At 69.7% G+C, this 56,335-nt stretch carries 57 protein-coding genes and 1 tRNA gene (2 of these 58 only partly in view); 22 read left to right on the top strand and 36 right to left on the bottom strand.

The window, feature by feature from the left end; all coding sequences use genetic code 11:
* Together CX1_RS00560 and CX1_RS12720 are read right to left on the bottom strand one after the other, a co-directional pair.
* Positions 1-861 carry the 5' portion of a 4-(cytidine 5'-diphospho)-2-C-methyl-D-erythritol kinase gene (locus CX1_RS00560; RefSeq protein ID WP_060925241.1) on the bottom strand. It extends 63 nt beyond the left edge of the window, so the window shows 861 of its 924 coding nt (coding positions 1-861); its start codon is at positions 859-861; its stop codon lies beyond the left edge, outside the window.
* 97 nt (positions 862-958) lie between these two features.
* Entirely contained in the window at positions 959-1,399 is a 441-nt protein-coding gene (locus CX1_RS12720; protein WP_244465419.1) for a hypothetical protein, read from the bottom strand.
* 160 nt (positions 1,400-1,559) lie between these two features.
* Here CX1_RS12720 and CX1_RS12480 point away from each other — a divergent pair, with 160 nt between their 5' ends.
* A complete protein-coding gene (locus CX1_RS12480; protein ID WP_169793201.1) occupies positions 1,560-2,405 on the top strand; it encodes a metallophosphoesterase family protein in 846 nt (281 codons plus the stop codon).
* Between the two features lie 2 nt (positions 2,406-2,407).
* Entirely contained in the window at positions 2,408-3,256 is an 849-nt protein-coding gene (locus CX1_RS00545) for a ParB N-terminal domain-containing protein (RefSeq protein ID WP_046649879.1), read from the top strand.
* Positions 3,257-3,342: 86 nt separating this feature from the next.
* On the opposite strand, the gene CX1_RS00540 is transcribed toward CX1_RS00545, so the two are convergent.
* Genes CX1_RS00540 through CX1_RS00525 form a run of 4 tightly spaced genes read right to left on the bottom strand, consistent with a single transcriptional unit; the run spans position 3,343 to position 7,820 of the window.
* The gene (locus CX1_RS00540; RefSeq protein WP_046649880.1) at positions 3,343-4,518 is read right to left on the bottom strand and encodes an ABC transporter ATP-binding protein; all 1,176 of its coding nucleotides are present in this window, start codon (positions 4,516-4,518) and stop codon (positions 3,343-3,345) included.
* A 6-nt stretch (positions 4,519-4,524) separates the two neighbouring features.
* A complete protein-coding gene (locus tag CX1_RS00535; protein ID WP_046649881.1) occupies positions 4,525-5,358 on the bottom strand; it encodes a carbohydrate ABC transporter permease in 834 nt (277 codons plus the stop codon).
* A 6-nt stretch (positions 5,359-5,364) separates the two neighbouring features.
* On the bottom strand, positions 5,365-6,324 hold the full coding sequence (locus CX1_RS00530; RefSeq protein WP_046649882.1) for a carbohydrate ABC transporter permease: 960 nt from the start codon (positions 6,322-6,324) through the stop codon (positions 5,365-5,367).
* Positions 6,324-7,820: an extracellular solute-binding protein gene (locus tag CX1_RS00525; RefSeq protein WP_082718948.1), complete on the bottom strand. Its 1,497-nt coding sequence runs from the start codon at positions 7,818-7,820 to the stop codon at positions 6,324-6,326. Before CX1_RS00525 ends, CX1_RS00530 begins: the two co-directional genes overlap by 1 nt.
* A 241-nt stretch (positions 7,821-8,061) precedes the next feature.
* Here CX1_RS00525 and CX1_RS00520 point away from each other — a divergent pair, with 241 nt between their 5' ends.
* Complete coding sequence (locus CX1_RS00520) at positions 8,062-8,571, top strand: NUDIX hydrolase (RefSeq protein ID WP_052753088.1); 510 nt, start codon at positions 8,062-8,064, stop codon at positions 8,569-8,571.
* A gap of 37 nt (positions 8,572-8,608) precedes the next feature.
* Here CX1_RS00520 and CX1_RS00515 read toward each other — a convergent pair whose 3' ends face one another.
* From CX1_RS00515 to CX1_RS00495, 5 genes are all read right to left on the bottom strand, one after another.
* On the bottom strand, positions 8,609-9,169 hold the full coding sequence (locus CX1_RS00515; protein ID WP_146780798.1) for a hypothetical protein: 561 nt from the start codon (positions 9,167-9,169) through the stop codon (positions 8,609-8,611).
* On the bottom strand, positions 9,166-10,065 hold the full coding sequence (locus tag CX1_RS00510; RefSeq protein WP_146780796.1) for a hypothetical protein: 900 nt from the start codon (positions 10,063-10,065) through the stop codon (positions 9,166-9,168). Before CX1_RS00510 ends, CX1_RS00515 begins: the two co-directional genes overlap by 4 nt.
* Before the next feature lie 253 nt (positions 10,066-10,318).
* Positions 10,319-11,278, bottom strand: coding sequence for a 16S rRNA (adenine(1518)-N(6)/adenine(1519)-N(6))-dimethyltransferase RsmA (rsmA, locus tag CX1_RS00505; protein ID WP_060925132.1), 960 nt, complete (start codon positions 11,276-11,278; stop codon positions 10,319-10,321).
* The gene (locus tag CX1_RS12865) at positions 11,279-12,415 is read right to left on the bottom strand and encodes a resuscitation-promoting factor (protein WP_060925131.1); all 1,137 of its coding nucleotides are present in this window, start codon (positions 12,413-12,415) and stop codon (positions 11,279-11,281) included.
* Positions 12,416-12,713: 298 nt separating this feature from the next.
* Positions 12,714-13,553 (bottom strand): TatD family hydrolase, encoded by an 840-nt coding sequence (locus CX1_RS00495; protein WP_046649886.1) that lies wholly within the window; start codon positions 13,551-13,553, stop codon positions 12,714-12,716.
* A 37-nt stretch (positions 13,554-13,590) separates the two neighbouring features.
* On the opposite strand from CX1_RS00495, the gene CX1_RS00490 reads away from it, so the two are divergent.
* Positions 13,591-14,337, top strand: coding sequence for a DUF1707 domain-containing protein (locus CX1_RS00490; RefSeq protein ID WP_052753089.1), 747 nt, complete (start codon positions 13,591-13,593; stop codon positions 14,335-14,337).
* A 6-nt stretch (positions 14,338-14,343) separates the two neighbouring features.
* On the opposite strand, the gene metG is transcribed toward CX1_RS00490, so the two are convergent.
* A complete protein-coding gene (gene metG / locus CX1_RS00485; RefSeq protein WP_046649887.1) occupies positions 14,344-16,197 on the bottom strand; it encodes a methionine--tRNA ligase in 1,854 nt (617 codons plus the stop codon).
* A gap of 57 nt (positions 16,198-16,254) precedes the next feature.
* Between metG and CX1_RS00480 the strand changes: the two genes are divergently transcribed.
* Complete coding sequence (locus tag CX1_RS00480; protein ID WP_060925130.1) at positions 16,255-17,634, top strand: chorismate-binding protein; 1,380 nt, start codon at positions 16,255-16,257, stop codon at positions 17,632-17,634.
* Between the two features lie 55 nt (positions 17,635-17,689).
* On the opposite strand, the gene CX1_RS00475 is transcribed toward CX1_RS00480, so the two are convergent.
* The 3 genes from CX1_RS00475 to rsmI all read right to left on the bottom strand — a co-directional run bounded on the left by CX1_RS00475 (position 17,690) and on the right by rsmI (position 22,450).
* Complete coding sequence (locus CX1_RS00475) at positions 17,690-19,408, bottom strand: BCCT family transporter (protein ID WP_082718947.1); 1,719 nt, start codon at positions 19,406-19,408, stop codon at positions 17,690-17,692.
* A 10-nt stretch (positions 19,409-19,418) separates the two neighbouring features.
* Positions 19,419-21,242: a BCCT family transporter gene (locus CX1_RS00470; protein ID WP_082718946.1), complete on the bottom strand. Its 1,824-nt coding sequence runs from the start codon at positions 21,240-21,242 to the stop codon at positions 19,419-19,421.
* Positions 21,243-21,469: 227 nt separating this feature from the next.
* Positions 21,470-22,450, bottom strand: a complete 981-nt coding sequence (gene rsmI / locus CX1_RS00465; protein ID WP_255217616.1) for a 16S rRNA (cytidine(1402)-2'-O)-methyltransferase — start codon at positions 22,448-22,450, stop codon at positions 21,470-21,472.
* Between the two features lie 38 nt (positions 22,451-22,488).
* Between rsmI and CX1_RS00460 the strand changes: the two genes are divergently transcribed.
* Positions 22,489-24,165 carry a dolichyl-phosphate-mannose--protein mannosyltransferase gene (locus tag CX1_RS00460; RefSeq protein WP_244465420.1) on the top strand — a complete coding sequence of 559 codons (1,677 nt, stop codon included), beginning with the start codon at positions 22,489-22,491 and terminating at the stop codon, positions 24,163-24,165.
* Here the strand turns inward: CX1_RS00460 and CX1_RS00455 are convergent, their stop codons facing one another.
* From CX1_RS00455 to CX1_RS00425, 7 genes are all read right to left on the bottom strand, one after another.
* A complete protein-coding gene (locus CX1_RS00455) occupies positions 24,166-24,978 on the bottom strand; it encodes a zf-HC2 domain-containing protein (RefSeq protein ID WP_060925129.1) in 813 nt (270 codons plus the stop codon).
* Positions 24,979-24,991: 13 nt separating this feature from the next.
* Positions 24,992-25,396 (bottom strand): DoxX family protein, encoded by a 405-nt coding sequence (locus CX1_RS00450; protein WP_046649889.1) that lies wholly within the window; start codon positions 25,394-25,396, stop codon positions 24,992-24,994.
* 95 nt (positions 25,397-25,491) lie between these two features.
* Positions 25,492-25,564: transfer RNA gene (locus CX1_RS00445), tRNA-Ala, on the bottom strand.
* A gap of 99 nt (positions 25,565-25,663) precedes the next feature.
* Positions 25,664-27,052 carry a divisome protein SepX/GlpR gene (gene sepX, locus CX1_RS00440; RefSeq protein ID WP_046649890.1) on the bottom strand — a complete coding sequence of 463 codons (1,389 nt, stop codon included), beginning with the start codon at positions 27,050-27,052 and terminating at the stop codon, positions 25,664-25,666.
* 201 nt (positions 27,053-27,253) lie between these two features.
* A complete protein-coding gene (locus CX1_RS00435) occupies positions 27,254-27,877 on the bottom strand; it encodes a GNAT family N-acetyltransferase (RefSeq protein ID WP_244465421.1) in 624 nt (207 codons plus the stop codon).
* Positions 27,878-27,918: 41 nt separating this feature from the next.
* Positions 27,919-29,169, bottom strand: a complete 1,251-nt coding sequence (glp, locus tag CX1_RS00430; RefSeq protein ID WP_046649891.1) for a molybdotransferase-like divisome protein Glp — start codon at positions 29,167-29,169, stop codon at positions 27,919-27,921.
* Positions 29,169-30,182 (bottom strand): UTP--glucose-1-phosphate uridylyltransferase, encoded by a 1,014-nt coding sequence (locus CX1_RS00425; protein ID WP_046649892.1) that lies wholly within the window; start codon positions 30,180-30,182, stop codon positions 29,169-29,171. The genes glp and CX1_RS00425 overlap by 1 nt, the downstream gene beginning before the upstream one ends.
* 61 nt (positions 30,183-30,243) lie before the next feature.
* Here CX1_RS00425 and CX1_RS00420 point away from each other — a divergent pair, with 61 nt between their 5' ends.
* The 3 genes from CX1_RS00420 to mscL all read left to right on the top strand — a co-directional run bounded on the left by CX1_RS00420 (position 30,244) and on the right by mscL (position 32,595).
* Positions 30,244-31,062 (top strand): 5-formyltetrahydrofolate cyclo-ligase, encoded by an 819-nt coding sequence (locus tag CX1_RS00420; RefSeq protein WP_082718944.1) that lies wholly within the window; start codon positions 30,244-30,246, stop codon positions 31,060-31,062.
* Between the two features lie 188 nt (positions 31,063-31,250).
* Positions 31,251-31,760 (top strand): SAF domain-containing protein, encoded by a 510-nt coding sequence (locus tag CX1_RS00415; RefSeq protein ID WP_060925128.1) that lies wholly within the window; start codon positions 31,251-31,253, stop codon positions 31,758-31,760.
* Between the two features lie 358 nt (positions 31,761-32,118).
* Complete coding sequence (mscL, locus tag CX1_RS00410; RefSeq protein ID WP_046649893.1) at positions 32,119-32,595, top strand: large-conductance mechanosensitive channel protein MscL; 477 nt, start codon at positions 32,119-32,121, stop codon at positions 32,593-32,595.
* A 403-nt stretch (positions 32,596-32,998) separates the two neighbouring features.
* On the opposite strand, the gene CX1_RS00405 is transcribed toward mscL, so the two are convergent.
* The 6 genes from CX1_RS00405 to CX1_RS00380 all read right to left on the bottom strand — a co-directional run bounded on the left by CX1_RS00405 (position 32,999) and on the right by CX1_RS00380 (position 38,235).
* Positions 32,999-33,589, bottom strand: a complete 591-nt coding sequence (locus tag CX1_RS00405; protein WP_046649894.1) for a MogA/MoaB family molybdenum cofactor biosynthesis protein — start codon at positions 33,587-33,589, stop codon at positions 32,999-33,001.
* 130 nt (positions 33,590-33,719) lie between these two features.
* The gene (locus CX1_RS00400) at positions 33,720-35,129 is read right to left on the bottom strand and encodes a S1C family serine protease (RefSeq protein ID WP_052753096.1); all 1,410 of its coding nucleotides are present in this window, start codon (positions 35,127-35,129) and stop codon (positions 33,720-33,722) included.
* A 126-nt stretch (positions 35,130-35,255) separates the two neighbouring features.
* The gene (locus CX1_RS00395) at positions 35,256-36,917 is read right to left on the bottom strand and encodes a HAMP domain-containing sensor histidine kinase (protein ID WP_255217615.1); all 1,662 of its coding nucleotides are present in this window, start codon (positions 36,915-36,917) and stop codon (positions 35,256-35,258) included.
* The gene (locus CX1_RS00390; protein WP_046649896.1) at positions 36,914-37,606 is read right to left on the bottom strand and encodes a response regulator transcription factor; all 693 of its coding nucleotides are present in this window, start codon (positions 37,604-37,606) and stop codon (positions 36,914-36,916) included. The genes CX1_RS00395 and CX1_RS00390 overlap by 4 nt, the downstream gene beginning before the upstream one ends.
* Before the next feature lie 167 nt (positions 37,607-37,773).
* Positions 37,774-37,947 (bottom strand): 50S ribosomal protein L32, encoded by a 174-nt coding sequence (gene rpmF / locus CX1_RS00385; RefSeq protein WP_035119544.1) that lies wholly within the window; start codon positions 37,945-37,947, stop codon positions 37,774-37,776.
* Between the two features lie 18 nt (positions 37,948-37,965).
* Positions 37,966-38,235: a type B 50S ribosomal protein L31 gene (locus CX1_RS00380; RefSeq protein ID WP_046649897.1), complete on the bottom strand. Its 270-nt coding sequence runs from the start codon at positions 38,233-38,235 to the stop codon at positions 37,966-37,968.
* A gap of 511 nt (positions 38,236-38,746) precedes the next feature.
* Between CX1_RS00380 and rpmB the strand changes: the two genes are divergently transcribed.
* The 6 genes from rpmB to CX1_RS00350 all read left to right on the top strand — a co-directional run bounded on the left by rpmB (position 38,747) and on the right by CX1_RS00350 (position 41,672).
* Complete coding sequence (gene rpmB / locus CX1_RS00375; protein WP_046649898.1) at positions 38,747-38,983, top strand: 50S ribosomal protein L28; 237 nt, start codon at positions 38,747-38,749, stop codon at positions 38,981-38,983.
* Positions 38,984-39,148, top strand: a complete 165-nt coding sequence (gene rpmG / locus CX1_RS00370; RefSeq protein WP_018019289.1) for a 50S ribosomal protein L33 — start codon at positions 38,984-38,986, stop codon at positions 39,146-39,148. It begins immediately after the preceding gene.
* 3 nt (positions 39,149-39,151) lie between these two features.
* The gene (gene rpsN, locus CX1_RS00365; protein WP_046649899.1) at positions 39,152-39,457 is read left to right on the top strand and encodes a 30S ribosomal protein S14; all 306 of its coding nucleotides are present in this window, start codon (positions 39,152-39,154) and stop codon (positions 39,455-39,457) included.
* 15 nt (positions 39,458-39,472) lie between these two features.
* On the top strand, positions 39,473-39,724 hold the full coding sequence (gene rpsR / locus CX1_RS00360) for a 30S ribosomal protein S18 (protein ID WP_046649900.1): 252 nt from the start codon (positions 39,473-39,475) through the stop codon (positions 39,722-39,724).
* 201 nt (positions 39,725-39,925) lie between these two features.
* Positions 39,926-40,864, top strand: coding sequence for an AEC family transporter (locus tag CX1_RS00355; RefSeq protein WP_046649901.1), 939 nt, complete (start codon positions 39,926-39,928; stop codon positions 40,862-40,864).
* Between the two features lie 94 nt (positions 40,865-40,958).
* Entirely contained in the window at positions 40,959-41,672 is a 714-nt protein-coding gene (locus CX1_RS00350) for a TIGR03089 family protein (protein ID WP_046649902.1), read from the top strand.
* Between the two features lie 91 nt (positions 41,673-41,763).
* Here CX1_RS00350 and CX1_RS00345 read toward each other — a convergent pair whose 3' ends face one another.
* The 6 genes from CX1_RS00345 to CX1_RS00320 form a co-directional block, all read right to left on the bottom strand.
* Positions 41,764-42,387: a hypothetical protein gene (locus tag CX1_RS00345; protein ID WP_060925127.1), complete on the bottom strand. Its 624-nt coding sequence runs from the start codon at positions 42,385-42,387 to the stop codon at positions 41,764-41,766.
* Positions 42,387-42,653 (bottom strand): hypothetical protein, encoded by a 267-nt coding sequence (locus CX1_RS00340; protein WP_156425046.1) that lies wholly within the window; start codon positions 42,651-42,653, stop codon positions 42,387-42,389. Before CX1_RS00340 ends, CX1_RS00345 begins: the two co-directional genes overlap by 1 nt.
* Positions 42,654-42,705: 52 nt before the next feature.
* Complete coding sequence (locus CX1_RS00335; RefSeq protein WP_082719035.1) at positions 42,706-43,449, bottom strand: ABC transporter ATP-binding protein; 744 nt, start codon at positions 43,447-43,449, stop codon at positions 42,706-42,708.
* A gap of 540 nt (positions 43,450-43,989) precedes the next feature.
* A complete protein-coding gene (locus CX1_RS00330) occupies positions 43,990-45,396 on the bottom strand; it encodes a DUF222 domain-containing protein (protein WP_060925126.1) in 1,407 nt (468 codons plus the stop codon).
* 295 nt (positions 45,397-45,691) lie between these two features.
* A complete protein-coding gene (locus CX1_RS00325; RefSeq protein ID WP_052753109.1) occupies positions 45,692-46,570 on the bottom strand; it encodes a response regulator transcription factor in 879 nt (292 codons plus the stop codon).
* Between the two features lie 95 nt (positions 46,571-46,665).
* Positions 46,666-47,994, bottom strand: coding sequence for a sensor histidine kinase (locus CX1_RS00320; RefSeq protein ID WP_160298011.1), 1,329 nt, complete (start codon positions 47,992-47,994; stop codon positions 46,666-46,668).
* 92 nt (positions 47,995-48,086) lie between these two features.
* Here CX1_RS00320 and CX1_RS00315 point away from each other — a divergent pair, with 92 nt between their 5' ends.
* From CX1_RS00315 to CX1_RS00285, 7 genes are all read left to right on the top strand, one after another.
* Entirely contained in the window at positions 48,087-49,175 is a 1,089-nt protein-coding gene (locus tag CX1_RS00315) for an ABC transporter ATP-binding protein (protein ID WP_046649906.1), read from the top strand.
* A gap of 237 nt (positions 49,176-49,412) precedes the next feature.
* A complete protein-coding gene (locus CX1_RS00310) occupies positions 49,413-50,675 on the top strand; it encodes an ABC transporter substrate-binding protein (protein WP_060925125.1) in 1,263 nt (420 codons plus the stop codon).
* Positions 50,676-50,769: 94 nt separating this feature from the next.
* Positions 50,770-51,948 carry a carbohydrate ABC transporter permease gene (locus CX1_RS00305; protein WP_162488618.1) on the top strand — a complete coding sequence of 393 codons (1,179 nt, stop codon included), beginning with the start codon at positions 50,770-50,772 and terminating at the stop codon, positions 51,946-51,948.
* A complete protein-coding gene (locus CX1_RS00300; RefSeq protein WP_046649907.1) occupies positions 51,945-52,787 on the top strand; it encodes a carbohydrate ABC transporter permease in 843 nt (280 codons plus the stop codon). Before CX1_RS00305 ends, CX1_RS00300 begins: the two co-directional genes overlap by 4 nt.
* A 60-nt stretch (positions 52,788-52,847) precedes the next feature.
* Complete coding sequence (locus CX1_RS00295; RefSeq protein WP_060925124.1) at positions 52,848-53,387, top strand: dihydrofolate reductase family protein; 540 nt, start codon at positions 52,848-52,850, stop codon at positions 53,385-53,387.
* 27 nt (positions 53,388-53,414) lie between these two features.
* Positions 53,415-53,630: a hypothetical protein gene (locus CX1_RS00290; protein WP_046649908.1), complete on the top strand. Its 216-nt coding sequence runs from the start codon at positions 53,415-53,417 to the stop codon at positions 53,628-53,630.
* 108 nt (positions 53,631-53,738) lie between these two features.
* Positions 53,739-54,785, top strand: coding sequence for a S41 family peptidase (locus tag CX1_RS00285; RefSeq protein WP_046649909.1), 1,047 nt, complete (start codon positions 53,739-53,741; stop codon positions 54,783-54,785).
* Between the two features lie 27 nt (positions 54,786-54,812).
* On the opposite strand, the gene purE is transcribed toward CX1_RS00285, so the two are convergent.
* Positions 54,813-55,337 carry a 5-(carboxyamino)imidazole ribonucleotide mutase gene (purE, locus tag CX1_RS00280; protein ID WP_046649910.1) on the bottom strand — a complete coding sequence of 175 codons (525 nt, stop codon included), beginning with the start codon at positions 55,335-55,337 and terminating at the stop codon, positions 54,813-54,815.
* 39 nt (positions 55,338-55,376) lie between these two features.
* A protein-coding gene (locus CX1_RS00275) for a 5-(carboxyamino)imidazole ribonucleotide synthase (protein WP_306302934.1) crosses the window boundary here: on the bottom strand, positions 55,377-56,335 show its 3' portion. Its footprint extends 289 nt past the window's final position; the window shows 959 of its 1,248 coding nt (coding positions 290-1,248); its start codon lies off the right edge, out of view — the gene reads right to left on this strand; its stop codon occupies positions 55,377-55,379.

Genomic DNA, 56,335 nt, shown 5'->3' with positions numbered 1-56,335 from the left:
GGACGTGGCCAGGTGGGCGGCGACGTCGAGCGCATGCTCCCGGTCGCGGCACAGGAACGCCGTGGTCGGGCCGGACCCGGACACGATGCCCGCCAGCGCTCCGCCGTCGAGACCCGCGCGCAGGGTGGTGCGCAGCTCGGGCTTGAGGGATATCGCCGCCGGCTGCAGGTCGTTGGCCAGGTGCGCCGCCAATTGATCCGGGGAGCCGGAGGCCAGCGCCTTGATCAGGTCGTCGGGCGCGGCGGCGCGGGGCACCTCCCGTTCCTCGCGGAGACGGTCGATGGTGCGGAACACTTCCGGCGTGGACAGGCCGCCCTTGGCCAGCGCAAGCGCCCAGTGGTACTCGCCGCGAACCAGCACGGGCACCAGGTTCTCGCCGCGCCCCGCGCCCAGCGCGGTGCCGCCGAGCAGGCAGAACGGCACGTCGGAGCCCAGATCGGCGGCCAGGCCGAGCAATTCGTCGTCGGTCAGCGGCAGCTCGAAGAACTCGCGCGCCGCCAGCAGCGCGGCCGCCGCGTCCGCCGACCCCCCGGCCATGCCACCGGCGACGGGGATGGACTTGTCGATGTGGATCGCCGCCACCCGCGGCACCTTCGACTCCGCGGCTTCGACGGCGGCGATGACCGCCCGCCACGCCAGATTCGATTCATCGGTGGGCACGTGCTTCGCCGAATCCCCCGACACCGTCAGCCCCGCCACGTGTCCCGTGGCGTCGCCCCGGAGCACCTCCGTCAAAGTGACGGTGGTCGGCAACGACAGCGACTGGAAGACCGTGACCAACTCATGGAAACCGTCCGGGCGCACATCGCCGCAGCCGAGGTGCAGGTTGACCTTGGCATGCGCGGTCGCGGACACGGTCAACGGCGTGCGGCCGTCCGGCGTCGGCGCGACGGAGCGCGGCGTGGGCGTCGGCTTCGGGGGGTTGGGCGGGTTCACGCCGTCCGAGTCTACCCGCGCGCTACACCTCCCCTGCCCAGTCGAAGCCGCCGCCGCACAGCTGCTCCGGGCAGCCGTTCCACGTCTTGGCGAAGTGGGCGATGATCCGCCGCCCCGCGTCCATCGGGTATTCCGGGGCGACGCTGCCGTGCATCGCCGTCGCCGAGCGCTCCACCGCATCGTGGAAGAAGCGGCACACCTCCGCGTACCGCCACATGTCCATGATCACGCGGCACACCTCCGGGTGGGTGATGGATTCCCGGTCGCTCGCGCCGCGTCCCAGCGCACGGCCGATCATGTACCGGACCAGTTCGCGGTCGACGTCGTGGTCCTCGCCGCAATCGCACCAGCCCGACCCCTGGTTCGGCATCTCCCACACGTCGGGGATCTCCGTCGGCGCCGCGGGTGCAACGGGCGCAACGGGTGCAGTGGGTGCAACGGGTTCTGCGATGGGCGTGGTCATGGCGATTCTCCTTCTGCTTTGCGACGTATGCCGTCACCGTAGAAGACGCCCCGGATCGACCGGCCGGGAAAGCCCGCGCCGTTCGAACACCCGCCGCCATGCACGCCGCGACGCACACCGCACTGCCCCCACGCCGCCCATTCGCATACGGTCGAACCCGATGGAACATCAACGTCGCAAAGCACGGGGCCCGGTCACCGTCCTGGCCATCGCCGACGAGGAACGTCCCGCACTGACGATCCCCGGCGGCGTCGACCTCGGCCCCGGAAACCGGCCGGACCTGCTGCTGTCCGCCGGGGACCTCGACTTCGCCTACGTCGCCGCGGTCGCCGACGCCTTCGACGTGCCCTGCGTGATGGTGCCCGGCAACCACGACCCGTCGCTGGAGGGATTCCGGCTCACGCCCGCCGGATGGTTGCGCGCCGGACGGCACGACTCCTGGCCCGGCCCCGAGGGGGCGTGGGCCGCCGACCGGGACGTCGTCGACGTCGCCGGACTGCGCATCGCGGGTCTCGGCGGCTGCGGGCGCTACTCCTCCGGCCCCAACCAGTGGACCGGAGCCCAGGCGATGCGGCGCGCACGGCGGGTGGTGCGCAAAGCCCGGCGCGCCCACCGCTCCGGCGGCGGACCGGCAACGCGCGCGCTCGTCGACGTCCTGCTCACCCACGCCCCCGGCACACCCGGCGCGGGGACCGACGACGTGCACCGCGCGCTGCCGGCCGTCGACGCGCTCGTCGAACGGCTCCGCCCCGCCCTCCACCTGCACGGCCACGTGCATTTGCACGGGGCGGACAGGAGGGTATTCTCGCTGCCTCCCGGGGACGGTGCCGCCGGAGAATCCGCGGCGCACACCGCCGCCCACGGCAGCGCCCAGGGCACCCGCCGCAGCACCCTCGTCGTCAACACCGTCGGGTGGACGCTCACCCGCGTCCATCCGGCGCACGGGACCCCGCACTCCACCCTGCGCTCCACACCTCGCGCCGCATTGCTCCTGAAAGGACGTTGACCATGGCCGACACCGGTTTCCCCGACGCCGACGCCCAGGCCGACTTCTCCCGCGCCCGACGCCGCGCCCGCCTGAGCAGGGCCGTGGCACGGCTGCGCCGCCAACCCGACGACATCACGCAGGTCCTCCCCTACGACGAGGTCGTCGCCGCGCTGGGCGAAACCGGCCGCCGCGAGCTCGGCCTGGTCGACGTCCCCGTCGAGGCGATCGTCGGCTCGGTCGACCGCACCGGCCAGTTCGACCGCGACTTCCGCCCCACCACGTCGATATCCCGCGAACGGTGGGCCCGCATCAACGCCGCCCAGCGCCGCGGCGAAACGGTCCCGCCGGTGCGGTTGCGCAAGGTCGGCGGCATGTACTTCGTCGTCGACGGCCACCACCGCGTCTCCATCGCCCGCAATCGCGGCAATTCGCACATCGACGCCCACGTCACGGAGATCCTTACGCGCGTCGACGCCGACGGCATCCGCTCCAACCGCGACCTGGTGCTCAAGGACCACCGCCGCATCTTCCTGTCGCGCGTGCCGCTGCCCGCCGAGCGAGCCGCAAGGATCGTCCTGCCCAACCCCTGGAAGTACGCCGAGCTCGCGGAAAACGTCGAGGCCTGGGGCTTCCGCACCATGCAGGCAGAGCGCGCGTTCCTCCCCCGCGAGGACGTCGCCGACCGCTGGTTCACCACCGAGTACGAGCCGGTCGTCGCCGCCGCCCGCGCCGTCGGCCTAGCCCCCAACCACACCGACGCCGAACTCTACGTGTGGATCGCCGCGGAACGCTACCGCCTCATCCGCCGCCACGAATGGTCGGACGACGTCTTCGAGCGGGTACGCGAAACCGGCCGCCAACCCGAGTGATCCGGGTCGGCGGCCGGTGAGGGCCGGTGCTTCACGAGGGCCCGGCGCGCACGCGGCCACGCCGGGCTTGGTCGATCAACTGCGGGTCACAGCCCCAGGTTGTCGCCGGTCTCCGCGTCGAAGACGGTGACCTTCGCGGGGTCGAACCACAGCGACACCTTCTCGCCGCGCCGCGCCGGCGACTCCGCCGACAGCCGCGCGACCATGGTGCCCGTGGACTTGTCGTCCAGGCCCGCGTCCGCCGCGGCCGCCGACGATGCGACGCCGCCGGCGCCCTTCTCCCCCGTCTCCGGGGCGGTGAAGTGCGCGAACTTGTCCGAGCCCATCGACTCGAGCACCTCGACGTCAACCTCGGTGACCACGCCGTTGCCGCGCTGGTCCTCCTCGACCAGGGACGCGTCCTCGAACGCCTCCGGGCGCAGGCCGACGATGACCTGGCGGTCGTTGGAATCCCCCAGCTTGGACGCCAGTTCCTCGCCCAGGGGGATGTCGCCCAACCCGGTGGACACCACGCCGCCGTTGAGGCGGCCGGGCGTGAAGTTCATCGACGGCGAGCCGATGAAACCGGCGATGAACAGGTTCTTCGGGTGATCGTAGAGCTCCTGCGGCTCGCCGACCTGCTGGATCACGCCGCCCTTCATCACCACGACGCGGTCGCCGAGGGTCATCGCCTCGGTCTGGTCGTGCGTGACGTAGACGGTGGTGACGCCCAGCTGATCCTGCAGCCGTGAAATCTCCGCGCGCATCTGCACGCGCAGCTTCGCGTCGAGGTTCGACAGCGGCTCGTCCATGAGGAACACCTTCGGGCGGCGCACGATCGCACGGCCCATGGCCACGCGCTGGCGCTGCCCGCCCGACAGGTTCGACGGCTTGCGGTCCAGGTACGGATCCAGATCGAGGATGCGCGAGGCCTCGGCGACCTTCTCGTCGATCTCCTTCTTCGGCAGCTTCGCCAGCTTCAGCGGGAACTCGATGTTCTCGCGCACCGTCATGTGCGGGTACAGCGCGTAGGACTGGAACACCATCGCGATGTCGCGGTCCTTCGGGGCGACGTCGTTGACGCGGTCGCCGCCGATGAGCAGATCACCGTCGGTGATGTCCTCCAGCCCGGCGATCATGTTCAGCGTCGTCGACTTGCCGCAGCCCGACGGGCCGACGAGGATGATGAACTCCCCGTCCTTGATGTGCAGGTTCGCGTCGTCGACGCCGACGGCCCCGTCCGGGAACCTCTTGGACACGTTCTTGAGTTCGATTTCGGCCATGACTTGCTATCCCTTCACTGCGCCGGAGGTCAGGCCGGCCACGATGCGGCGTTGGAAAATGACGACGAAGATGATGATCGGGATGGTGATGACGATCGCCGCCGCGGCGATCGAACCCGTCGGCTCCTCGAACTGGGACGAACCCGTGAAGTTGGCCATCGCGGCCGGTGCGGTGCGGGCGGCCTCCGTGGAGGTCAGCGACACCGCCAACAGGAAGTCGTTCCACGCGAAGATGAACACCAGGATCGCCGCGGTGACGATGCCCGGGATGGCCAACGGAGCCACCACCAGGCGGAACGCCTGAAACGGCGTGGCGCCGTCCATCTGCGCGGCCTTCTCCAGCTCCCACGGGATCTCCTTGAAGAAGGACGACAGGATGAAGATGGCCATCGGCAGCGCGAACGTGATGTACGGCAGGATCAGGCCGGGCCACGTGTCGAACAGGCCGAGCTTGCGCTCGATGTCGAACAGCGGGCTGACCAGCGACACCTGCGGGAACATCGCGATGAGCAGCGAAACGCCGAGGATCACCGACTTGCCGGGGAACGTCAGGCGGGCGATGGCGTAGGCGGCCATGGTGCCCACGATGACGGCGATCAACGTGGTGATGATGCCGATGCCGATCGAGTTGATCAGCGCCCGGGTGAACTCCGACGTGGAGAAGATCCCCTTGTAGTTGTCCAGGGTCCACTCGCGCGGAATGAAATGCCCGTCGTGGAGGGTGGCCGTGGTCTTGAACGACAATGACGCGATCCAGGCCACGGGCACCAGCGCGTACAAGACGACGAGCACCAGCGCGATGGTCCAGAGCGCCTTTTCTTTTCCGGTTCCTCGTTGCATGGCCGATCACTCCTTCCCGTTGCCCGGGGTCGATGCGCCGAGCCCCTTGACGAAGATGAATGCGATGACGGCCACGCACAGGAAGATCAGCACCGATATCGCGGAGCCGATGCCCAGGTTGAACGCCTTGAACAGGTTGTTGTAGCCGAGGATCGACACCGAGCCGGTGCCGTTGTTGCCCTTGGTCAGGATGTAGATGTTGTCGAACACGCGGAACGCGTCGAGCGTGCGGAACAGCAGCGCCACGATGATCGACGGCTTCATCAGCGGAAGCGTGATCTTGAACAGGCGGTGCCAGAATCCGGCGCCGTCCAGGGCCGCGGCCTTGAGCACGTCGTCCGGCACCAGGGCCAGGCCGGCGAGCAGCAGCAGCGCCATGAACGGCGTGGTCTTCCACACCTCGGCGAGGATGATGATGAAAATCGACGGCCACTGCTCGGTCAGCGGCGCCGACCCGTCGGGAAGCAAATTGGCCAGGTAGCCGGTGCCCGGCGTCCAGGCGTAGTTCCACGAGTAGGCGGCGGCGACGGTGACGATGCCGTAGGGCACCAGCACCACCGTTCGGACGATGCCGCGGCCGAAGATCGCCCGGTGCATGACCATCGCGATGGCCAGGCCGAGAACGAACTCGATGATCACCGAGATCACCGTGATGAACACGGTCACCCACAGCGATTCCCACCAGTAGCCCGACGACAGCACGGCGGCGTAGTTGTCCAGGCCGACGAATTCGCGGTCGGCGGGGAAACGCAGGTCGTAGCGCTGCATCGACAGCCACACGGCGTAGATGATCGGGTACGCGGTGACGGCCAGCATCAGGATCACCGCCGGCGCGACAAGCATCATGCCCAGGCGCCGCTCGGCCTTGCGGCCGTCGGAGTACTTGTGCTTCGCCTTCTTGTCGACGGCGGCCGTCGGCTCATCGGGCGCGACGGACGCGGGCGACGTGGTCTTTGGCGCGGTCATCACGGCACCAACCCTTCGGACTTGATGGCCCGGTCGATCTCGTCGGCGAGTTCGGGCACGAGCGATTCCGGGTCGATCTCGCCCGGCGGGCTCAGCCGCGACGCCAGGAGAATCGACACGGACTGGTAGGCGGGCGACGCGGGGCGAACGGCGACGGAGACGGTGCGTTCATCGGGGAGCAGGCTCTGCTCCTCCGGCCCCAGGTCCGCCGGGTCGAGCGTGTTGAGCGACTCGAAGATCTCCCGGTAGAAGGGGTACTCCTCGATGAACTCGTCGGTCGCCTCGGTGTACAGCTTGGTCAGCGTCGGCGGCAGGCCGCCGGTGAGCGCGTTGTGCAACTGGTTTTCTTCGTTGCGCAGGCACTCGATGGCCTCGAACGCGAGATCCTGGTTCTTCGACGTCGACGGCACGGCGATGTTGAGGCCGCCGATGGTCGCCTTGGACGGCTCGTCGGCCTCCATGCCGGGGTAGACCGCCCAGCCGAGGTCGTCGAAGGCCTCCTTGGCGCGGGCGTCGCCGCCCTCCGCCTTCTCCTTCAGGCCCGCGTACACGAACGGGTAGTTGACCTGCATGAATGCGTCGCCGCGGTCGAAGGCCAGGCGGGCCATGTTCTCGTCGAGCTGCGACGTCGACGGATCGGCGCCCTTCGCGGTGGCCACGGCCTTCATCGCTTCCAGTGCGCGCTGGGCGGCGTCGCCTTCGTCGATGGTGGCTTCGCGGCCGGACTCGTCGACGATGGAGCCGCCGGCGGCTTCGAGCATGGAGTTGAACCACACGACCACGCCCTCGTACTGCGCGGCCTGCACGCCGATGTAGGAGGGCTTGCCCTCGTCGGCGAGCGTTCCGCCGTGCGCGGCGATTTCCTTCCACGTGCGCGGGGGCGCCGGCTGGCCGTCGGGGCCCTGCGGCATCAGCGACTTGCGGTACCACATGAGCTGCGTGTTCGTGTTCAGCGGAGCGCCGTAGACCTTGTCGTCCCACGTGGCGGTTTCCATCGGGCCGGACAGCGTGCCGTCCTCGACCCGCTTGGCGACGTCCTCCGGGAACTCGACCGCCCAGCCCGCTTCGGCGAACTCGGCGGTCCACGTGACGTCCAGACCCATGATGTCGAAGGAATCGTCGCCGCCGACGATGCGCCGCGCCAGCTGCAGGCGCTGGTCGTCGGTCTGCTTGGCGGAGACGTCGTACTCGATGGTGTACCGGCCGTCGGCCTGGTCCGAGCATTTCTGCGCGGCGGCGGTGTACTGGTCGACGCCGTCGGCGGGGCCCATGAACCGCAGGACGGTCGGCCCGCCCTCGTCGGTGCCGCAGGCCGCCAGCATCGGGGATGCGACGGTCAGCGCCGCGAGCAGCGCCGCGGACTTGCGCTTCCAATGTGCTTTGCGACGGGGGCGTGCGACGTCCGCCGTCGCTTCCGGTTCATGTGGCCGCCCATGGAGCCGGCGGCCCCATCGTCGGTGATCCCCCGTCGGGGATCGTCCTTGCGAAGCCCTCATGGTTCCATCAGCTCCTCTTGTCGGAGATTTGATAAGCCATTTCTCAGTGTACGACGATCACTGTTTTTGCATGAGGAACTTTATTGGAAAGTTATGGGCGGCCGCCGTGACCAGGGAATGCGCCGGCAACGGCGCCGTCCCGAGAAGGGTCACCGGATGCGGCCCGTGGGAGGGGCGGCGCGGGTGGGGGCGACCGACCGTGGATTGCGCGGCGAATCCGGGGCCACCTTAAGATTTCCCCATGATCGACGACCGCCACCACGACAAGCCTGCCACCAGCCGCCGCGAGCCCGAGGGCACGGCCACGTTGTCCGCCTGGCCGGAGGCGGACGGCTGGGTCTGCAACGTCCTGGTGCGCCGCGGTGACCGATTGCTGGTGCTGCGCCGCGCCCCCGGCGGCTATCTCGGCGATCAGTGGGATGTGCCCGGAGGCAAGAGCGAGCCGGGCGAGGAGCCCGCGGTCGCGGCCCTGCGGGAGTTGACGGAGGAGACGGGCCTGGTCGGTGAACTCGGCCCGGAAGTCGCGCACTGGTCGAATCCCGACACCAAGGGCGGTGACTTCAGGTACCACATCGTCACTTTCGAAGCATTCATCCCCGGCGACGATGCCGACGCCACCGACGCAGGCGAGGCCCCCGAGGTCCCCGAGATCACGCTGACCCGCGAGCACTCCGACTACTTGTGGGCCACGCCCGACGAGCTCGCCGAGCTGCCGCTGGCCTGGCACGTCGGCCGCGTGCTGGGGCGGTGACCCCCACGAGCTCAGCCTCCTCGTCGCACCACCGAAGCTAGAAACCTGCGGCGATGCCGATTTTCACGTCGACATCGTTGGCCCACTCCTCGAGCATCGAGTACCGCTCTTCCGCCGTCATGCGTTCGTCGAACACGCCTTGGCGCCGCAGGAAACCATGGCGCTCCGAATCGGTCATCGGCGCGTCTTCGTCGGCATGCCACCAGGCGGTGCGCTGCGCGATCTTTTCCACGTCACCGCCGACGACCGTCGCCACCCGGTCCGTCGGAACCCGCAGAACCACGCCCGCGATGTCGGAGACGATCCCCGTCGCCATGGTCGCCGCCTCGCCGGCGTCAGTAGCGCCCCACCGACCGCCCGGCCTTTGCACCACGACATCGACCACTCCGACGTTTGCCGCGCGGTCAAAGGTCAAGTCCAACCCGGGAAACCGTTTGAGGTGCCGCTCCAGCTCGTCGAAGTTCGCCACGGCGGCCGGCGCGTCGTCCGGCACTGCGACCGGCACGGCGGCCGCCCCGGGATCGGCGACCGCCCCACAGCGAATGACATCCGTCACCGAGAACTCGACCGTCACGCGCCATACGTCCGAGCTGCTCACGCCGCCGTCCAATCCGCCGGCGTGCGATTCTCGTCGTCCCACGTCAGGATCTGCCAAACCGCTTCGTCTCCGATGAGGTCGGCGGCCTCGATGCTCTCGACGCGACACTCCTTCAGGTCCGCGACGGCATCATCGACGCTGGTCAGGTCCAGCCACATCACGCGCAGCACGTCACGCCCGCTCTCGCGGTAGCGAACCACCGCGTAGGCCAGTTCGGGGTCGTCGAAACCGTCGAGCCAGTGGTGGCCGTCCAGGTCACCGCGATGGGACTCGCGATCACCCATCTCCAGGGCGCCATGCAGTCCCTCGAGCCACGCGATCGCCTTCGCGCGGTTCTTCTCCGTCAGCCGCTTCATCTGCTCGCGCTTCCGGTCCCGCGCCCGGCGAGTTTCGTCGGATACCCAGCCCGCGAACATCCGCGCCACGATCTTCCGCAGGCCTTCCGCCGTCTTCGCGGTCTTGGTCATCGCGGGCTCGAAGCCCCGCTTCGCCACGCCGACCGGCACGGGGAACCCGCCGGCACCGAACGCCGCCACGTCCCACGCGGCACCACCGGCCCGCGTCCCGCCGGAGCGATGCCCCAGCTCGATGACGGTGTACGACGCCACCAGCATCTCCCCCGTCTCGGCGACGAGCGTCACCCTCGTGCCGTCGTCGTCACGCCATACGTGCTTCAGGTTCGGCAGGTCGTCGCGCATCTCGTCGATGACGTCGAACGCGTCGAACAACCCCAGCTCGTCGGGGTGGAAGTCGAGGTCGGCGTCCGGGCAGATCAGTCCCCCGCCGGCGGAGGTTCCACCGGGGTCCGCATCGCCCGCGCAGGCGTCGGCGAGCACGCCGCGAAGCGCGCCCGGGGCAGTGAACAAGTGGTCAATGGTTTCATTCGTGAAAGTCATGACCACAAGCTAGAACACGCTCCGGATGACCTGGCCGGAACTTCGGCCGAGTTCTCGAACATGCCAGCTCACCGCCACTTTTCGCTTGACGACGGCCGCCGTCGCTCCCCTTTTCCCCGCCAACGCCAAACCCACCCCGAATGGTTTAACCCACCCGTTACAGCGGGTGGGTTAAACCATTCGGGGTGGGTTAGCGGGTGCCGAGGGCAGCGGGCTCAGCTGAGGTGCCCAGCGGCGGGTGCCGCTCCGCGGGCTACAGCCCGGCGAGCCTGACGAAGTCCGCGACCTCGAGCCGCTCCCCGCGCAGCTTCGGATCGATGCCGGCGGCGACGAGGGCCTCCTCGGCCGCCGCGCCGGATCCGTACACGCCGGACAACGCCGCCCGCAGCGTCTTGCGGCGCTGGGCGAACGCGGCGTCGATGAGCGGCCACACCTTCGCGCGCGCCTCGTCCGACACCGGCCACGGCGCATCACCGGCCGGCGACGGCTCGCCGTCGGGCCCCGGCACGCCGAAGACGTCGATGCGCACCAGGCCGGAATCGACCTTCGGCACCGGCCAAAACACGTTGGGGCCGATGGTCCCGGCCCGGCGCACCGAACCGTGGAAGGCGGCCTTCACGCTGGGCACGCCGTAGATCTTCGACCCCGGCGCGGCGGCCAGGCGCTCGGCGACCTCGAGCTGCACCATCACCAGCACCCGCCGGATCGACGGGAACTCGCGCAGCATGTGCAGCAGCACCGGCACGGACACGTTGTACGGCAGGTTGGCCACGAGGGCGGTCGGCTCGGGGAACTCGGCGGTCGCGGCTCCATCGCCGTCTCCCCCGGCGGCACCTGCGCCGGCGCCCGCAACGGTCTGCTTTCCGACGAGATCATCCCGCGTCACCGTCATCGCGTCCTTGAGAACCAGGTTCAGCGGGCGCCCCGGCGCGAATTCCGACACCGTCTGCGGCAGCCGACCGGCCAGGCGCGGATCGATCTCGACCGCCGCGGCGCGGCCGCAGTGCTCCAGCAGCCCGAGGGTCAGCGACCCCAGGCCGGGGCCGACCTCCACCGGATAGTCGTCCGGCGACAGGTCGGCGGCGGCGACGATGCGCCGCACGGTGTTCGGGTCGTGGACGAAGTTCTGGCCGAGCTTCTTCGTCGGCGTCAGATCCAGCTCGGTGGCGAGTTGGCGGACCTCGACGGGCCCGAGAAGACGGACTTCGGTCACTTAGAGCAGCCCCAGCGACGCCGAGCACGCGGGCCACGCGCCCCAGCCCTGGGACGCCTGGACCTTCTCGGCCACGGCGATCTGCTGTTCGCGGGAGGCCTGGCCGGCCGTCGGCGCGTACTGGCCGCCACCGTGGGCGGTCCAGGTCTGCGGGTGGAACTGCAGGCCACCGGAGTAGCCGTTGCCGGTGTCGATGCTCCAGTCGCCGCCGGACTCGCACTGGGCGAGCGCGTCCCACACGGAACCGTTGGCCACGGCCGGGGCGGCGCCCGGGCGGGGCTTGGTGCCCTGGCGGATCGTGGTGACGGTCGGGGCGAGCTTCTCCTCTTCCTTCAGCACCTCGCGGGACAGCTCCTGGCCGTCGCGCGACAGGACCTTGACCTGCATCAGCTTGGTGCCGGCGGCACCCTGGGTCTCCACGATGCGCTCGTCGTCGTAAAGCTCCGGGTCCTCGATGATCTCCTCCGGCGACGGGATCTCGACGTCCTCGGTGACCACCTGCTCGATGAAGCGCGACACGTCGATGCGCATTCCCTCGGCGACCGGGGTCTCCGGCGCCGGGGTGACGGTCTCGCCCTCGCCCAGGACGATGCCGCGCTGCTCGAGCACGTCGGCGACGGTGGCGACGGCCATCTGCAGGCGCCCCTCGCGGCCGGAATCGTTGAGCACGATGTCCTTGGCCGTGACGATGTCCAGCTCGATGCCCTCGGCCGGGATCTTCGCCGACGGCGCCTTGACGGAATCGACGGCGGTGACCTGCGGCAGCGACTCGATGAGCTCATCGACGGTCAGCGCCGTGGTCGTCGTGTTCGTGGTCTTGCCGTCGATGGTCAGCGACACTGGCTTCCCGGAGCGGTAGACCAGCTTCCCGCCGTCGGCGATCTCGCCCTGGCGGATGACCTGGTCACCGTCGGCGACCTCGACGCCGGCCTTGTCCAGGATGCGGGCGTCGTCGCCGAAGATGGTGGACACCTGCTGGATCTCGCCGTCGACGTCGACCGTGACGCTCTTCTGCGCGGCGGCCGCGGTGCCGCCGCCGGCGACCAGGGCCACCAGCAGGCCGCCGGTGGCGACGCGCTTGGTGGTGGTGGCCTTGTTGTTCAGGCGGTTGACGTTCGGCTTGACGTGCTTGCTCACGGTGTAACGGTTCCTCTCGGTGTTCCCCGGGGCGGGCGGGCGATTTCGGCGACCCCGGTGAAAGTACTGCGGTCACGTTACGGTAAAGAACCCGTCGAAGTCCACTAAACGCCCAGGTTGACCACCGATTCGGGCGTTATTCGCACCACAGTTGCCGTTATGGCGGCGTTACACACCCCCATTCGGTGGAAGTCATGTGGCGACTGTGGTGGATGTGACAGCAATTCCCCCGGGCCGAAGGCGCCGAGCGGGCGAACAGGGGCGAAGAGGGGGCGAGAAGGGGCGAGAGGTGGCGGCGCTACAACCCGGGCACCTCGATGCCGTAGATGCGCTCGGCGTTGGCGGTCAGCTGCGCGGCCATCTCCTCGGCCGGGATCCCCCGCGCCTCGGCCATGCACCGCGCCTGCCACCCCACGAACGCCGACTCGTTGCGGGCCCCGCGGTAAGGCTCGGCGGTCATGTACGGCGCGTCGGTCTCCACCAGCAACTGCTCCGCCGGCGCCTCCTCCACCGCCAGCCGCAGGTCGGCGTTGCGCTTGAAGGTGACGTTGCCGGTGAAGGACAGCACGTACCCGCGCTCCAGCGCCTCCCGCGCCACGGCGATCGGCGAGCTGAAGCAATGCAGGATCACCGTCCCGTCGTACCCGTCGAGCTCGCGCATCAGGTTTTCGTCGGCCTCGCGGTTGTGGATCATCAGCGGCTTGCCGACGCCCGCCGCCAACCCCATGTGCCAGTGCAGCGCCTCGATCTGCACGTCCAGCGGCGCGCAGTCGTCCATCTTGCCGATCCAGTACTCGTCCAGCCCGGTCTCCCCGATGGCCACGACCCGCTCCTCCGAGGCCATCTCGGTGAGCCGCGCGCGGGCGGCGTCGTCAAGCTCGTGGGCCCGGGTCGGATGAATCGCCGCAGCCGCCCACACGCGCGGATGCAAGCGCGACGCCGCGACGGCCAGCTCCGTCTCCGGCAGGCCGTCGCCGATGGTGCACACGCCGGCGACTCCGGCGGCCATCGCGCGGTCCATCAGCGCGGCGATCGACGCTTCATCGCGGGCCCCGCAGGACGCGAGGTGCGTGTGCGCGTCGAAGAGCGGCGCGACGTACGGGGCGGGCTGGGCGACGGGGCGCTTTTTCTTTCCCATGTCGGCCAAGTCTAGGCCCGGGGATATCATCGGTGGCATGACGGCCAGCCACGGGAACCCCAGCGGAGACGACGCCAACTACCGCATCAGCGATGCCGAGCGCGAGGCCGCCATGGCCAGCCTCGGCCGCGCGTTCTCCGAGGGCCGCCTGACCATCGACGAATACGACGATCGCGTCCAGCAGGTCGCCTGCGCCCAGACCGGCACCGAACTGCTCCCGCTTTTCGACGACCTGCCCGCCTCCCGCACGGCCGGCCTGCCCGGGCAAGCCCCCGCGAAGCTCTACGCCGGCGAGGAAATCGACGCCGCGTACCAGCACGGCAAGAAGACCCGGCTGGGCCTGCTCGGCTTGACGACGGTCGGCGCCGCCGCCGGCACCATCGTGTGGTCGGCCATGATCGCCTCACCGCTGCCGGCGGTATTGCTGCTGCTCATCCCCACCGTGTGGCTGATGCTGTACGTGATGAAGGTCGGACCCGACTCCTGGCACGTCCCCAGCCCCCAGTCGGTGGAGCGGCAGCGGCTGCGCGAACTGCGGTCGTCGGAGAAGCTCCGCGCCGCCGAACGCAAGGCCGCCGAGCAGGAGCGCGCGGCGAAGCAGAAGATCCTCGAGGAAGAGCGCCTCGCCGAGCTGCGCCTGGAGCGCAAGGCCCAGACCGAGCAGCTGACCAGCCGCGCGATCGGCTTCATGAACAAGGCCTTCGACCCCGAGACGATGGGCCTGAAGAAGCCCGGGGACAAGCGCGGCAAGAAGTCCGGTGGCAACCCCTACGGCGGCGAGTAGCCGCCGCTACTGCTCCGGGTTGACCGGCGCCCACTCCGGGCCGGTCTCCGCCAGCTCCGGATCGAGCTTGGCGAACAGCGGCTTCGGCTTCGACAGCGCCGTGCCCGGCACCATGTCGACGCGGCCCCACGTCGCCTGCTGGTCGGCGTAGTCGCCCATGATCACGGGGTAGGTGCGGCCGGCCTCGGGCAGGCCGACGCCGACGGGCTCGACGGGCATGTCGTCGGAGACCTCGCGGATCTCAGGCATGGCGGCCCACACGCCATCGCGGCCGAGCGTCTCGTGGACCTTCTGCGCCGACGCCGGCAGGAACGGGGTCAGCAGCGTATTGCAGTCGGAGACCACCTGCAGCGCCGTCCACAGCACGGTGGCCAGGCGCTCGCGCTGCGACTCGTCCTTCGCCAGCTTCCACGGCTCCTGGGCGGCGATGTAGGCGTTGGCCTCGCCGACCACGTGCATCGCGGCGGTGACGGCGGCACGGAAGCGCGACGCGCCGAGCGCCGCCCCGGCCTCGTCGAAGGTGCGCGCGGCGAGGTCGAGGAGCGCCGAATCGTCGTCGAGCAATTCGCCCGGCTGCGGGACCTCGCCGAAATTCTTGTGCGCCATGGACACGGTGCGGTTGACCAGGTTGCCCCAACCGTTGGCCAGCTCGTTGTTCACGCGGCGGACGAACTCGTCCCACGTGAAGTCGGTGTCCTGGTTCTCCGGGCCGGCGACCGCGATGAAGTAGCGCAGCGGGTCCGGGCCGAACTCCGCGAGGAAGTCCTTGACGTAAATGACCACGCCCTTCGACGAGGAGAACTTCGAGCCCGACATGGTCAGGTACTCCGAGGACACGACCTCGGTGGGCAGGTCCAGATCGCCGAGCGCGCCGGCCTCGCCGCCACGCGAGCCTTTGCCCGCGTAGCCCAGCAGCTCCGCCGGCCAGATCTGCGAGTGGAACGTGATGTTGTCCTTGCCCATGAAGTAGAAGGACTCCGCGCCGGCACCGTCTTCGCCGCCGCCGACGTTCCAGAAATCGCGCCACGCGTCGGGGCGGCCGACGCGGTACGCCCACTCGATGGACGCCGACAGGTAACCGACGACCGCGTCGAACCAGACGTAGAGCTTCTTGGCGTTGTTGTCCGACCAGCCGTCCAGCGGGATGGGCACGCCCCAGTCGATGTCGCGGGTCATGGCGCGCGGGCGGATGTCCTCGAGGAGGTTCAGCGAAAACTTCAGCACGTTGGGGCGCCAATCCTCGCGGGCCTTCAGCCACTCCGCCAGGGCGTCGGCGATGGCGGGCAGGTCGAGGAGGAAATGCTCGGTCTCGACGAACTTCGGGGTCTCGCCGTTGATCTTGCTCACCGGGTCGATGAGGTCGGCCGGGTCGAGCTGGTTGCCGCAGTTGTCGCACTGGTCGCCGCGGGCGCCGGACGCGCCGCAGATCGGGCAGGTGCCCTCGATGTAGCGGTCGGGCAGCGTGCGGCCCGTCGACGGGGAAATCGCGCCCATCGTCGTCTGCCGCACCATGTAGCCGTTGTCGTGCAGTCCGCGGAACAGCTCCTGCACCACCGCGTAGTGGTTGCGGGTGGTGGTGCGGGTGAACAGGTCGTAGCTCAGGCCCAGACCGGCAAGGTCCTCGACGATCTGGCGGTTGTACCGGTCGGCGAGCTCCTGGACGGTGACGCCCTCCTTCTCCGCCTGGACCAGCAGCGGCGTGCCGTGCTCGTCGGTGCCGGAGACCATCAGCACCTCGTTGCCCGCCATGCGCTGGTAGCGGGCGAAAACGTCGGAGGGGACGCCGAACCCGGCGACGTGCCCGATGTGGCGGGGTCCGTTGGCGTACGGCCAGGCGACGGCGGTGAGGATGCGAGACATGCCTTTCAGGGTAAACCATGGCCCGGGCCGGTTCGCGCGCCCGCTACCATCATCGGCGTGAACCCGACGCCCGCCCAGCTCGTCGCCCATCTCGCCGCCACCGGTCGTCGGCCGGCGGCGCTGGTCGGCGACTGGTTCGGGCACGCGGCGGTGGTGGCGGTGGATTGCGCGCCGCGCCCGGTTGCGGGTCGCGGGGCATCGGCTTTTTCGCTTGACGACGCCCCCTCCCGCACCTCGTCACCCGATTCGGACGAGTGGCGTTTCGGTTGGTTGCCGTACTCCGGGAAGGCGTTTTCCGCGGAGACGAGGGACGTCCTCTTCTATGACGTGCCCGCCGATGCCGCCGCGAATGCTGACGGAGCCTCCGACTCCCCCGCCGCGGGCACGTGGTCCGTGGCGCCCGGCGCGTCCGCCGAACTGGCCGCGGAGCTGCCCGCCCTCCTCGCCGACGCCGCCGCGTTCGCGCTGCCCGAGGATCCCGCCATCGCGTGGGACGCCGGCGATCGCGCCGCCCACGAGCGCGGCGTGCTCGACTGCCTCGACGCCATCCGCGCCGGCGACGTCTACCAGGCGTGCCTGTCCACGCGGTTCCACGGGACGGTCGAGCCGGCGCCCTCCACGTCGACCACGGCCCGCACCAGCTCCGCGCCCGATGCAGCTACGCCATTGCCCTCCACCGTGTCCGGCACCACCCCGAATCCGACGGTGATGGCCGCTGCCGGGTGGTGGGCGCGCCGCGTCGTCAAGCATGGGCCCGTGCGCGCGGCATTCCTCGCCGGGATCGACGCCGACGGCCGGGACATGGTGGTCGCGAGCCTGAGCCCGGAGGAGTTCCTGGTGCGCGATGGCTCGACGGTGCGGGAGTCGCCCATCAAGGGCACCATCCCGCTGACTTCCGACCCGGCGGAGCTGGCCGCCTCGGCGAAGGACGTGGCGGAGAACATCATGATCGTCGACCTCGTGCGCCACGACCTCGGCCAGGTCGCGGTGACCGGTGGCGTGCGCGTCACCGACCTGCTCGCCGTGAGGCCCGCGCCCGGCGTGTGGCACCTGGTGTCGGAGGTGACCGCGACGCTTCCCGACGCCCTTCCGCACCCCGACCTCATCGACGCCTGCTTCCCGCCCGCCTCCGTGACGGGCACGCCGAAGATCCGCGCCGCGGAACTGTTGTCGGAATGGGAGCCGGTCGCGCGCGGCGTGCATTGCGGGGGCGTTGGCGCGGCGGTCGGCGACCGGCTGGAGCTCAACGTCGCCATCCGCACCGCCGAGTTCCGGGGCCCGGGCCCCCTGCTTGACGACGCCGATGCCCGCTCCCCGCATCCGGCCCCGATCACCGTCGAAGCCGGCGTGGGCGGCGGCATCACCATCGACTCCGACCCCGCCGCCGAATGGGACGAGATCCTGGCGAAGGCCGCGCCGCTGCTGCACCGCACCTGACGGACGGCACCCGTCCGCCCACGAGTGGCGGCACGGGAGCCACGGCGCACGCTCGTCAGGACCGTGGCTTCGCCTTCCGCGCGGCCTTCTCCCGCGCCCGCTGCTCGCGCATCATGCGCAGGTGCACCTTGCGGGAGGCCTTCTCGTCGAGGCGGCTGGGATCGTTGGCCACGCCCCGAATCAGCGAGACCAGCAGCGCGATGACCACCAGCAGGAACGGCGAACCCGCGACGATGATGATCGTCTGCAGCGACGACAGGATGTCGGTGCCGCCGGACAGGAGCATCGCCACGGCGATGAGGGTGGTCATCAGGCCCCACACCCCCGTCACCCACGGGGTCGGGTTGACGCGGCCGCGCTGGCTCATCGTGCCCATCACCGTCGACGCGGAGTCGGCGGTGGTGATGAAGAACGTCGCCAGCAGCACCATCGTGAACACCGACACGATGCCCGGCCACGGCAGCTCGTCGATCAAGGCGAACAGCATGGCCTCGGCGGTGCCGTCGCCCCAGATCGACCGGCCGGTGCGCTCGAACTCGATGGCCGTGCCGCCGAAGATGGAGAACCACACCAGCGTCAGCACCGACGGCACCACCACGATGCCGACGACGAACTCGCGGATGGTCCGCCCCCGGGAAATGCGGGCGAGGAACATGCCGACGAACGGCGTCCACGACACCCACCACACCCAGTAAAAGATCGTCCACGAGCCCAACCACTCGCCGGCGGTGCCGTCGGCGGACGCGGCGGAGCGCGACGTCATCTCGAACAACTGGTCCAGGTACGAGCCCAGCGCCATCGGGATCGAGTCGAGCTGGGCGACGGTGGGCCCGGCGATGAGGACGAAGGCGCCGATGGCGGCGGCCATCCACATGTTGAGCTTCGACATGATCTGCACGCCGCGGGCCACGCCGGACATCGCCGACACCAGGTACCCGATGGACAGCACTCCGATGACGGCGAGCATCACGCCGACCCCGGGGTCGGCGATGACGCCGGTGGCCCGGAAGCCCTCGGAGATCTGCGACGCCCCGAGCCCCAGCGACATGGCGGTGCCGAAGACGGTGGCGAAGATCGCCAGCACGTCGATGAGCTTGCCCAGCCAGCCGCGGGCGCGGCGCTCGCCGATGAGCGGGGCGCACGCCGCGGAAATCAGCTGCGGCCGTCCCATCCGGAACGTCGAGTAGGCGATCGCGCCGCCGACGACCGCGTACGTCGCCCACGCCACCGGCCCCCAGTGCAGCAGGGTGTGGGCGAACGCGTCCTCGGCGCTGCCGGGCGCGTGGCCGGGCACGCCGTTGCGGTAGTGGAACAGCGGTTCGTAGCCGCCGTAGAACAGCAGGCCGATGCCCATGCCGGCGGCGAACATCATGGCGATCCAGCCGCCGGTGGAGAACTCCGGCTTTTCGCCGTCGCGGCCGAGCCGGATGTGGCCGAAGGACGAAAACGCCAGAGCGAGCATGGCCACGAAGAAGACCACGGCGGCGATGATGAAGGCCCAGCCGAGCTTGCCGACGAGCCACTCGAAAGCCGCATTCGACGCCTCGCCGAAGCCGCCGGGCGCCGCGATGGCCCACACCGCGATGGCGAGCACGAGGATCAGCGCCGGGGCGGCGACGCCCCAGTCGATGGCGCGGGCGCCGGTCTCTGCGCCGGAGCGCCCGCCATTCGGATCGTCCGGCCCGGCACCGGCGCCTGGGCCGGTTGCGGTGTCGGAGCCGGAATCGGGTCCCGCATCGCCCCGGGGTTCGCGCCCGGCGTCGTGCCCGCTCATCGTGCCGCCCCTACTTCTTCGGGGCGGTGGCGCCGCCCTTGGCGGCCTTGGCGGCCTTGCCCGACTTGCCCGGCTTGCCGGACTTGATGGTGCGGCCGGTTCGCGCCGCCCGGCGCCCCTCCGCGGCCGCGGCGATGCGCCGCTCGCGGGCCAGCTTCAGGGCGAATCGGCGCTGCTCCTTGTCGTCGAGGTACAGCGGGTCGTCGGAAAGCCCCTTCACCAGCGCGAACATGAGCGCAATGATGACCAGGACGAACGGGCTCGCCGCGAGGATGGTCACGGACTGCAGGTTCGACAGCGCATCCTCGCCTCCCGTGAGCAGGAGCACGACGGCGATGAGCGCCGTCGAGATGCCCCACATCGCCGTCACGGGGCGCGCCGCGTCGAGCCGGCCGTTCTGGCTCATGGTGCCCATCACCGTCGACGCGGAGTCCGCGGAGGTGATGAAGAACGTCGCCAGCAGGATCATCGCCACGAACGCCGCGATGCCACCGCCCGGGAACGAATCCAGCAGAGTGAACAGCTGCCCTTCGGCGGAACCGTCGCCCCAGATCGACTGGCCGATCTGCTCGAGGTGAATCGCCGAGCCGCCGAAAATGGCGAACCACACCAGCGACACCAGCGACGGCACCAGCACGACGGAGAACACGAACTCGCGGATCGTGCGGCCGCGCGAAATCCGCGCCAGGAACATGCCCACGAACGGGGACCAGGAGATCCACCAGGCCCAGTAGAAGATGGTCCAGCCCGACAGCCACTCGCCGGCGGTGCCATTGGCCGAGGCTCCGGTGCGCGACGCCATCTCGAAGAACTGCGACAGGTACGAGCCGGCGGCGGTGGGGATGGTGTTGAGGATGATCACCGTTGGGCCGACGACGAGCACGAACACCGCGAGAATCAGTGCCGCGATCATGTTGAAGTTGGAGATGTACTGGATGCCCTTGCTCACGCCCGACAACGCCGAAACGAGGAACGCCAAGCCCAGCACGATGATGATGCCCAGCATCAGCCACGTGCCCGGGTTCTCCACCAGGCCGGTGTGCTCCAGGCCGGCGGTGATCTGCAGGACGCCCAGGCCGAGCGACGCGGCGGTGCCGAAGACGGTGGCGAAGATCGCCAGGACGTCGATGAGCTTGCCCAGGAACCCCTCGGCGTTGCGCACGCCGATGAGCGGGATGAACGCCGCCGAAATCAGCTGGCGCCGCCCCAGGCGGTACGTGCCGTAGGCGATGGACAGGCCGACGATGGCGTAGATCGCCCACGGGTGCAGCGTCCAGTGGAACATGGTCGTGGCCATGGCCGTGCCGACCTCGTTGGGCTCATGAGCGGGCACGCCGTTGCGGTAGAACGTCAGCGGCTCGGCGACGCCGTAGAACATCAGGCCGATGCCCATGCCCGCGGCGAACATCATGGCGATCCAGCTGACCGTGGAGAATTCCGGCTTCTCGTCGTCGCCGCCCAGGCGGATGTGCCCGAACTTCGACAGCGCGACGCCGAAGATGAAGAATACGAAGACCGTGCCGGCCAGGACGAACAGCCAGCCGGTGTTGTCCACGACCCAGCTCAGCGCGGACGAGGCGAAGTTCGCGAAATTGTCCGGCCAGATCAGTCCCCACGCGACGATGGCCAGAATGAGGCCGACGGCGGGAACGGTGACCCCGAGGTCGATGCCGGAGCCGGACCGCCCGTCGGGGTCCTCGCCGGGCAGGTCGTTGTCGGCGATGGCGGGCGGCGGGACGACGGCGCCCGTCGCCACGCCCGCGGCGTCGCCGAAACCGGAGTCGAGCCCTTCTCTTCGGTCTGCTGGTCCGTGTTCACGGTCAGAGGTGGTCATATAACCACCATGGCGGCCCTTGACCTGCGATTTCAAATGTGAATGACGTAAATCTCAGGTTTTTCCCAGTTTCGGCACCGCTTTACGACGGCCCGCCCCCGCCATCCCCGCCGGTCAGACCAGTGCCTGGTGGGCAATCGTCACAATTGGTTAACGATATGCGGGCCAAGACCCGTCGGCTAGCCAAATGGGGGCACGCTCCGCCGACGCGCGGGCCCTGCCCTTCCTCATTCTTCGCCCGCGTCCCCGGCGGCGCGGGCGTCGAGCACGGCCTGGTACAACTCGCGGTGCTTGACCAACCCGGCGGTGCCCGCGACGGAGCGGCACGCGTCCTTGAGCCGATCGCCGCCGGCGACGCGGAACTCGACCTCCTCGACGAGGTCCTCGGGGTTCACCGGCGCACTGGTGACGCCCGCACCCTCGATGACGACGGTGATCTCGCCGCGCACCCCGCCCTCGGCCCATTCGGCGACCTCGTTGAGCGTGCCGCGGCGGGTTTCCTCGTACATCTTGGTCAGTTCGCGGCACACGGCCACGCGGCGGTCGCCGCCGAGGACGTCGGCGGCCTCGGCCAGCGTGGCGGCGATGCGATGCGGGGACTCGAAGAAGCAGCATGCCCGCTGCTCGGTGGCCAGAGACTGCAGCCACTCCCGGCGGGCGCCCTGCTTGCGCGGGGCGAAGCCGTCGAAGATGAAGCGCCCCACCTTCAGACCGGACAGCGCCAGGGCTGTGGTCACCGCCGACGCCCCGGGCAGGCACGTCACGGGCAGCCCCGCATCGTGGGCGGCGGCCACCACGGCCAGCCCCGGGTCGGACACCACGGGCATGCCCGCGTCGGTGACCACGAGGACGCGGTGGCCGGATCGGGCGGCGTCGAGAAGCTGCGCGATGCGTTGCTCCTCGTTGTGGTCGAAGTTGGAGACGACCCGGCCGCGGATCTCCACGTCCAGCGCCGACGCCAGCTGGCGGGCGCGGCGCGTGTCCTCGGCGGCGATGAGATCGGCCTCCGACAATGCCGCGCGCAACCGGTCGGTCGCATCGCCGATGTTGCCCAGCGGCGTCGCGGCCAAGGTGATGCCCGGCTGCAGGACCCGGCCACCGGAGCGTGCGGGCTCCCAGTCCGCCCGATCATCCCCCCCTGCTCCGGGGAGATGGCCCGTATCGGGGTCATCCATCGGGGTGTGCGGGGTCTCGCCGTGGGAAGCCATGGACGCGATCCTATCGGCCCTTGCCTATCATCGGGGTCGTGACCCAGCCCCCGCCCGAGCCGACGAGTGACGGTGCCGCGCCGGATCCGACTCCGGCCGACGCCGCGGCCCCGGCGACGGCGGCTGCGACTCCGCCGTCGACGACGACTGCGACGGCGACGGCAACTGGCCCGGCGACGACGACGCGGGTGAGGCGGCCCAAGAAGCCCAAGCGCCCCAAGGAACCGAAGCAGCCCAAGCGGCTCCGCGTCCCCGTCCGCTGGACGCCGTGGGACACGCGCGTCTTCGCGGTCCTCGGATTGGTCGCCGCGATCTCCCGATTCGTCGGCCTGAGCTTCCCCACCGACCAGGGCACCCCCGTCTTCGACGAGAAGCACTACGTCCCGCAGGCGTGGCAGATCCTGCGATCGACCGGCGACCCGATTTCCGGCGGCATCGAGGACAACCCCGGCTTCGGCCTGGTGGTCCACCCGCCGGTGGCGAAGCAGGTGATGGCCATCGGCGAGTGGCTGTTCGGCTACACGCCGCTGGGCTGGCGCTTCATGTCGGCGGTCGCCGGCGTGCTGGTGGTCCTGGCGATCATGGACATCACCCGCCGCCTGTCCGGCTCGACGCTGGCCACGGTCGTCGCCGGCGTGTTGGCGATCGCCGACGGCGTGCTGTTCGTGTCCTCCCGAATGGGCATGCTCGACATCATCCAGACCGCGTTCATCCTCGGCGCGGCGTGGGCGCTGACCGTGGACCGGGACCAGGTTGCGCGGCGGCTGGCGGCCGGTCCGTTGCCGCTTGACGACGACCTGGGCCCTCCCCTGCCCTGGCGCTGGTGGCGATTCACGGCGGGGGTCCTGTTGGGGCTCGCCCTCGGCGTGAAATGGTCCGGGCTGTATTACATCGCGGCGTTCGGGTTGCTCAGCGTGTTCGCCGATCTGGTCGACCGCAGGCGCGCGGGCGTCGGAAAGCCGACGCTCGGGGCACTGGCCCGCGACACCGTGCCCGCCCTGGGGCATCTCGTGGCGGTGCCGCTGGTCGTGTACCTGCTGTCGTGGCGCTCGTGGTTCGCGGAGGAGACGTCGGTGTACCGGCACCTCGCCGAGGACCAGCGCGACACCGGCATCCCCGGCACCGGGTGGCTGCCCGAGGCCGTGCAGAACTGGCTGCACTACCAGCGCGGCGTCCTGGAGTTCCACGGATCGCTGACGACGTCCGGCGGCCACGAGCACCCCTGGGAATCCAAGCCCTGGGAGTGGCTCTGGTCCGGTCGACCGATGCTGTACTACTCCACCGAAACGACGTGCCTGGGCGGCCGCGAATGCAAGGGCTGGCTGATGCTCTTCGGCACCCCGCCGATCTGGTGGCTGCTGGTCCCCGTCATGGTGTGGGTGGTCTACAAGTGGATCGTCTGCTTCGACGGCCGCTACGCCCTGCCCGCCGTCGGGTTCCTGGCGTCGTGGGTGCCGTGGGTCATCGCCCACGACCGCCAGATGTACTTCTTCTACGCCACCGCGCTGATCCCCTTCGTGATCGTCGCCATGGCCCTCATCGCCGCCGACGTCGCCCGCTGGCGGCCCAGGGGGCGCGCGGTGGGCGTCGGGCTCGTGGCGGCGCATCTGGCCGTCGTGGTGGCGGCGTTCCTGTTCTGGCTGCCGATCATGACCGGCATCCCGCTGCCGCTGGAGACCTTCGAACTGCGCCTGTGGCTGCCGAGCTGGAAGTAGCTACTCCAACTCGCCCGGCAGTCCCCGGACCGGACGGCCCGATGCCGCCCGCCACGCCTGGGCCATCGCCGCCGGCGTGTACCCGCCCAGCCAGACCAGACCCAGCGCGATCGCCGACACCGCCATCAGCGCCAGCGCCGCGACATCGGTGAACTGCAGGGTCCCCAGCACCAGATCACGGGTGGCGAAGCCGATGGAGAACATCGCCGCAGCGCCGTATACCGGCGTCATGCCCATTGCGGCGCGCGGCCGCCACGCGGCCCAGAACATGCCGACGGCGAAGGCCATGCGGATCGCGGCGGCGTCGACGGACGGGGCGACCATCTCGTCGAGCGCCTCGGCCGCCGCGGCGGCGGCCTCGCCCGATTCCGCGCCGACCGATGCCGCGGCGCCGGCATCGACGGCGGCCTGCGTCATCGCGCCACCGGCGCCGAGCAGCAGCTCGACGCCCCACGCGAAGTGCAGGACGCCGAGTACCACCAGCAGCACGCGCGCGGACCCCGCGATGAAGAGCCACGTGCGCTCGCGCCGGCGACGCTGCGGCTCCACGGTGGACAGGATGCGCTCCGACAATGCGGCCATGTCGGCGGCGTCGGGAAGCGCGGTGCGGCCGCCCGGGCCACCGGCGCCGGCGGACGCGCCCTCGGCGGCCGGCCCCATGAGCAGGGAGCGGTTGAGCGCCACGGCCTTCTCGAACCACGCGCGGCACTCGTCGCAGGCGTCGAGGTGGGCGTCGACGACGTCGTCGTCGGCACCGGACGGCTCCCCGTCCAACCGCGCCGACAACGCGGCGCGCACGTCCTGGCAATCCATCCGGCCCCTCCCCTTACCTGGTGAACATCCGGTCGAGGCTCGCCCGGCCGGAACCGAACGCCCACACCACCACCAGGCCGCCGATGAGCGACAGCGCCAGCTCCGCGCCGTCGTCGCGCATGAACAGGCCATTGCCCAGGTGCACGGCCCACAGCGCGCCGAGCATCTCCACGATCAGCACGGCCGCCACCGCCGGGGCCAGCAGCCCCAGGATCAGCAGCGCACCGCCGACCAACTCCACGATGGCCACCAGCCACACGGTGATCTCCGCCTGCGGGATGCCCGCCGCGACGAAGTACCCGGTCGTCTTGTCGACGCCGGTGATGAAGATCTTGTCCCACCCATGGGAAATGAAGATCACGCCCACAATGAGGCGGAGAACGAGCAACGCTCCATCGCGTACGGCGGGTCGGTCCATGGGATGAAGGATAGCCGGGGTGCTCCGAGCGCGAAAAAGGGCCCTTCCGAACCCCTTCGGAAGAACCCTTGTCGCTGACACCCGGGTGTCGAGCGTGGAGCTAAGGGGAATCGAACCCCTGACCTTCTCGATGCGAACGAGACGCGCTACCAACTGCGCTATAGCCCCTCGCGCACACACGGCCCCGGATTCCGGCGAAGGTACCGGGACCGCGTCTGCGACGAAAGCAACTTTAACAGCCCCACCCCGGGGGCCAAAATCAGCAGGTCACTGACCCGCGGCCCGCCGGATGTCCTCCTCCGGGAACTCGTACGTGGCGTACGGAAGATCCGCGAAATCCGGGTCCTCGTCGTCCAACTCGACGACGACGGCGCCGGGGCGGCGCAGGCGCTCGGGGACGCCGAGCTCCTCGTCCTCCGAGTTGCGCACGCCAAGTCGGGCCATCTTCATGCGGCGGATGCGGCGGGCCCGCAGCTCGTTTTCCGCGATCACCGTCCGGCGCAGGTACACCAGGTACAGCACCATCAGACCGGCACCGGCCAGCGGGACCCACCAGGTCCAGCCACCGACGAGCGCGCCCAGGATCACGCCGACGACGATGAAAGCGGCCAGCACGCCGACGCTGCGGCGGCGACGGGCGAAACGGGTCTCGGAGTAGCGGGCGTCCGACACCGGGTCGAAGCCGCCGCGGCCACGGCGGCGCTCGGCGAAGGCCAGGTCATCGTCGGTGAGGGTGTCGTCGAAGTCGTCGGCGTCCCCGGCTCGCTCGACGGAATCGGCGGTGGTGCCGTCGGAGTCGCCGCGGGCCTCGTCGTCATCGATCAGCGCCGCCTCATCCCTGTCCGCGGCCTTCGCCGCGCCGTCTGAGGTGGCGGCGGCATCCGCGTCATCGGAGTCGGCGGTCGCGTCGGCGCCGGTGCCGGAGTCGGCGGTGACGGCGGTGGCGTCGTCCACCACGAGGAAGTCCTCGGGCGACAGGTACGCGCGGACGTCCGCGGCATGGGCGTCGGCGACGGAGCGGCGCTCGGCGGTGCCATCGGCGCGCTCGGCGTCGGTCTCCGCCTTCGTCACGGCGTCGGAGTCCGCATCGGAGTCCGCATCCGCCCCTGAATCCGAGTCGGCCGCTGCGGCGACGCGGCCGTCGTCGTCAAGCGAATCCGCGGCAGAGTCGGAGTCGGCCTCGTAGTCGGAGCCGGAGTCGCCCGGATCATCTGCGACCGCCTCATCGTCGAGGGACTCGGCCGTGCGCGCGCCGGACGCACCCGGCTCGAGCTCGTAGACCACGTCGCCCTCGACGACCGCGGGCACGTCGGCCCGGGCGTCGTCGAGGTCGTCGATGAGGATGTCGTCGTCCAGATCGCGCGCACGATCCGCGCGCCGCCCGGAATCACGGTCGGCGTCGCGGGCATCGTCGAATTCGGCGTCGACGGTCTCCAGCGACTCGTCGACCTCCTCGTCGGGGGTGCGGACGTCGCGCTCGGACAGCGTCGGGCGGCGGCGGCGCGTCGCCACCGACTCACCGCCCTGGTGCAGCAGACGGGTGCGGCCGAGTGCCTCGGACGTGCGCCGGATGGGCTGCCTCGTGTTGACCACCAACGGTGCCAGCACGAACAGCCACACCACGACGATGAGCACGAGGAGCAGAGAGCTCGACATGGTCGGGATTCCTCCTGTCGTCGGAAATGTCCCCGGGTGCAGCAGGCCCTTCCCCGACCTGGCATGGGTTTGGACCAACGTTAACCCCCGCCGGCGGCAATGCGGCCCCGCCACGCCGAACCTTTCGCGAGGCAACCATCGCATGTCCGGCGGGGTCCGGGCCCCGCGCGGCGGGTCCCCGGCGAATGCGGCGGGTGCGGGTCACTCGCCGTCTTCGCGCAGCTTTGCGACGACTCCTCCGGCGACCAGCCCGTCCACCGCGCTGCCCTGCGACGCCAGACGTTCCAGGAGCAGGTGATCGCGCCACGCCCCGTCGATGTGGAAGGCCTCGCGGACGACGCCGACTTCGCGGAAACCGCAGCGTTCCAGCACCGTGCGGGAGGCCGCGTTGTCGGCCAGGACGGTGGCCTCGATGCGGTTCATGCCCAGCGCCGCGGCATGGTCGCATGCCAGGGCCAATGCGGCGGTGGCGACGCCTCCTCCCCAATGCGCCGAATGCACCCAGTACCCCGCCCAACACGTGGCCACGGGGAAGGGCCGGATGGAACCGAGCGTGATCTGGCCGGTGAAACGGCCGTCGAGCTCGATGGCCGCGGTGGCGGCGTGGCCATCCGCTTCCGCCGAGCGCGACCGGCGCAGCATCGCGCGGAAAGCCCGCGGCGAATTGGCGCGGTCCCAGTCGTCCGGGCCGGTGGGCTCGACTGCGCGGAGGATCTCCCGGTCGGCGTCACGGGCGGCGCGCCATTCCTCGGAGTCGGAACGGCGGATGGGCCGCAGCCGGACGATCCCGGCGCGGGTGACCAACCGCTGCGAACGCATCTCCATGACGTGACCCGGCCCCTACTTCGATCTCGACCCGCGGCCGACTAGGCCTGGCGGGCCAGGAACAGCACGTCGACGATGTCGCCGGGGCGGACGTGGGTGACGTCGTCGGGCACGACCACCAGGCAGTTTGCCTCGGCCAGGCCCGCGAGCAGGTGCGCCTGCGCACCGGTGGCCCCGCCGAACGGCTGCACCAGGTACTCGGAGGTCTCGCGGTCGCGCATGAGCTGCCCGCGGATCAGGCCACGGCGACCGGGCACGGACTCGACTGGCGCAATGGCGCGGGCGGCGACGGCGCGACGGCGAGGATTGCCCTTGCCCAGCGCGATGCGGATCAGCGGGCGGACCATGACCTCGAAGACCACCAGCGCCGACACCGGGTTCGACGGCAGCAGGAACGTGGGGATGCGATCGTCGCCGAGCAGACCGAAACCCTGGACGGAGCCGGGGTGCATGGCCACGCGCTCGACGTCGATCTCGCCCATCTCGGACAGGACGCGGCGCACTTCGTCGCCGGCGGCGCCGCCGACGGCACCGGTGATGACCAGCAGCTCCGACTTGATCAGCTGGCCCTCGATGATCTCGCGGATGCGGCGCGGCTCGCCGGCGGCGATGCCCACGCGGTGGACCTCCGCGCCGGCGTCCCGGCCCGCGGCGGCCAGCGCGTAGGTGTTGACGTCGAAGACCTGGCCGAGGCCCGGATCGCGGTCGATGTCGACCAGCTCGGCGCCGATGGAGATCACCGACATGCGCGGGCGCGGGTGCACCAGCACCTTCGAGCGCCCCACGGCCGCCAGCAGGCCCACCTGCGCCGGGGAAATCACGGCGCCCGCGGATACGGCGACGTCGCCGGGCTGCACGTCATCGCCGACGCGGCGGACGAAGTCGCCCGACTTCACGGCGCGCAGCGCGGTGACGCGGCGCTCGCCACGGTCGGACCAGTCCAGCGGCAGCACGGCGTCGGCAAGCGTCGGCAGCGGGGCGCCGGTGTGCACGCGCACCGCCTGCTTGGGTTGAAGGCGCATCGGGTGATGCGAACCGGCGGACACCTCGCCGACGACGGGCAGGGTCACCTCGTCGAACTCGGCGAGCGTCTCCCCCGACTCGCCGCGCACGTCGACCGCGCGGACGGCGTAACCGTCGATGGCGGACTGCACGAACCCCGGCAGCGGCCGCTCGGCGACGACGTCTTCGGCGCAGAGCAGCCCCAACGACTCGGAAATCGCAATGCGCACCGGCGCGGGCATCGCCGCATTGGCGGTGATGGCCGCGAGCTGCTCCTCGACCGAACGCATCAGGCCTCCCCGGCGCCCTTCGCGCCCGCGGCGGACTCTTCGTCGCAGAAGTCGGGCGAATCGCCCTGCGGCAGGCGGCGCTCGAGGTAGCGGCGCAGGCTCTTGCCGTAGGCCGGGTGGCGCAGGCCGAAGTCGACGCACGCCTTGATGAAGCCGCCCGGGTTGCCCAGGTCATGGCGGAAACCGTCGTGGATGACGATGTGCACCGGGTGCCCCTCGCGGATGAGCAGCTCGATGGCGTCGGTGAGCTGGTATTCACCGCCCTTGCCGCGGTCGATGCGGCGCAGCGCATCGAAGATCGCGCGGTCCAGCAGGTAACGGCCCACGGCGACGAAAGTCGACGGCGCTTCTTCCGGCGCCGGCTTCTCCACCATGCCGCGCACGCGCTTGACGTCCGCTGCGGTGGTGCCGTCGGCGCCCTCCTCCGGCTCCTCGATGTCGAAGACGCCGTAGTTGAACACGTCCTCGCGCGGCAGCTCCAGCGCGCACAGCACGGATCCGCCGTATTCGGCGCGCACGGCGGCCATCCGCTCCATCACGCCGAGGGGCAGCACCAGGTCGTCGGGGAGCATGACGGCCACGGCCTCTTCGTCGTCGTCGAGAAGCTCCTCGGCGACCAGCACCGCATGCCCCAGCCCCAGGGGCTTTTCCTGGACCACGCCTTCGACGGCGATGACCTCGGGGGCGCGGTTGACCTTGTCGGCGATGTCGTCCTTGCCGCGCTCGCGCAGCGTCTCCTCCAGGTCGGGGCGGGGCTTGAAGTGCCCCAGCACGCCGTCCTTGCTCGGCGCGGTGACCACGGCCAGGCGGGAGGCGCCGGCGGCGGCGGCTTCCTCGGCGATCATCTCGATGCCGGGCGTGTCCACCACGGGCAGCAGTTCCTTCGGCACCGTCTTCGTGGCCGGCAGGAACCTCGTGCCCATGCCGGCGGCGGGGACGATCACCGTGCGTGCGGCATCACGTCCGGTGGCGTCGCTTCCGGCGTTGTCGAGGGCGTCGTGCGGAGTGGTCATGCGGCCACCCTACCGACTGTCGCGGCCACGTCCCGGGAGGCCAGGCGGTAGTGTCGCGCACATGGAGAAGGGGCTCGAGACGGCACGACACCGTAGTTCGGGGCGGGGTTCGCTGGACTCGCCGAAGGTTGCCTTGCGACGGTCGCTGCTCGCCGCCCGCAACGCCTCCGACCCGGCGCTGCGGTCCGCGGACGATGCCCGCCTCGCCGAACGCCTGGTCCGCTGGGTCGCGTCGCGGATCGGGACGGGTGCCGAGGCGGGTGCAGCGATGGAGGCAGAGGCGGACGCACCGGCGGATGCGGAGACGCGTGCGGCACGGGGAACCTCGCGGGAGCCGCGCCCGGTGACCATCGCCGCGCACGTGCCCGTCGACGTCGAGCCCGGGGCGACGTCGTTGACCCCCGATGCCTTCCTCTCCGCCTTGGCGCGGATCGACGGGATGCCGCCGATCCGGCTCCTTCTTCCCGTCTGCCCTCCCGGGCCGCCGGCGGCTCTGCAATGGGCGGAATACGCGGCGGGCTCGCTGGAGCCGGGCAAGTACGGCCTGCCGGAACCCACGGGCACCAGACTGGCGCCGGAGGCCATCGCCGAAGCGGAGATCATCGTCGTGCCCGGGGTCGCCGCCAACCGATCCGGCATGCGGATGGGCCGCGGGGCCGGCTACTACGACCGCAGCCTCGCCCACGCGACGGGCCTGGTGGCGGTGATCCTGCACCCCGGCGAACTGGTCGACGACGTGCCGCACGACGCCCACGACCTGCCCGTGGATGCGGTCATCACCGCCGATGAAGTGGCCGAACCCGAACCGCGTACACCGAGGAGTGCACCCGCCGAAAATTCGACGGAACCGAACCCCCGCCGGGCGCGTCCAATGAAGTGACGGAAAAGTTGCGGGGAGGACGGGGGCGGAACATGGGGACGAGGATCGGCGGAGGACTCGAAAGGGAGGGCCACGGACGAGAGCGGCGGGGCGCGACCGACACGGCGGGCAATCGCCGGCCACGGCGGTTTCCGCCGCGGCGGCGTCGCCAAGCGGCCGCGCTCGCTTTGGCGGCGGCGGCGATGCTGGTGGCCGCGCAGGATGCGCTCGGAACCGACGCCGGAACCACCGTGGCCGTCGTCGCCGCCCGCGACGTGGCGCCCGGCGCCCCGGTCGGTGACGGGGACGTCACCGAGGTCCCCCTTCCCGACGACCACCTGCCCGACCAGGCGATCCTGCGGGCCGAAGATGCGATCGGCAAACTTCCCGCGGGGCCGCTCACCCGCGGCGAGGTGCTCACGGAACCGAGGTTCGCGGGCATGGCCCTCGCGGAATCCCTCACCGGCACCGCCGACGCCCACATCGTCGCCGTCGCGCCGCGAGACTCGGGGCTGACGCCGATGCTGCGCACGGGCGACGTCGTCGACGTGCTGGCCCCCGGGCCGGAGGCGGGGTCGGCGCGACCGGTGGCCAATGGGGCGCGGGTCGTGCTCGCCGACGACGACGGCGTCGTTCTCCTCGCGCTGCCGCCAGGAGCGGCGGCCACCGTGGCGTCGGCGGGACTGGACCTGCCATTGACGCTGGTCCTGTCCCGGTGACCCGGCCACCCCCGAACCCGATCGGGACTTGGGCGGCCCCAAAATGGTCGGACGCCCGACCAACTCCGGCCTATGCCAACAAAGCGTTACACATATGAAGCCAACGTCATCCTCGACGACCTGGGCAGACGATGCTCAAACGGGCATCCGCAAATCAATCGGGCAAACCGGGCAACGAAACACAACCCCGGATATTGGCCACCATGTTCAATAATGCGCCCCGGACGACCGGGAAACGCACTGGTCACCGGAGGTAAAATCCCCCTCCGGATGTGACGTTCACCCCAGGGGGATGCATTTCCGGTGATGACCGATTATGTTGTGTTCCGTCAAGCTTCCGCTACGAAGGGAAAACACTATGCTCTCGGGCTTCAAAGAATTCATCATGCGCGGCAACGTCATCGACCTCGCGGTCGGTGTCGTCATCGGCGCCGCGTTCACGTCCATCGTGACCGCCTTCACCGACAACCTCATGCAGCCGCTGATCAACTCCATCGGCGGCACCAACGCGGCCGACGGCCTCGGCTTCCGCATCCTGTCGGACAACCCGTCCACCTTCCTGGACTTCGGCTCCGTCATCTCGGCCGCCATCAACTTCCTGCTCGTCGCCGCCGTGGTCTACTTCGTCATCGTCGCCCCGATGAACAAGTTCAACCAGCTGCGCGAGGCCAAGCTGGAGACCCCGGCCGAGACCGAGGTCACCGAGGCCGACCTGCTCACCGAGATCCGCGACCTGCTCGCGCAGCAGAACGGCACCCCGGACGCCGCCCTGAACAAGGACGTCGACGGTGACCTGCTCGACGGCCGCAACGACGGTGGCGCCCACCGCGCCTAAGACGCGAAGCGTCACGGCCCCTTCCCAGCGGAGCCGCGACGCGGATGCCGGGCGCACGCTTGCTCGGCACCATGCACGGGCCACCTGATCGACCCACGTGAAAACGGGCCCGCATCACGCGGACCCGACATAGGGCAAAGATTTCAGCCCCAGTGCGGCGGCATCTCGTCGCGCCAGAACCCCTCATCGAAATCCCGGACGTCTTCCGGGGATTCCGGTGGGGGGTTTCCCATGTCCGGCCTCGACTTCTTCCGCGCGAACGTCGCCGGTGCGGCACCGGCCCGACGGCGGGGCCGTCGGCGTCGTGACGCAGCGCCCTCGCCGGACCGCCCGGCCCGCTCATGATCCTCGGGCTCCCCCGGCCCGGTAGCCGCCCCGCCGGACGGCGTCCCCCCGGAGGCGGTCACACCCGCCACCTGCCGAGATCCTCGATGACGTGGGACACCAGCGGCCCCAGCGTCGCCATGCCGTCGCGCACGGCCGCGCGGCTGTCGGCGAGGTTGACCACCACGGTCGAACCCGACACGCCGGCCAAGCCCCGTGACAGCCCGGCCTCCGTCGAACCGGCCGCGAGCCCCGACGCGCGCAACGCCTGCTCGATGCCGGACAAACGACGGTCCAGTACCTTTCGGGTCGCCTCCGGCACCAGGTCACGCGGGCTGACGCCCACGCCACCGACCGTGACCACCAGATCCGCGCCACCGACGACGGCGGTCTCCAGGGCCTTGCGCACCTGGCGCTTCTCCGACGGGGACGCGACCACCGCATCGACGCGGTAACCGTCCTCCTCCAGCAACTCGACCATCAGCTCGCCGGTGCGCTCGTCCTCCGCTGCGCGATCGCCCACCAGGACGACCAGCGCACGGCGGGTCTGGGCCGCCACCGCGATCTCCCGCTCGATGGCCTCGAGGTTGCCCTCGTCCGGCTCCAAGTCGGGGGCCAGCACGTCATCGCCGTACTGCAAGCCCTGGACGCCGTTCTCCAATTCACCCATGTCGCACAATCCTTCTCCCGTTCCAATGCCCTCATGGGCCTGCCCTCGCGGGCAATCGACGACCGCCCCGGCCCTTCGCCGGGCGGGGAGATCCGGCCGTGCTCCGGCCAGTTTCGGTGGACGCCCGGGATCACTCCCCGGCGGCCTCCAGCGTGACGCCGATGGTGCGCTCGCCGCGCCCTTCTTCGTCCGTCACGGTCAGTGTGACAGTATCGCCGACCGCCCGCGACCTGATCGCGGCAATCAGAGCGACACCGGAGTCGACCCTGCGATCATCTACTTTCACGATCAAATCTCCGGCCCGCAAGCCCCCTCGCTCCGCCGCACCCCCGGGCGTGACGTCGCCGACCAGCGCACCCGGCAGAGGCGACCGCGTGTCGATGGCCGCGTTGATGGCCGGCATCTTCACCGACCCCTCGGCGATCAGCTCGTCGGCGATGCGGCGGGCCTGATTGACCGGGATGGCGAAACCGAGGCCGATGCTGCCGGCCTGCTGGCCCGAACCGCCGTTGGAGGCGATGACGCTGGGCACGCCGATGAGGTTGCCGTCCAGGTCGATCAGGGCGCCGCCGGAGTTGCCCGGGTTGATCGCGGCATCGGTCTGGATCGCGTCGATGACGGTGGACTCGCCCCCCTCGCCGGACACCCCGACGGGGCGGTTGAGGGCCGACACGATGCCCGACGTCACCGTCGACGTCAGGCCGAGCGGCGAACCGACGGCCACGACTTCCTGGCCGACCGCCACCTTCGACGAATCGCCCAGCGAGATCGGGCGCAGATCGTTGACGCCGGCGACCTTGATCACCGCAATGTCGCTGGGGCCATGGCCGGCGACGTACTCGGCCGGATGCGACGTGCCGTCGTTGAGCAGCACGGTCATCCGCGACCCGGGCTGGTCTGCTTCGGCGACGACGTGCTGGTTGGTCAGGATCAGGCCGTCGGAGGACAGGATCGACCCCGATCCGGACCCCGCGCCGCGCGGCGTGGTCACCTGAATGGACACCACGCTGTCCAACGCCGCCTGCGCCGCGGCCTCGATCGACCCCTCCGGCGCGGGCTCGTCGCGCGCGGCACCGGGCTCCTCGAGGGCATTGGTGACGTTCGACGATTCCTCCGTCCCCGGAGACCCCGACGAACCGTTGGTCACGATCGCGCCCGTCGCACCGCCGACCGCCGCGGAGCCCAGCATCAGCGCCGCGATGCCCAGCGCGCCGAGGCCCTTCGCCTTCTTCGCGCCGCCCTGCTGCTCGGCGCGCGGGTCTCCGTGGCCACCCGGACCGCCGGGGCCCGCAGGGGCGCCGGGGCCACCACCGAAACCGGTCGCACCGGCGGGGCCGCCACCGAAACCGGCTGCACCGACCGCACCGAACTGCCCGGTGTTGGCGGGATTGCCGGGCGGCCCCGCATGCCCGGATTGCCCGGGCTGCCCGGGATGGCCCGGATAACCCGAAAGCCCCGACGGAGAAGACTGTGCGTCGTCGCGCTCGGGACGGGCGTCGCCGCCGGTCCCCCAATTCCACCGGGGATCGTTGTTCGTCATGGAGGTAACCATGCCTCCCCGATCTGACAGAACGCTGAGAACCTTCTGCGTGGCGTCCATGAACTTGGCGAACTTCGCATTTCCGCCGATTCGGGCCCGCCTCGCCGGGTGCCCCGCGGCGGCGGCCTACGCGTCGAGGACCGGCGCGGCGGACCGCTGCGCGGAGCCCGGCATGCGCACGCGCATCAGGGCGCCGCCGTCCTCGGACTCCTCCACGGCGATGGTGCCGCCATGGCGGGCGATGACCTGCTTGACGATCGCCAGCCCCAACCCCGAGCCCGGCATCGACCGAGACTGGATTGCCCGGTAGAACCGCTCGAACACCTTGGCCCGGTCCTCTTCCGGGATGCCCGGCCCGGAATCCGCGACGGTGAGCTCCACCAGATCCTCCGACACCGGGCGCAGATTGATGCGCACCGTGCCACCCTCCGGCGACCACTTCGCGGCGTTGTCCATGAGGTTGAGCACCGCACGTCCCAGCGCGGCCGGGTCGCCGTACAGGAACCAGTCGTTGAGCTTGAGAATGAACGTCACGTCCGGGCGGCGCCGTTCGACCCGTTCCAGCGAGGTCTCGATGACGTCGACCACGTCGACCTCCTCGATCACCTGCTGCGGCCCGTCCTCGCGCGCCAGGTCCACGAGGTCGCCGACCAGCGTCGACAGCTCCTCGATCTGGGCGATCACGTCGGCCTCGAGCTCCTCGCGGTCCTTCGCGGAAATCGCCGCACCCGACCGCGATGCCATCATGAGCAGCTCCACGTTGGTGCGCAGCGACGTCAGCGGGGTCTTCAGCTCGTGGCCGGCATCGGCGACCAGTTCGGTCTGTTTGATGCGCGAGGCCTGCAGCGCCGCCAGCATCTCGTTGAAGCTTCGCGTGAACCGCGCCAGCTCGTCCTGCCCGTGCACGGGGATCGGCCGCAGCTCGTCGGTTTCGGCGATGCGGTCGGCGGCCCTGCGCAGCCGCGCCACCTGGCGCAGGCCCGCGGTGGCCACGGTGATGCCGGCCGCCGCGGCGAAGAACACGCCGATCGCCGAAATCACGAACAGCACGCCGCCGAGCGACCGCAGCACGGCATTGGTCGATTCGAGGCTGTGCGCGAGCACCAGCGTCGCCCCCGACGGGTCGTGGATGGCGTAGATCCGCTTGTTGCTGAACTCGTCCGTGCGCAGCGATTCCATGCGGTTTCCGCTGATCACCGCCCATTCGGGGCCACCGATGTTGATGGTGCCGCCACGACCGGTGACGCTTTCGCGGGCGAAGAACATCGCGTCGAGATCCGGGTTGAGGATCTTCAGCGAATCCGCCGTCACGATCGGCTCGATGGCGAACTCCGACGCGTAGGGCGAGTTGAGCAGCTGCGTGGCCTGCGTCTTCAGGTTGTCGTCGACCTCGCGGTACAGCGTCGCCTGCACGGTCACGAACGCCGCCAGCGTCATCAGGCCCACGGAGGCGGCCACGATCAGCGCGGTGAGCAGCGTCAGCCGCCAGCGCAGCGACAGCCGGTGGCCGAACCCGGAGTTGAAGGCCCGGTCGAATTCCTCGTCCTCGCTTGGCGACGGCCCGGCCTTCTTCGAACCCCACCCGGATTTGCCGGTTTTGCCGTTCTTGCCGGCCCGGCCGATCCGGCCCGGCTTCTCCGGTGCCCCGACCACGGTGGCGCCGCCGGAGCGTCCGTCGTCGGGGCCGACGCCGTCGGGGAACTCCGCGGCCGGCGCGTTACCGTCGACGTCGGAAAGCGAATCCGCGGATGCGGACTGCCCGGCGCCGCGATGGCGGCGCAGGATCACGGCGCGGTCTCCCGCAGGACGTAGCCGACGCCGCGGACGGTGTGGATGAGGCGCGACTCGCCGTCGGCCTCGGTCTTGCGGCGCAGATACCCGATGTACACCTCCAGCGCGTTGCCGGAGGTCGGGAAGTCGTAGCCCCACACGTCCTCGAGGATCGACGTGCGCGACAGCACGCGGCGCGGGTTGTTCATCAGCAACTCCAGCAGGGCGAACTCCGTGCGCGTCAGACTGATGGCGCGCTCGCCGCGGAACACCTCGCGGGTGTCGGGGTCGAGGCTGAGGTCCTCGAACTGCAGGGTCACCGGGTCCTGGCTGGTGGTCGGCTCCAACGCGGCACGGCGCAGCAGCGAACGCACCCGGGCCAGCAGCTCCTCCAGCGCGAAGGGCTTGGGCAGGTAGTCGTCGGCGCCGGCGTCGAGCCCGGACACGCGCTCCGACACCGAATCGCGCGCGGTGAGCATGAGCACCGGCAAGTCGTCGCCCTCGCTGCGCAGCCGGCGGCACACGTCCAGGCCGTCGAGCTTGGGCATCATGACGTCGAGGATCGCCAGGTCGGGGCGATCCGACGAGATCTTCGCCAACGCCTGCTCCCCGTCTTCGGCGAGGTCGATCGTGTACCCGTTGAACGTCAGCGACCGCCGCAGGGATTCGCGCACGGCCTGATCGTCGTCCACCACCAAAATCTTCATGTCCCCATTGTGCCGTGAACGGCTGAGTCGGCGCTGAGAGTGCCCCGCGAAAACCCGGGAACGCCGAAAGACCCGCTCCCCCGGAGGGAAAGCGGGCCTTTCGATTGCGGCCGTTGCCGGCCAAGAGACTCGGTCGATGAAGACCGTGCCAGCTGAAAGCCGGGCGACTAGAACTGCTTGACGTCGACCAGGCCGAGCTGGGCGGCCTTCACGAGGCGACGGGGCACCATGTGCACCTGGCCATCGATCTTGACCTCCTGGAGGGCGACATTGTCGGCCTTCCACTGGGAACGACGGGCGCGGGTATTGGCCCGCGACATGCGGCGCTTGGGAACTGCCATGTGGGTTTACCCTCCTTCTTAGTTCTTCTTGGTACGGCGCGGAACGCGGTTGCCGTAACGACGCTGGAACTTCTCGACGCGGCCCGCGGTGTCCATGACGCGCTGGGCGCCGGTCCAGAACGGGTGCGACTCGGAGGTCACGTCGACGACGATGAGCGGGTACTCATTGCCGTCCTCCCACTGGACGGTACGGCCGGAAGTTGCGGTGGAACGGGTCAGGAACTGAGTGCCCGTGCCCGCATCCTGGAAGACCACCGGGTGGTAGTCGGGGTGGATGTCCTTCTTCATGCTTTCGATTCCCTCAGGATTGAACTACGGGTCGCTTCCGGGCGTCATGGGTTGCGGCCCCTTGCTTTACGACGCGTTGAGCGGCGTGCATCATGGGATCGCACCGGGCCCGGATCGTGCCCGAGTTGGGTTCGTATGCGTGCAACATCGCCACGACAAGGGCGATGAACCTCTAGCACCCTACACGCAGCGGCGCCCATAAGGAAAAACGCGTTTCGCGGCCGGGGCAAATACGGTCGCTCCCAGGCGATTAGGAATCCGGCGGACCCGGCCTGTAGGGTAAACCCTCGCTGTTGTCTGTTTATTCGTTTGACGCCCAGTGCCCTGGCACGACGGCGCCCCGGATGAAGAAGAGCACTCCCCTCCGAGCACCTAAGCAGTGTTCACGCACGTAACCGCCCACCGTGACCCGCACGGAAAGCACCGCGAGCAGGAGGGGAACCCGCGATTCTGGCCCCGGTGCGGCGCGTTGCTGCCGGCAGATGGGCGGCTAGGAAGCAAAGGAAAGCCCATGTCGGCGATTTGCCAGGTCACGGGACGGAAGCCGAGCTTCGGCAAGACCGTCTCCCACTCGCACCGGCGCACCACACGCCGTTGGAACCCCAACGTGCAGCGCAAGAAGTTCTACCTCGCCTCCGAGGGTCGCACCATCACTCTGACGGTGTCCCCGAAGGGTCTCAAGACCATCGACAAGCTCGGCATCGACGCCGTTGTGGCGCAGATCCGCGCCCGTGGGGAGAAGATCTAAATGGCACGTAATGACATTCGTCCCATCATCAAGCTGAAGTCGACCGCGGGTACGGGGTACACGTACGTCACGCGGAAGAACAAGCGGAACAACCCCGATCGCATCACGCTGAAGAAGTACGATCCGATCGCCCGCAAGCACGTCGAATTCCGCGAGGAGCGCTAACTCATGGCCAAGAAGTCCAAGATCGCCAAGAACGAGCAGCGCAAGGAGATCGTCGCCCGCTATGCGGAGCGTCGCGCTGAGCTCAAGGCCATCATCAAGTCCCCGAACACCTCCGACGAGGATCGCGCCGAGGCGCAGTACGAGCTGAACCGTCAGCCCCGTGACGCCTCCCCGGTCCGCGTCCGCAACCGTGACGCCGCCGACGGCCGCCCGCGTGGTTACCTGCGCAAGTTCGGCCTGTCCCGCGTCCGCGTCCGTGAGATGGCCCACCGTGGCGAGCTCCCGGGCGTCCGTAAGTCCAGCTGGTAAGAGGGAGACACTCACATGAAGCGCAACCACAGCAACAAGAAGGCGCGGATGGAGCAGTCCCGCCGCCCGAAGAAGAACCCGCTCAAGGCCGCCGGCGTTGATAAGGTCGACTACAAGGACATCAACCTGCTTCGTCAGTTCATCTCCGACCGGGGCAAGATCCGCTCCCGTCGCGTGACCGGCCTGACCCCGCAGCAGCAGCGCCAGGTCGCCACCGCGGTCAAGAACGCCCGCGAGATGGCCCTCCTGCCGTTCACCAGCCGCTAAATCGGCTGGTCGGCGGGAAGCCGATCAATCGAACACCCGCCGCAAGGCTGATTCCAGCGCTGGCCGCATGACGATGAACATGCGATGACAGCGTAAACGGACCCGATCCCCTCCCCGATGGGAGGCGACCGGGTCCGTTTTCTTATGCTCGGAGGTCGGCCCCGCGCATGACCCCCACCCCCACCCGAAAGGCGCCGCCCCATGCCCGATCTCACGGAGATCCTCACCGGCTTCGGTTCGGTGGCGCTGATCATCGCGATCGGCTGGCTCGTCGGCCGTGGCGGGGTGCTGGGCAAGAACGGCGGCTACGCGCTGAACATGGTCGTCTATTGGGTGGCCATGCCGTGCATGCTGCTGCACACCCTGTCGACGGCGGACGCCGGCTCCGCGTTGGGCGAGGCGTTCGTCGTCGCGGCCGGTTCGGCTCTGACGATCGCGGTGATCTACTTCCTCGTCGCAAAGCCCCTCGTGGGGCAGCGGGGTCCGGAGCGGGTGGTCGGCGCGATGTCGGCGAGCTACAACAACGTCGCCAATTTGGGCATTCCCATCGCGACGGCCGTGCTCCACGATGCGACGGCGATCGTGCCGGCGTTGATTTTCCAGATCGCGATCTACGCGCCGATCTGCCTGACCATCCTCGACGTGCTCACGTCCCGGCACGGCAGGCTCGACATCCGCCGCACGCTGATGACGCCGCTGCGGAACCCGATCTTCGTCGGCGCGGCCCTCGGCCTCGCGGCGGGTGCGCTGCCGAATGGCTTGCCGACGGTCCTGTCCTCCCCCATCGGCCTCCTCGGCCAAGCCGCCGTGCCCATGGCGCTGCTGGCGTTCGGCATCGGGCTGCACGGCACGACGGTGCTGCGCAAGGGCACGGCGCCGAGGCGGGCGATTCTGGTGTCGTCGCTGCTGAAGAACCTCGGGCAGCCGCTGGCGGCGTGGTTCATCGCGTCGGTGCTGCTGGGCATGGAGGGCCACGCGCTGTTGGCGGCGGTGGTCATCGCCGCGCTGCCGACCGCGCAGAACGTCTACACCTTCTCGTCGCGCTTCGGCCGCGGCACGGTGCAGGCCCGCGATTCGGCGGTGGTGACCACGTTGGCCTGCGTGCCGGTGGTGCTCGTCATTGCGGTGCTGCTGGGGTAGCTGCAGCCGCCCCGCACCGCGGCCTCCGGCTCCACTCCCCACTCTCCCCTCGACCCCGCCGCCAGGATCGCGTTCGCCGCTACCCTGGGGTGTCGTGGAACTGCTCAAGGAACTCCTCGCCGCCGACCCTTCCGTCCCCCGCCTGACCTGTTACGACGAAACCACCGGTGGCCGCACCGATCTGAGCGCCATCACGCTGGACAACTGGGCCTCGAAGATCGCGAACATGCTTCACGACGAATTCGACCTCGACCCCGGGGATTCCGCCTGGATCGATCTGCCGCCGATTTGGCAGGCCGCGTGCATCGTCGTCGGTGCCGAGCGGGCGGGCATCGAGCTCAGCGACGAGGACCCGTTGGTGGTGTTCACCAGCGTCGGGAAGCTGTCGGAGTGGGAGGAGAAGTTTCCCGACGCGTACCTGGCGGCGGTGACCGATGACGTCTTCGGCCGCGGCGTCGTGGAAACCGGCGGCGAGATTCCGCCGGGCGTGGTCGATTTCGGACCGGAGGTACGGCTGCATCCGGATGCCTACGTCGGCATGGGGCCGGAGTCGGGGCAGGTGCTTCTCGACGGTGCGACGCCCGAGGAACTCGGCGCCCGCGCCAAGGATGTCGCGGGGGCGGTCGGCCTGGACGACGGCGCCCGGGTGATTTCCGGTGGTTGGTCCGGTGGCCCCAGCGCCGACGAGTGGATCCGTTCGGTGTTGGCGGCGTGGTCCGTCGGTGGGGCGGCGGTCATCGTGCGCGGCGGCGATGACGAGCGCATGGCGCGCATCGCCGAGATCGAGAAGGCCCGGCCGTTGGGGTAGGCGGCGGCCGTCGTCAAGCCCGAAAGAAGGGCCCGCCCGAAAGGCCCGCGTCCCGGATGGGAAGCGGGCCTTCGGCGTGCGGCGGGCGCGGCTACTTCACGTCGCGGCGGCGGGCGAGGACGAGGCCGGCGCCGATGACCGCGATCGACCAGGCGGCCAGCACGACGCCGGCATGGAGGTCGGATACGCCGATGTCCATCATGTCGCTGAGCTGCCGGGTGGAGATCCACGGCAGGTACTTGGTCAGGGTCTGCAGGAACTCGAGCGGCACGCTGCTCACCCCGACTTCCACCACCAGCATCCAGGCCAGCGGCACGCCGACGGCTGCGGCGGTGAAGGGGATGAGCATGCCGACGGCCGAGCCGATGGCGGTCCAGAGCAGGGCGAGGCCGATCATGGTGAACGCGAGCCCGGGGCCCTCCGGGATCAGTGCGCCGACGACGGCGAGGAAACCGGCTGCGGCGACGAACCCGATGAGCAGGATCGCGGCGACGATCAGCACCTGGGCGCACATCCGGGCGACGTGCACCCCGGTGCGGCTGTTCGACGAGAGGTAGCCGAACGCCACCCTGCGTCCCGAGATCTCCGACGACGACCCGGCGGCGGCGAAGATGATCGCGATGAGCACCGCCATGTCGTTGCCGATGAGAACCTGGGCGAAGTTCGGTTCGTACCTGAATTCGGCGGGGCCGCCCTGGGTGACGGCCCACATCATCACGGGGAGGCCGACGATGAAGCGAGGATCGCCACCGCGTAGAACCACGTCGACCGCAGGTTGATCAGGCGGCCGAGCTCGGAGCGCAGCAGGTCGACGAATCCTGGGACGGGGCCGCCCGAAGCCGCGAACGTGGGGGTCGGGCGGTTTCCATCGGCGGTGGCCGTGGATTGGGTGTCGGATGTTGAGTGGGGAGCCGCCATGGAGTGCGTTGTGCCCGTGGCTTGGTTGTCGGCAGTGGATTGGCTGTTCGGCGCGGTGGTCATGTCGTGTTCTCCTGAGGTTGCTCGCTCGGTCGGATGTTGATGCGTCGTCGTTTTATGCCACGGCCGGGGTGCCGTATTCGCCGCGGCTGCCGTACTCGGCGTGCTCGGATGCGACGGACCAGTAGGCCTCTTCGAGGTTGGCGTGGCCGTCGAGAAGCTCGGCCTTGTCCCATTCACCGATCAGGCGGCCCTTGCCGATGATCACCAGCCGGTCGGCGGTGACCTCCATCTCGGACAGCAGGTGGGAGGAGACCAGGACCGAGCGGCCTTCGTCGGCGAACCCGCGGATGGTGCGGCGGATCCAGCGGATGCCGTCGGGGTCGAGGCCATTGACGGGTTCGTCGAGGACGAGATGCGCCGGGTTGCCGAGCATCGCGGTGGCGAGACCGAGACGCTGCTTCATGCCCAGGGAGAAGCCGCCGATGCGCTTGCCGGCGACCGATTCGAGGCCGACGAGGGCAAGGCATTCGTCGACGCGGGCGGCGTCGATGGCGGCGCCGCGGGCGACGGCGATCAGGTGGCCGCGGGCGGTGAGCTTTGGGTTCATCCACCCGGCGTCGAGCATCGCGCCGACGATGCGGGCGGGTGCGCGGTAGCCGGCCAGCGGGCGGCCGTCGACGAGGGCTTCTCCGCGGTCGATCTTGTCCAGGCCGAGCATGCAGCGCATGGTCGTGGACTTGCCGGATCCGTTGGGGCCGAGGAAACCGGTCACGGTGCCGTCGGGGACATCGAAGGTGAGGTCCTCGACGACGCGGTGCCGGCCATAGGACTTGGTCAGATTCTTGATTTCGAACATGACTTCATGCTCGTCGGAACGGCGGTGAATCAAGTCGCCCCACGGGATGGTTTCGGCGGAGCAATTCGAGCCCACCGGTCATACCGCGGTATCAGGTGGCGCGGGCGCAGGCTTCCGCCATGCCCCGTGTTCCGGCCGCCCCCCTGCGGTCGGCCGTCCCCTTGAGCTCGGACTTCCTCCGATTACCGGTCGTCCCCCTACGCTCGTCCCTCCCCGTGTTCCCGGTCGTCCCCCTGCCCCTGATTCTTCCTCCTCTCCCGCGCTCTCCTCTCCTGCGCTTCCTTTTCCCGTTTATTCTTCGCTTCCCGCCGCAACCTCCGCCCCGGGTTGTCCCACCCCGCCGGATGCCGATTCTCCCCGGGCGTGCGCTGCGGATCCATCGACTCCGGAGGAATCCACACCACCCTCGGCTCATCCGGCCCCACACCCGCCCGCGACCACCACTTGTCCGGATCCCGCCGAGCATCATCCACACGCCCATGCGTGGCAGGATCCACCAACGTCAAATTCGGCAGATCCGTACCCCCACCAGCAGCCCAATTAACCAAATGATGCACATGACACCTCGCCGCCGGCGCCGACGACGACGGCGCCGAACTCATCCCCTCCTCCCCCAACAACGGCCATCGACCCACGACGATTCGACCTGCCCAAGAACAACGACTCATGCTTGAACCCCAACACCTGGAAAAACAGATTCCCCGCATCACACTGCTCAATCGCCGCCCGCACCGACATCTGCACATTGGTATCCGTCGACGCCATCCCCGTCATCGACGCCACCTGCTCCAACGTGGCCACCACAACCACCGACGTCGTCCCCCGCGCCGGCTGCAACCGTCCACGCCGATGCGACCGATCACCCGACCGCGGTCTGCCCTTCGTGCCCGGTGGATGATCGGCAAGGTACGTATCGGCCCCGGCAGCGAAATCCGGGTCCACCAACGGCACCGACCCCACAACACCGTCACCGCCCACATCGCACCCGGCGTCCCGCTCAGGCTCCAGCTCAGAGTCAGGTTCGGCTGCGGCCCCAGAGTCGACACCCGCATTCGGCCCAGGCTCGGGTTCGGGTTCGGGTTCGGTTTCGGGGACAGCGTCAATGTCAGGGTCAGGCTCACCGGGCCCCCACCCATCACCGGCCGGCCCCACACCACGACCAAACCCAGCCGCCAGCGCCGCCTCCACCGCATCATGCAACCGCTGCGCCGGATCTCGATCATCGACGACACCATCAGCCAACAAATCCCCCGGCCCCGCATGATCAGCAGCCAACCGCTTGACCAACGCCGCCAAATGCGGCGTCAACCGCCCCGAAATCCGACTCATCCCATCATGGCCCTGCGCACCCACCCGCACCCCACGAGCCCGCTGGCGATCGGCATCGGTATACGGATCATCGATGCCCAACAACGCCCGCAACATCGGAGCCAACGCATCCAAATCATCAACATCGACATGCTCGACCAACTCCGCGATATGCGGATCCGCCGCCGCAGTCAGCTCCGCATGCACAGGGGCGGGAAAACTCCGCAATACCCGGTCAATCTTCTCCACCGCATCGGCACCAATGACACCGGCGGCGACTTTGTCCCGCACGCACGGCATGAACCCCTCATTGCCCTTGACACCCAACCGCTGATAATCCGGCTGCAACCGCCGCACCACCGCACGCCGCCGCCTGGCCTCGGCCTTGCTGATCCGCTGGCGCTTGGCCAACGACGCCGGCAACCGCTCATCCGAACACCACAGGTCCTCATTGCGGGCCTGGACATACTGCGCATCGACGATCGCCAGCTTCTTGCGCGCTCGCTCCAACTCCAGGTAGGCGTCCTCACGCTGATCGCGCGACAACCGCTCCCACCCACCGCAGGCCACCTCCACCGCCCGCGACAGATCCGCAATCGCCGCAAGCAAATCCGTGGCGCACCCCGCTGGACTGGTCATGACCCCACAATAACGAGAGCACCGCTCCCCCGCCACCCGAAATCGCTTATATTTTCGAGACGCCGCCCAACCTGCGCGGCAACCGGTGACACGCAAGCGAAGTGACGTGATAACGCACTTAAGCTGCGTTAACCCCGTCCACTACACCCGTCGTTGTACTTTTCCGAACCCAGCGAGGGGACCAAAGGGAACGCAGTGAGGGGATCATGTGTTCGATCCCATCCCAGCAAGGTGTCACTACGCCAGCCCCGGTCGGCACAGTGGCACTGCTCCAGCACCGGCCGGCACAGCGGCGCTACCCCAGTTCCCCCACGCCGACGCGCCCGGTGCTCAGCGCGAACAGCACCGCATGGACGCGGTCGCGGGCGCCGGTCTTCATCAGGATCCGCCCGACGTGGGTCTTCACGGTCGGCATCGCGATGTACAGCTCCGCCGCGATCTCCGCGTTGGTCCGCCCGAGCGCGATCAGCCGCAGAATTTCCTCTTCACGCAGGGTCAGCGGGTCGGGCAGGTCATCGCGGACCCGCACCTGGCCGGCCGGTTCGCTTGACGACGCCTCCGTTCCCCATCCTTCACCGCCCCATCCTTCACCGCGCCGCCCATCACCGCGCCGCCCATCACCGCCCCGTCCTTCACCGCGCCCCCTTTCACCGCGACCTCCCTGACCGAGCATCGGCCGCACCTGCGCGATCAGCCGCGCCGCCGAGCGCGCCGACAACGCCGAATCACCGGCCGCGACGTCGCGGATGGCGGCGAGCAGATCCTCGGGAGCGGCATCCTTCAGCAGGAACCCGGACGCACCGGCGGCGATGGCCCCGGTGACGTATTCGTCGACGTCGAAGGTGGTCAACACCAGGATGCGAGGGCCCGCCCCACCACCGCGCCCGTCGGAAGCTCCCCCGGCGGCGGCGATGCGCCGCGTCGCCTCGATGCCGTCCAGACCCGGCATGCGGATGTCCATGAGAATCACGTCCGGCACGTCAACGCGAGACTCCCCGGCCCCGCCGGTCCCGCTGTCCCCGGTGACCTTCTCCACTGCCGCAGCGCCGTCGTCGACCTGCCAGGCGACTTCCATGTCATCCTGCGAATCGACGACCATGGCGAACCCCGCCCGCACGAGCATCTGGTCGTCCGCCAGGCCGACGCGGATGACGCCGAACTCCGGTTCGCCCATGAAGCTCATCTCGCCCGTACAGCTCATCCCGCCGATCCCACCCTTCCCGCTCATCCCGCTCATCTCGTCACCACCGGTGATCCCGCCCATGCCGTTCACCCCTCCGGCAGCGTCGCCGTGACGGTGAATCCGCCCGGCGCGTCATCGATGTCCAGCGTGCCCCCGTGCAGTGCCACGCGCTCGCGCATGCCCGTGATTCCCCGGCCACCACCGGTCTTCGCCATGTCCGCGCCCCTCCACTTCCTTGTGCCCGCGGCGGCGCCGCCAGCGTCGCGCGACAGCGGGCCTTCGTCGTTGCGGACCGTGACGGTGCAGTCGCGCTTGCCCCACGCGATGGTCACGTCCACCGCCACCGGGCCGGCGTGCTTCACCGCGTTCGTGAGCGATTCCTGAACGATGCGGTAGGTGGTCAGCTGCGTCGTCGCACCGACCGCGGGCCGCGTCCCCGTCTCCGAAAACGCCACGCGCAAACCGGACCTCGTCGCCTCCGCGATGAGCTGGGGCACCGCATCCAGGCCGGGCATCGGAGTGTGCGACGCTTCCGGAACCGCGGCCGACGACGGGCCGACCGTACCGTCGTCAAGCGGAGAACCCGGGCCCATGCCCGCCGGATCGCGGAGAACCGACAGCAACTGGCGCATCTGCCCCAGCGAGTCGCGGGCGGTGCCGGCGATGTTCTCCAGCGCCTCGACGGCCTTGTCCGGATGCTTGGCGGCGATGAAACGGCCGCCGTCCGCCTGCGCGATGACCGCGGTGAGGGAATGGGCGACGATGTCGTGCATCTCGCGGGCGATGCGGGTGCGCTCGGCGATCGCGGCGAGCTCCGCGCGGTCGCGCAGGGAGGCCAGCTCCTCGTCGCGGCGGCGGTAATTGACCCCCAACAACCAGAAGAAACCCAGCACCAGCAGCGCAATCGGGGCGATGATGATCGCGGCCTCGGGCACGACCAGCAGCGACTCGCCCTTGAACCACAGCGCCAGCACCGTGCCGGCGATCACCGCGAGCCACGCCGGCTTCCGCCACTTCCGCGGCGCGTGGTGGCCGAGGTGGAACATGGTGAAGGCGGTGACCGCGAACGACGCGTAGGTCGTCGGCAACACGATGAGGTGGAAGAGCAGCAGGGCGGGCAGCGCGACCATCGGCACGCGCGACCGGGGCCGGCGCAGGAGCACGAGCAACCAGACGGCCGTCAGCCACACGAAGTACACGGAGGTCATCCAGGCGGGCGGCGGCGGCTGCTGATCCGGCAACCACATCACCGGATTGAAGATGTAGCTGTTGTCCAGGCCCGCCGACATGATCAGCACCGGCGCGGCGATCATCGCATCGAGAAGCACCCCGGGCCATTGGCTGCGCCTGCGCGGCTCGGCGAACAGCGGTGGTTCGTGGGGCGATCGGGGCGATCGGGGCGAAACGGCGGACATGCCGTTCACGCTAGCCGGGCGGCGCGGGCGCGCCATCGTGCCCGGGTATGAGACGCCGATTCAGTGACCCACGCCTCTGCTAGCTTGAACGCATGGCGACCGTCACTTTCGAGCGCGTGCAGCTCACGTACCCCGGCGCGGACGCGCCCACCGTGAAGGACCTGGACCTGGACATCGCGGACGGGGAGTTCCTGGTGCTCGTCGGCCCCTCGGGCTGCGGCAAGTCCACGTCACTGCGCATGCTCGCGGGGCTGGAGGAAGTGACGGAGGGCCGCATTCTCATCGACGGCCGCGACGTCACCCACGATGACCCGAAGGACCGGGACATCGCGATGGTGTTCCAGAACTACGCCCTGTACCCGCACATGTCGGTCCGCGAGAACATGGGTTTCGCCCTGAAGTTGGCGAAGGTGGGCAAGGCCGAACGCAACGCCCGCGTGGAAAAGGCCGCCGAGATGCTGGACCTGAGCCCGTACCTGGACCGCAAGCCGAAGGACCTGTCGGGCGGCCAGCGCCAGCGCGTGGCCATGGGCCGGGCGATCGTCCGCGAGCCGCAGGTGTTCCTCATGGATGAGCCGCTGTCGAACCTGGACGCCAAGTTGCGCGTGCAGACCAGGACCCAGGTCGCCGCGCTCCAGCGCGAGTTGGGCGTGACGACGGTCTACGTCACCCACGACCAGGTGGAGGCCATGACCATGGGGGATCGGGTCGCCGTGCTCGACGCCGGGATCCTCCAGCAGGTCGCGCCGCCGAAGGAGCTCTACGCCCGCCCGGCCAACGTGTTCGTCGCCGGGTTCATCGGTTCGCCGGCCATGAATCTGCTGCGCGCCCGCGCGGAGGATGGTGCGGTGATGCTCGGCGGGCAGAGGCTGCCCGTGCCCGATGGGGTGTCCGGCGACGTCATCGTCGGCGTCCGCCCCGAGAACACGACGCTGGGCGACGGCGCCTCCGGCGGCCTCGAGGCCACGGTGGTCCTGGTCGAGGAGCTCGGCGCCGACTCCTACGTCTACGCGCACTGGGACGGCGCTGGCGTCGGAGCGGATGGCGCGAACGGCGCGGACCCGCTCATCGCCCGCGTCGGCGACGGCACCGCTCCCCCGGTCGGTTCGCGGGTGTCGCTGGTGGCCGACCCGGACAAGCTGCACCTGTTCGACGCGGACACCGGCCGGCGGTTGAACTAGAGCTTCCCTCTGCCCCGGCCTCCTCCTGCCCGGTGTTCGCAGTTGCCCGATGCTTTCCGGCCCCGCCCTTAAACAACCCTGTGATTCGCCCCACATAACCTTTAGACTCGAAGGCAATCCCCGATTGACGGGGAGCGTTCACGCGCAATCCCACGACCGCGTTCCCCACGCATGCACGGGCCGTCGCAAAGCCCGGGCCGCGAGACGAGCGCCGACGGACACGAAAGGACGACCATCATGGTCTCATTCCGCACATCGCTTTTCGCGGGCCTCGCCATTTCCGGCCTGGTTCTCGCGGGCTGCTCCTCCGACGACGGCGGCGACGGCGCCGCCGGCAACGCCGCCGCCAACGAGGGCCAGGACGCCCGCGGCCCCATCACCTTCGCCATGGGCAAGAACGACATCGAGAAGGTCCAGAAGATCGCCGAACGCTGGAACGAGGAGAACCCCGAGGAAGAGGTCACCGTCCACGAGCTGGCCGGTGACGCCAACGGTCAGCGCGAAACGCTGGTCCAGTCGCTGGAGGCCTCCTCCGGCGAGTTCGACGTCATGGCCCTCGACCTGCCGTGGACCGCGGAGTTCGCCGCCAACGGCTACCTCGTGCCGCTGACCGAGCAGATGGAGGTCGACACCTCCGGCCTGCTGCAGCCGGCCGTCGAGTCGGCGACGTACAACGGCACGCTGTACGCGGTGCCGCAGAACACCAACGGCCAGCTGCTCTACCGCAACACCGAGCTGATCCCCGAGGCCCCGGAGAACTGGGACGCCTTGCGCGCCTCCTGTGAGCCGCTGCCGGAGGACAAGGGCTGCCTGACGCTGCAGCTGTCGCAGTACGAGGGCCTGACCCTGAACACCCTCGACGCCATCCACGCCTGGGGCGGTTCGCTCATCGACGACCAGGGCAACGTCACCGTCGACACCCCCGAGGCCAAGGCCGGCCTGCAGGCGCTGGTCGACGCCTACGGCGACGGCACCATCACCAAGGAGTCCACGGGCGCGACGGAGGAGGAGACCATGCAGGCCTTCACCAACGAGCAGTCCGCGTACGCCGTGAACTGGCCGTACATGTTCGACGCCGCCGACGAGACCCCGGTCGCCGGCAAGTTCGAGGTCACGCCGCTGGTCGGCCCGGACGGCATGGGCGTGTCCACGCTGGGCGGCTATAACAACGGCATCAACGCGCACTCGGAGAACAAGGCCACGGCCCGCGACTTCATCGAGTTCGTCATCTCGGAGGAGAGCCAGATGGGCTTCGCCGAGGAGTCCTTCCCGCCGGTGCTCGCCTCCATCTACGACGATGAGGCGCTGGTGGAGAAGTTCCCCTACCTGCCGGCCCTGAAGGAGTCGCTGGAGAACGCCAAGCCCCGCCCGGTCTCCCCGTACTACGAGGCCATGTCCAAGGGCGTGCAGGACAACGCCTACGCCGCCATCAACGGCAGCAAGGACGTCGACACCGCCATCGCGGACATGAAGGCCGCACTGGAGCAGGCGTCGAAGTAGGACGCATCGCAGCCCGGCCGGGGACCTTCCCGGCCGGGTTCGACGCTGAATGATCGACAGTGAATGACCGACGTCCGATGAAGGAGTGCCGCTCGTGACCACGCCGACGACCGCCGGTCCGGCCGCCACGCCCGCCGCCCGTGCCGGGCGAACCCGTCGCACGGCACGGGGGCCGAAGTCCAAGTTGAAGGCCCTGTGGCTCGTCGGCCCGGCGCTGGCGGTCCTCGCCGTGGTGATCGGCTACCCGATCCTCCGCGCGATCTGGCTGTCCTTCCAGGCCGACCGCCACATCGACCCCGACACGGGCATGTTCGTCGAGGGTGGTTTCGGCGGGCTCCAGCACTACCTCTACTGGCTGACGCAGCGCTGCATGCTTTCCGACGGCACCGTCGGCACCTGCGCGCCCGGCACGTTGTCCACGGACTTCTGGCCGGCGGTCGGCATCACGCTGTTCTTCGCGGTGGTCACGGTGTCGCTGGAGACCCTCCTGGGCCTGGGCATGGCGCTGATCATGGCCCGGGATTTCGCCGGCCGCGGCATGCTGCGCGCGGCGGTGCTCATCCCGTGGGCCATCCCCACGGCGGTGACGGCGAAGCTGTGGCAGTTCATCTTCGCCGACTACGGCATCGCCAACAAGATGCTCGCCCCCTTCACCGACGAGGCGATCCGGTGGACCACGGACCCGTGGGCGGCGCGCGGCGCGGTCGTCGTCGCCGACGTGTGGAAGACGGCGCCGTTCATGGCGCTGCTGATCCTCGCGGGCCTGCAGATGATCCCCAAGGACGTCCACGAGGCCGCCCGCGTCGACGGCGCCACCACGTGGCAGCGTTTCCTCCACATCACCCTGCCGCTGGTCAAGCCGGCGCTGATGGTCGCGATCCTCTTCCGCACCCTCGACGCGCTGCGCATGTACGACCTGCCGGTGATCATGATCTCGTCGTCGTCGAACTCCCCCACCGCGACCATCTCCCAGCTGGTCGTCGAGGACATGCGCCAGGGCAACTTCAACTCCGCGTCGGCGCTGTCGACGCTGGTGTTCCTGCTCATCTTCGCCGTGGCGTTCATCATGATCCGCTTCCTCGGCGCCGACGTCTCGGGCGCCCGAGGAGTCAAGGACGCGAAATCGGGTGCCGGCCGCCGCAGGTGGGGGCCGGGGCGTCGCAAAGCAGAAGCAGGGACCCCCGACGACGCCGAACGTTTTCGCGCCGCCGACGTCCCCGCGGGCCCGCCCGCGATGATCGCCGCCACCGCCCGAGAGGAGCTGGACAAGTGAGCACCACCAAACGGCTGCGCGCATGGGCCGGCAACTACCTGGCCGTCATCCTCATCCTCGTGTGGGGGCTGGCGCCGTTCTACTGGATGCTGGTCACCGCGCTGCGGGACAAGGCGCACACCTTCGACACCACCCCGTGGTTCACGCACGTCACGCTGCAGAACTTCCAGGACGCGCTGGCCACCGACAAGGGCAACGACTTCCTCGGGGCGATCATCAATTCGCTGATCATCGGCGGGGCGACGACGCTGGTGGCGCTGGCCGTCGGCGTGTTCACCGCCTACGCGCTGGCGCGCATGGACTTCCCCGGCAAGGGCTTCGTCACCGGCATCATCCTGGCCGCATCGATGTTCCCCGGCATCGCGCTGGTCACTCCGCTGTTCCAGCTCTTCGGCGAGCTGGGGTGGATCGGCACCTACCAGGCGCTGATCATTCCGAACATCTCCTTCGTGCTGCCGCTGACCGTGTACACGCTGACCAGCTTCTTTCGCGACCTGCCGTGGGAGCTGGAGGAAGCCGCCCGCGTCGACGGCGCCACCCGCGGCCAGGCGTTCCGCATGGTGATCCTGCCGCTGGCCACCCCGGCGCTGTTCACCACCGCGATCCTGGCGTTCGTGGCCACGTGGAACGAGTTCATGCTCGCCCGCCAGCTGTCGAACACCTCCACCGAGCCGGTCACCGTCGCCATCGCGCGCTTCACCGGCCCCAGCGCGTTCGAGTACCCGTACGCCGCGACGATGGCCGCCGGCGCGCTGGTGACCATCCCGCTGGTGATCATGGTGCTGATCTTCCAGAAGTGGATCGTCTCCGGCCTGACCGCCGGCGGCGTCAAGGCGTGACCGGTTTCCGCTTGGCGACGGCCCGCCGCAAGGTGGGCGACCACGGCTAGGCTCGCGCGCGTGCCGATCATCTACAACGCCGCCACCACCCTCAACGGGTTTCTCGCCGACGACCACGACTCGCTGCAATGGCTTTTCGACGTCCCCGGCGCCGACGACGCCGAAGCCGACAACCAGGCGTTCCTCGCCTCGGTCGATGCGCTGGTCATGGGGTCGACCACGTACGAGTGGCTTCTCGACGCCCTCGACTCGCCGGCGGAGTTGACCGCCCAGTACGGCGACCGGCCCATCTGGGTGTTCACTTCCCGGGACCTCCCCGTCCCCGACGGGTCCCGCGTCCGGCTGGTGGGAGGCGCCGTCGCCGAGGCTCTGCCAGCGATCCGGGCCACGGGCGACACGATCTGGGTGATGGGCGGCGGCGATCTGGCCGGGCAGTTCCACGACGCCGGCGCGCTGGACCGCATCATTCTCACGATGGCCCCGGTGTTCCTCCCCTCGGGGCGCCCGACCCTGCCGCGCCGCATCGACTCCGCCCACCTGCGCCTCGCCGGGCACCGCGGGGTCGGGCAGTTCGTGGAGCTCACCTATGACGTGGCGTGACGCCGCCACCGCCTACAATCGCCTTCCATGACCGGAAGCCACGCACCCCGCCACGACGCCAAGGCCCGCCGCATGCGGGTCGAGGCGGTGGCGGGGTTCCTGTTCTTCTGGACCGTCGTGGTCGGTGCCTGGGCGGCTTACCAAATCGCGGTCGGTGCACCGTCCGTGATGCTCAGCCTGGTGCTGCTGTTGCTCGTCATCGGCGACGTCATCGCCTGGCGGAAGTGGCGCGCGCTGCGCTGAAGCGGTTGGCCGGCTCATCCCCCGGGATGACTTCCGGTCGGCCCCGGGGAACCGGGGATCACCCCGTGGACCGATGATCTAGGGGCTGCCGGGCACTGGAATGGAGGCATGAAGACTTCGACGAAGATCCTCGCCTGGCTCACCGGCACCGCCTCCGTGCTCATCATCGCGACGCTGGCCCTCGTCTACGCGTTCGGTCCGACGATGGGGGCGATGATCGTCGGAAAGCCTGTTTTCCTTCTGCCGCCGACTCCGGAGCGGTACGCGACCGCGGCCCTCGACATCATGGAGGGCCAGGGCATCCACGGCGACTCCCCCGAGTTCGCAGGCGCGCGGGCCGAAGCCGAGCGCATGCTCGACGCCGCCGAACTCCGGGACTACTCCGACACGTGGCCGGCTCTCGACCTCGCCATCGACGCCGCCGGAGGCAAGCACTCGAAGGTGCTGCGGCCGGAGGGAACCGGGGACGGGGACGGCGGCGACGGGGACGCCGCAGACGCCATGCCGACGGTGACGTCGGAGGAGGCGGCGGGCGGGGCGCGGGTGCTCACCGCGACCGTCCCGACGCATGGCGGCGACACCGGCGGTCCGGTGTCGCGGCGGTACGCCGAAACGCTCGCCAACGGCATCGCCCGGGAAAACGCCGCCGGGGCCTGCGGCACCATCGTCGACCTGCGGGGCAACGGAGGCGGGGACATGGGGCCGATGGTCGCCGGACTGTCGGCGCTGTTGCCCGACGGGGAAGTCCTGTGGTTCGACGGGCGCGGCTACTCCACGGCCGTGACGGTCGACGCCGGCGCGGTGCGGGGAGGCGGGACCCCCATCACCGTCGAGGCGGGGCCCAAAATGGACGTCCCGGTGGCCGTCCTCGTCGACGGCGGCACCGGCAGCTCCGGGGAAGCGACGATGCTCGCCTTCCGCGGCCTGGAGAACTCCAGGTCCTTCGGCACACCGACCGCCGGCTACGCCTCTGCCAACATGATCCACCCGTTCCCGGGCGGCGCGAGCCTCATGCTCACCGTCGCGAAGGACCGCGACCGCACCGGCGCCGCCCACATGGACGACCCCGTGCATCCCGACGAAACGACCGGACCGGCCCCCGAGAACGCGAAAACCGCGGCACTCGAATGGCTGTCCACGCGAGGCTGCGGTTAGGCGGAGGCTGCGGTCGGTCGGCGCGAGCTACTCCCCCATGAGGTTTTCGCGGAGCTTGCGGTCCTTCTCCAGGACGGCGTCGCGCATGTCGGCCTGGTAGGCCTCCATCGCTTCGACGAGCTCGGGGTGACCGGCCGAGAGGATGCGCACCGCCAGCAGGCCGGCGTTCTTCGCGCCACCGACGCCGACGGTGGCCACGGGCACGCCGCCGGGCATCTGCACGATCGACAGCAGCGAATCCATGCCCTCCAGATTCTCCAGCGCGCGCGGCACTCCGATGACCGGCAGCGGCGTCGCCGAAGCGACCATGCCCGGCAGGTGCGCCGCGCCACCGGCGCCGGCGATGATGACCTTCAGGCCACGGTCGGCCGCCGACTTCGCGTAATCCAGCATCCGCTCCGGGGTGCGGTGCGCCGAGACGACGCCCACCTCGAAGGGCACGCCGAACTCGGCGAGCGCCTCGGCGGCCGGCTGCATGGTCGGCCAGTCGGAGTCGCTGCCCATGATCAGGCCGACCAGCGGCCCGTCGACGCCATTCAACTTCGCGGTCATGTTTCCGTCCTCGTTCTCTCGGTTCGTTTCCGGTCCGGACTACTTTTCGGCGTACCCGTCGGCCCACACCGCGTTGACGATGTAGCCCGCCGCCAGATCCGCCTCGCGCCGCGTCGCCGCCACGCCCTCCGGCGAACCATCCTGACCCGGCACGTTGACGTGGCCCAACTTGCGCCCGGCGCGGTATCCCTTGCCGTACCAGTGGATCTTCGCGTGCGGGAAGCGGCGCCACACGGCTGCGAAACGCTCCCGCATCGGCATGTCCGGATCCTCGTCGGCGCCGAGAGTGTTGGCCATCACCGTCACCGGGGCGACCGGGGACGGATCGCCCAGCGGGTAGTCCAGCACGGCACGCATGTGCTGCTCGAACTGGCCGGTCGCCGACCCGTCCTGCGTCCAGTGGCCGGTGTTGTGCGGGCGCATGGCCAGCTCGTTGACGAAAATCTCCGGCTGCCCGGCGGCGTCGCGCGTCTCGAACAACTCCACCGCCAGCACGCCCGTCACTCCGAGTTCCTCGGCGACCCGCACCGACAGGTCGCGGGCGCGCGTCGCCAGACCGTCGTCAAGCCCCGGGGCCGGGGCGATGGCCTCCACGCAGATGCCGTCGCGCTGCACCGACTCCACGACCGGCCATGCCTTCACCTCGCCGGAGGGGGTGCGGGCGCACATCGCGGACAGTTCGCGGGCCAGGTCGACCTTCTTTTCGGCCATGAGCGGCACGCCGTCCGCCAGAAGCCTGTCGACGAGCACCGGCAGCTCCTCGGCGTCCGGGAACCACACGCCGTGGCCGTCGTAGCCGCCGCGGCGGGCCTTCAGACAAACCTTGCCGTCGACGACCTCCGCGAAGCCGATGGCGTCCTCGACCGACTCGATGGCCATGAACGGCGGCACCGGAGCGCCGATCTCCCGCAGGCGCTTGCGCATGACCAGCTTATCCTGCGCGTTGACCAGGGCGTCCGGCCCCGGCTGGACGGAAATGCCGTCGGCCTGCAGCGCGC

Source organism: Corynebacterium xerosis NBRC 16721 = ATCC 373, assembly GCF_001552415.1.
In the GTDB taxonomy this organism is placed as follows: domain Bacteria; phylum Actinomycetota; class Actinomycetes; order Mycobacteriales; family Mycobacteriaceae; genus Corynebacterium; species Corynebacterium xerosis.
The sequence above is the reverse complement of the archived record's forward strand: the minus strand, read 5'-3'. Positions and strand labels throughout refer to the sequence as shown.

Bases quoted from the DNA above. Each gene is read 5' to 3' on its own strand.
- CX1_RS12720 (WP_244465419.1), bottom strand. From the start codon at position 1,399: ATGACCACGCCCATCGCAGAACCCGTTGCACCCACTGCACCCGTTGCG.
- CX1_RS12480 (WP_169793201.1), top strand. From the start codon at position 1,560: ATGGAACATCAACGTCGCAAAGCACGGGGCCCGGTCACCGTCCTGGCC.
- CX1_RS00545 (WP_046649879.1), top strand. From the start codon at position 2,408: ATGGCCGACACCGGTTTCCCCGACGCCGACGCCCAGGCCGACTTCTCC.
- CX1_RS00540 (WP_046649880.1), bottom strand. From the start codon at position 4,518: ATGGCCGAAATCGAACTCAAGAACGTGTCCAAGAGGTTCCCGGACGGG.
- CX1_RS00535 (WP_046649881.1), bottom strand. From the start codon at position 5,358: ATGCAACGAGGAACCGGAAAAGAAAAGGCGCTCTGGACCATCGCGCTG.
- CX1_RS00530 (WP_046649882.1), bottom strand. From the start codon at position 6,324: ATGACCGCGCCAAAGACCACGTCGCCCGCGTCCGTCGCGCCCGATGAG.
- CX1_RS00525 (WP_082718948.1), bottom strand. From the start codon at position 7,820: ATGAGGGCTTCGCAAGGACGATCCCCGACGGGGGATCACCGACGATGG.
- CX1_RS00520 (WP_052753088.1), top strand. From the start codon at position 8,062: ATGATCGACGACCGCCACCACGACAAGCCTGCCACCAGCCGCCGCGAG.
- CX1_RS00510 (WP_146780796.1), bottom strand. From the start codon at position 10,065: ATGACTTTCACGAATGAAACCATTGACCACTTGTTCACTGCCCCGGGC.
- CX1_RS00495 (WP_046649886.1), bottom strand. From the start codon at position 13,553: ATGGGAAAGAAAAAGCGCCCCGTCGCCCAGCCCGCCCCGTACGTCGCG.
- CX1_RS00490 (WP_052753089.1), top strand. From the start codon at position 13,591: ATGACGGCCAGCCACGGGAACCCCAGCGGAGACGACGCCAACTACCGC.
- metG (WP_046649887.1), bottom strand. From the start codon at position 16,197: ATGTCTCGCATCCTCACCGCCGTCGCCTGGCCGTACGCCAACGGACCC.
- CX1_RS00475 (WP_082718947.1), bottom strand. From the start codon at position 19,408: ATGAGCGGGCACGACGCCGGGCGCGAACCCCGGGGCGATGCGGGACCC.
- CX1_RS00470 (WP_082718946.1), bottom strand. From the start codon at position 21,242: ATGACCACCTCTGACCGTGAACACGGACCAGCAGACCGAAGAGAAGGG.
- rsmI (WP_255217616.1), bottom strand. From the start codon at position 22,450: ATGGCTTCCCACGGCGAGACCCCGCACACCCCGATGGATGACCCCGAT.
- CX1_RS00455 (WP_060925129.1), bottom strand. From the start codon at position 24,978: ATGGATTGCCAGGACGTGCGCGCCGCGTTGTCGGCGCGGTTGGACGGG.
- CX1_RS00450 (WP_046649889.1), bottom strand. From the start codon at position 25,396: ATGGACCGACCCGCCGTACGCGATGGAGCGTTGCTCGTTCTCCGCCTC.
- sepX (WP_046649890.1), bottom strand. From the start codon at position 27,052: ATGTCGAGCTCTCTGCTCCTCGTGCTCATCGTCGTGGTGTGGCTGTTC.
- CX1_RS00435 (WP_244465421.1), bottom strand. From the start codon at position 27,877: ATGGAGATGCGTTCGCAGCGGTTGGTCACCCGCGCCGGGATCGTCCGG.
- glp (WP_046649891.1), bottom strand. From the start codon at position 29,169: ATGCGTTCGGTCGAGGAGCAGCTCGCGGCCATCACCGCCAATGCGGCG.
- CX1_RS00425 (WP_046649892.1), bottom strand. From the start codon at position 30,182: ATGACCACTCCGCACGACGCCCTCGACAACGCCGGAAGCGACGCCACC.
- CX1_RS00420 (WP_082718944.1), top strand. From the start codon at position 30,244: ATGGAGAAGGGGCTCGAGACGGCACGACACCGTAGTTCGGGGCGGGGT.
- mscL (WP_046649893.1), top strand. From the start codon at position 32,119: ATGCTCTCGGGCTTCAAAGAATTCATCATGCGCGGCAACGTCATCGAC.
- CX1_RS00405 (WP_046649894.1), bottom strand. From the start codon at position 33,589: ATGGGTGAATTGGAGAACGGCGTCCAGGGCTTGCAGTACGGCGATGAC.
- CX1_RS00400 (WP_052753096.1), bottom strand. From the start codon at position 35,129: ATGACGAACAACGATCCCCGGTGGAATTGGGGGACCGGCGGCGACGCC.
- CX1_RS00390 (WP_046649896.1), bottom strand. From the start codon at position 37,606: ATGAAGATTTTGGTGGTGGACGACGATCAGGCCGTGCGCGAATCCCTG.
- rpmF (WP_035119544.1), bottom strand. From the start codon at position 37,947: ATGGCAGTTCCCAAGCGCCGCATGTCGCGGGCCAATACCCGCGCCCGT.
- CX1_RS00380 (WP_046649897.1), bottom strand. From the start codon at position 38,235: ATGAAGAAGGACATCCACCCCGACTACCACCCGGTGGTCTTCCAGGAT.
- rpmB (WP_046649898.1), top strand. From the start codon at position 38,747: ATGTCGGCGATTTGCCAGGTCACGGGACGGAAGCCGAGCTTCGGCAAG.
- rpmG (WP_018019289.1), top strand. From the start codon at position 38,984: ATGGCACGTAATGACATTCGTCCCATCATCAAGCTGAAGTCGACCGCG.
- rpsN (WP_046649899.1), top strand. From the start codon at position 39,152: ATGGCCAAGAAGTCCAAGATCGCCAAGAACGAGCAGCGCAAGGAGATC.
- rpsR (WP_046649900.1), top strand. From the start codon at position 39,473: ATGAAGCGCAACCACAGCAACAAGAAGGCGCGGATGGAGCAGTCCCGC.
- CX1_RS00355 (WP_046649901.1), top strand. From the start codon at position 39,926: ATGCCCGATCTCACGGAGATCCTCACCGGCTTCGGTTCGGTGGCGCTG.
- CX1_RS00345 (WP_060925127.1), bottom strand. From the start codon at position 42,387: ATGATGTGGGCCGTCACCCAGGGCGGCCCCGCCGAATTCAGGTACGAA.
- CX1_RS00340 (WP_156425046.1), bottom strand. From the start codon at position 42,653: ATGACCACCGCGCCGAACAGCCAATCCACTGCCGACAACCAAGCCACG.
- CX1_RS00335 (WP_082719035.1), bottom strand. From the start codon at position 43,449: ATGTTCGAAATCAAGAATCTGACCAAGTCCTATGGCCGGCACCGCGTC.
- CX1_RS00330 (WP_060925126.1), bottom strand. From the start codon at position 45,396: ATGACCAGTCCAGCGGGGTGCGCCACGGATTTGCTTGCGGCGATTGCG.
- CX1_RS00325 (WP_052753109.1), bottom strand. From the start codon at position 46,570: ATGGGCGAACCGGAGTTCGGCGTCATCCGCGTCGGCCTGGCGGACGAC.
- CX1_RS00320 (WP_160298011.1), bottom strand. From the start codon at position 47,994: ATGTCCGCCGTTTCGCCCCGATCGCCCCGATCGCCCCACGAACCACCG.
- CX1_RS00315 (WP_046649906.1), top strand. From the start codon at position 48,087: ATGGCGACCGTCACTTTCGAGCGCGTGCAGCTCACGTACCCCGGCGCG.
- CX1_RS00310 (WP_060925125.1), top strand. From the start codon at position 49,413: ATGGTCTCATTCCGCACATCGCTTTTCGCGGGCCTCGCCATTTCCGGC.
- CX1_RS00290 (WP_046649908.1), top strand. From the start codon at position 53,415: ATGACCGGAAGCCACGCACCCCGCCACGACGCCAAGGCCCGCCGCATG.
- CX1_RS00285 (WP_046649909.1), top strand. From the start codon at position 53,739: ATGAAGACTTCGACGAAGATCCTCGCCTGGCTCACCGGCACCGCCTCC.
- purE (WP_046649910.1), bottom strand. From the start codon at position 55,337: ATGACCGCGAAGTTGAATGGCGTCGACGGGCCGCTGGTCGGCCTGATC.